Raw genomic sequence first — 57,671 nt, forward strand, 5'->3', positions numbered from 1 at the left:
AGCCTGTATCAAGTAGGGAGTGAAGAGGTCTTGGCTTTATACGTAATGAAGTTCGGCGGGAGCTCCGTCGGCGATGTAGAGCGCATGCAGCGCGTAGCAAAACGTATTATTGAAAAGCAGGATGAAGGGCATCAATGTGTAGTCGTCGTATCTGCGATGGGCGACACGACCGATGATCTGATCGATCAGGCGCTGATGCTGAATCCGAATCCATCCGCACGTGAGATGGATATGCTGATGACAACAGGGGAACAGATTTCCGTGGCGATGCTGTCAATTGCGATCCAGTATCAAGGTCGAGAATCGGTATCGTTTACAGGCTGGCAAGCAGGCTTTGAGACCGAAGCGGAGCATGGGCGCGCCCGTATTCGCAATATTCGTCCAGAGCGCGTGCTCAAGGCACTTGGGGCAGGACAGATTGTAGTTGTAGCCGGATTCCAGGGGATTACCGCAGATGGTGAGATTACTACATTTGGACGTGGTGGTTCTGATACGACTGCTGTTGCACTGGCAGCTGCAATCCAAGCTGATGTATGTGAAATTTATACCGATGTGGATGGAATCTATTCCACAGACCCGCGTATCGTTAAGTGCGCGCGCAAGCTGAAAGAAATCTCTTATGACGAAATGCTGGAGCTGGCTAACCTCGGTGCAGCGGTATTGCATCCGCGTGCGGTAGAATACGCCAAGCATAACAATGTAAAACTCGTTGTACGCTCCAGCTTTACCTATAATGAAGGAACGTTAGTGAAGGAGGAAGCAACCATGGAACAGGGAGCGGTAGTCAGCGGCATCGCTTACGATAAAAATGTGGCACGCATCACGATCAGAGGAGTAAACGATATACCGGGCGTACTCGCGAAAATGTTCAGCGAGCTGGCAACGGCGAAGATCGACGTCGATATTATCGTACAAAGCGGTGTAATGGACGGCAAAGCAGACTTCTCCTTCACAGTGAACCTGGAGGAACGCGAGCGTGCACTGCAAGTGATCGCAGCGATCCGTGGCGAGCTTCCTTACGAAGAAGTTACCTCCGAAACCGATCTGGTTAAAGTGTCCATCGTTGGCGCTGGCATGGTCAGCCATCCGGGTGTAGCTGCTCAAATGTTCGAAGCGATCTCCTCTCAGGGCGTGAGCATCAAAATGGTCAGCACCTCCGAAATCAAAGTATCCTGCGTCATCGAAGCTGGTCGCTTGAATGATGTGGTAACAGCACTGCATACCGCATATGGTCTGGATACCGAAGAGCAAGCCTTTGTAGGCGGTCCGCAGGATCGTCGTTGATTAGGATTTTCATTTAAAAGTAAGTATAGTGGAGATGTCAGATACGTTCTGGTCATCTCCATTTTTTATTTAAACAAAGTACCATTTCAGACGTTCAATACACGAAAATAAGGAGGCAATTCCAATGAATCATCATGTCGTCGCTATCGTTCCATGCAATGATCTGGATGCAAGTGAAGCGTTTTATAAACGACTTGGATTTAAGGTGTCGAGTGATTATGGTGAATATCGCATTCTGGAGGATGGTCGCGGCTGGCATTTGCATTTGAATTACTCCCCCGGCTGGCCCCCAACAATTGAAAGCAATCCGTTTGGCCTTTATTTGTATGTAGACGACGTAGATGCAGTCGCCGAGCAGGTAAAGGAATTGATCATCGAAGAGGGAACACCAAATATCAAACCATGGAAAACATATGAGTTTGCAGTGAGCGATCCGAGTGGTTTATTAGTACGCATTGGACGAATCGTTGATTGATAACGTCAGTAATGGAAAATAAGTATGGTGAAGTGATAGAGCAAGACAGGCAAGTTGCTTATGTATCTATCGAAGCTAAAAGAAATGTGTATGTGCGCTTTTGCAATTTGCATACGCACAGAACGAAGTCAAGGAAATAAGGGGCAAGGACGACTTCTAGTGTTAGCGATTTTCTAACACAAGGTTCAATAAAAAGGGGTTTTTGCGCAGCAAAATATCGTACTGCTTTGAGCACGGGAATCTACATTTTCTCCTACTTCGGTAGATTCCTGTGCGATACGGGAGTCCGACCGCTTATTTCTTGACGGAGTGGGGTAGGCTACGCCTCACAAAGTCCTGCATACGTGGCAATGCAAAATGTACATCACTTACACCATGTACGCTAGAAATACTAGAACGATCGAAGCTAACCAACGCTCATTTCCCCTCACTTGTTGACACGCATGTAGTCCATTTTATCCGTTTTCCATCAGCCCCAAACAAAGATATTCACGACTTTTTCAGTAATGTGCTATAATACATAGCGTTATGTGCAATTTTCCGAAATGAGCGTGTCCTAATTGCGCTCAGTTGCTAGGCGAAGAAGCCAAAGGAGTGAATGAATAGATGTTTAAATTAAATGAAATTAAAGAACTGATTCAACTGGTGGATGAAACTTCCGTTCAGGAAGTGGAGATTGAAAACGAAGGCTCTCGCCTTGTTATTCGTAAGCCAGGCAAATCCGAAACGGTATATGTGCAAGCTCAGGCTCCTGCTGTAGCTGCACCACAAGTAAGCCAGTCGACTGCTGCTCCACAGGCATCCGCACCAGCAGCAACACCTGCTGCAACTACACCTGAAGCCGATCCGACACTACATAAGATTGTGTCCCCAATGGTCGGAACATTCTACCGTTCTCCGTCTCCGGAAAAGGGTCCATTTGTCAATGCTGGCGATAAAGTCAATGGCAAATCGGTCGTTTGTATCATCGAAGCGATGAAGCTGATGAACGAGCTGGAAGCTGAAGTAAACGGTACAATCGTCGAGGTTCTTGCTGAAAACGGACAACTGGTTGAATACGGCCAGCCCCTGTTCCTGGTGAAACCAGAGTAAGACCGCGCCTACGTACACAGGCTGGAGGAGGACATACACAATGAAATTTCAAAAAATTCTAATTGCGAATCGTGGCGAAATTGCGGTTCGTATTATTCGCGCCTGCCGTGAAATGGGCATTTCTACGGTAGCGGTTTATTCGGAGGCAGATCGTGACTCGCTGCATGTTCGTCTGGCAGACGAAGCGTATTGCGTAGGGCCTACACTGTCCAAGGATAGCTATCTTAACCTGACGAACCTGATGAGCGTAGCAACGCTGACCGAATGCGATGCGGTGCATCCAGGTTATGGCTTCCTGGCTGAAAATGCGGACTTCGCTGAGATTTGCGAATCATGCAATATTACATTTATCGGGCCGTCTCCTGATGCGATCAATCGCATGGGCGACAAATCCGAAGCAAAGCGCACGATGTTGCAAGCGGGCGTACCGGTAATCCCAGGCTCCGACGGTATCGTGGATGATCTGGACGAAGCGGTGAAAATCGCGCGTGAGATCGGCTATCCAATCATCATCAAAGCAACGGCTGGCGGTGGCGGTAAAGGGATTCGTCTCGCCGAGGATGAAGAATCGCTCGTAAAACAGATGACCAACGCACAACAGGAAGCGGAAAAAGCTTTCGGTAACGGCGGTGTCTATCTGGAGAAATTCCTGACTGGCATGAAGCACGTTGAAGTGCAGATTATCGCTGACCGTCATGGTAATGCCGTGCATCTGGGCGAGCGTGATTGCTCTGTACAGCGTCGCCGTCAGAAGCTCGTTGAAGAAGCACCTTGTCCGGTACTGTCGCCTGAGCTGCGTGACGAGATGGGGGCAGCTGCTGTACGTGCAGCCAAAGCAGTAAACTATTCCGGTGCAGGTACGCTGGAATTCCTGCTTGGACAGGATGGCAAGTTCTACTTTATGGAAATGAATACACGTATTCAGGTAGAGCATCCAGTTACTGAGATGGTAACCGGTGTCGATCTGATTCAGGAAATGATTCGCGTAGCAGAAGGCAATCCGCTTTCGTTTACTCAAGAAGAAGTGGAAATTAACGGTTGGTCGATCGAGTGTCGTATCAATGCCGAGGACCCGCAGCGTAACTTTATGCCAAGTCCAGGTAAAATTAACTTCTATCTCGCACCAGGTGGACCAGGTGTGCGTGTCGATAGTGGCGCGTATCCAGGCTATACGATCTCTCCGTATTATGATTCCATGATCGCGAAGCTGATCGTCTGGGCACCAACGCGTGAGGAAGCTATTGCCAAAATGAAGCGTGCGCTGGATGAATTCGCAATTGATGGTATTCATACTACGATTCCGTTCCATCTGCGTTTGCTCAATCATGAGACATTTGTACGTGGGGACTTTGACATCAAATTCCTGGAAGAAAACGAAGTATAATGGCGATATGATCCGGTTTGTCAACGAACCGGGTCCATGTTATATTAAGTTTACTTGGCAGGAGGTGTATAAATTATGAGTACATTCCCGACTGAATTTGAACGGACAGATATCGGTGAAATTCAGATTGCCCCTGAGGTGATCGAGGTGATCGCAGGTCTTGCTACAATCGAAGTAGACGGCGTAGCAGGTATGAGTGGCGGCTTTGCCGGTGGTATTGCCGAGCTGCTTGGACGCAAAAACCTGTCCCGTGGCGTGAAGGTTGAGGTCGGTCAGCGCGAGGCAGCAGTCGATGTGTCCGTTATTGTAAAATACGGTCATCGCTTGCCCGAGGTGGCTGCACAGATTCAACGTAACGTCAAACGCTCGATTGAAACGATGACCGGTCTGACCGTAATCGAAGTGAACGTACAAATTCACGATGTGCATCTGGAAACGGTGGATAAGCAGGAAGAAAGCGAATTTACCCACCGTGTGAAATAATACAGCTTGATGTATGATTCGCAAGCATTACCACTTTTCATGAAACAAGTATCCATCTGGAAGGCTCGAATGGATACGAGCAGCGGGTCGCGCTCCGTGTCGTTGGATCGTACACGGAGCCGCCCATCATAAACCCCCGACGAGGTAGTCTGGGGTTTAGTATAATGTAAAGGGGCTGCAAGGTTTTGGCTAAAATCATCGATCGGCTGCTCTTATTTGTGTACAGTTTGAGCATTGGCATATTGTCGGTGCTGGTCATTTTGCTGCTGAGCGGACAGGTTCCTTTTACGATGGACTACCGTAATGAGCAAAATGTGTATATTATTATCGTTATTATTGCGGTCGTGCTGTTTTTGCTAAGTATCCGTTTTTTCTACGTATCGATTCGCACAGAGCGTGGGTCGATGCATTCCGTGCATCAACGTACAGAATTTGGAGATGTGCAAATTTCACTGGATACGATTGAAAATATGACGCTGAAAGTGGCTGAGCGCACCAAAGGTGTGCGTGATCTTAAAACGCGCGTTCGTGTCGTGGAGTCAGGACTTGAGATTGTCATTCGTGCTGTTGTTGACGGCGAGACGCCGATTCCAGGTCTATCCGAAAGCATGCAAAAAAGTATTCATACTGAGGTGGAGGAAATTACAGGTATCCCTGTATCATCCGTTTCAGTCTATATTGCGAATATCGTTCATTCGCCTGCATTCAAGAGCAGAGTGCAGTAGAAAGGGGCTTCGCTCATGATATGGCAACAGATCTGGGAGAACTTCGGCGGACGAATTCTCGGCGTGCTGGCAGGCATCGGCTGCGGCATTTTGTATTTGACAGTTGGTTTTTGGGATATGTTGTTCTTTGCATTGTTAGTGTTCATAGGTTATACCGTCGGTCGTAACCGGGATCTCCGGTTGGGCTCGTTCATTCCATGGCAGCGTGTCAGTGAATGGATAGCCGATCGCTGGCGTCCGTTTCGATGAACCCTGTCAACCATCATTCCCGGCATGAAGTGAGCAATACCCCGCTTTTCCGGAAATGATGGTGGGCAGGTTTTTTTGTTTGTAGTGTTAGTGTTTTGCTAACACGAGGTAAAATAAAAAGTGATTTTTGCGAAGCAAAATATCTTACTGCTTCAGTGTTAGTGCTTTTCTAGCAAGGATTGAAGTAAAAAGTGATTTTTGCCAAGTAAAATATCCATTCCACTCTGCTTACCAACTTGCAGAGGGCAACCGTTTTTCAATAAAATATACAGGCAACACGTTAGGAATGTAGGATACGAATCAGAGTAGCTTGCGATGAATGAGTATTCTGCGACCAGCACAGGTTGCCGAAAGGATATGAATGATATGAAAAGAAGATTAGCGCGGGAAATTACCGTACAAAGTCTTTATCAAATGGAAATGAATGAAGTAAAAGCGGAAGAAGCAGTCGAAATGCTGCTGGAAGAAGCAGCGGCGGATAACGAATCCGAAGTGGAAGTACGTAATGAAGCACAGCTCAAAACGTATGTACTGGATGTTGTTGCTGGTGTAAGTAGTAACCGTGAAGCGATTGATGGACTGCTCGTAGATTATTTGCAAAATTGGCAGGTGAGCCGCCTATCTCGCGTAGACCGTCAAATTCTGCGTCTGGCTGTATATGAGATGATTTTCACCGAGGATGTACCGGCAAAGGTAGCGGTCAACGAGGCGATTGAGCTGTCCAAGCATTTTGGTACAGAAGAATCCGGTAAGTTTGTTAACGGTGTACTTGGTAAAATGATTCAGGATCTGGATAAGCTGAAGGGTTCGAAATAATCTAATCCCTTAGCGTTAAAAGGCATCACGAATACACACAAACGATTCAAGCTCAGTGATACAAGGGCATCTGCCCTCATTCATATTCATTTTTTAATGGTAAAGGAGCGATTTGTCATGGCAGCAACAATTATTAGCGGTACACAGATTTCGCAGGAGATTCGTCAGGATATCAAGCAGGAAGTGGAAGCGATGAAGGCGCAGGGCTTTCAACCAGGTCTAGCGGTTGTGCTCGTGGGCGATGACCCGGCTTCCCATGTTTATGTACGCAATAAAGAGAAGGCTTGCCATGATCTGGGCTACTATTCGGAGGTTCACCGTCTGTCTGCGGACACGTCACAGGAGGAACTACTGGCCCTGGTCGATAAGCTGAACAAGCAGGATAATATTCATGGTATTCTCGTCCAGCTGCCATTGCCGAAGCAAATCGAGGAGAAGGCAGTCATCGACGCCATCTCTCCGCAAAAGGATGTGGACGGCTTCCATCCGATCAACGTCGGCAACTTGATGATCGGTGACGAAAGTCTGCTGCCATGTACACCAGCAGGTGTGATTGAAATGATCAAGCGTACCGGTATTGAAATGTCCGGCAAGCATGCAGTCGTGATCGGTCGCAGTAATATCGTAGGTAAACCGGTATCGATGCTGCTGCAACGCGAAAATGCCACAGTTACAATGTGTCACTCGCGCACAGCGAACATGAAGGAGCTGACCCAGCAGGCGGATATTCTTGTTGTAGCAATCGGTCGTGCTAACTTTGTCGATGCTAGCTTTATCAAGCCGGGTGCTGTAGTGATTGACGTGGGGATGAACCGTTTGGACAACGGCAAATTAGCTGGCGATGTTGATTTTGAAAGTGCGAAGGAAGTATCCGGTCCGATCACTCCGGTTCCGGGTGGCGTAGGCCCAATGACAATCACAATGCTGATGAAAAACACGCTCGTCGCCGCGCGCCGTGCACACGGACTCAAGTAAGAAAGGAGACCGTTATGTCGCAACAGCAGCGTATATACTCCATCAAGGAGATTAACAAATACATCCGGATGAAAATGGAGTCCGATTCGCTGCTCTCCGAAGTATGGCTGAGGGGCGAAATCTCCAATTTCACTCACCATTCAAGCGGGCATATGTATTTTACATTAAAGGATGAAGGCAGTCGCATGAAGTCGATTATGTTTGCTTCGTACAATCAGCGGCTTCCTTTTATTCCAAAGGAAGGCACACGGGTCGTTGCTCGTGGCTATATTTCCGTTTATGAACGAGATGGACAGTATCAGTTTTATGCCACGCAGATGCAGCCGGATGGAATCGGCAGTCTGTATCTCGCTTACGAGCAGCTCAAGCAGAGGCTGGAGCAAGAAGGGTTATTTGACTCTTCACGCAAGCGTGCGATTCCACAGTATCCAAAGGTTATCGGTGTAGTTACCTCGCCAACCGGCGCAGCTGTACGCGATGTAGTGATCACACTGCGTCGCCGCTACCCTGCCGTGAAAATTGTCGTATATCCTGTACTCGTACAGGGTAAGAGCGCGGCGCCTTCGGTTGTGAAGGCGATCCGCGATCTGAACCGAATGGGTGAAGCGGATGTGCTGATCGTTGGACGCGGTGGCGGTTCACTGGAAGAGCTGTGGGCATTTAACGAGGAAATGGTCGCTCGTGCGATTGCTGGCTCGCGTATTCCGGTCATCTCGGCAGTCGGTCATGAAACGGACTTTACGATTGCTGATTTTGCCGCAGATTTGCGTGCAGCGACGCCAACAGCGGCAGCAGAGCTGGCAGTGCCGAATGTGAATGAGCTACGTGCACAGCTTGTACAGGTGCGCAGACAGCTCAAGCAAGGATTGCTGCGTCTGTCGCAGCGTCAGCGCGAGCGCTTAACCCGTTTGCGTCGTTCGCCTGCTTTGCTGCATCCGAAGCGTCAGCTTGTGCAGCATATGACACGTCTGGATATGCTGGAGCGTCGATTGACGACAAGTTTACAGCGACGCAGTCATATTCAGCGTGAGCGTCTTGGACGCATGAGTCAGCGTTTGGCTCGCCATAATCCACAGGAGCAGCTGATCTATGCTAAACGACGCACAGACTCTGCACGTCGTCAGCTAGAGCTGCGCATGCAGCAGATTTTAAGACAAAAGCAGCAAAAGCTTGGTTTTGGTTTGAAGCAGCTGGATGCACTTAGCCCGCTCAAGGTGATGGCACGTGGATATAGTCTCGTTTATGACGAACCGGAACAGCAGCTGATCAAGTCGGTGAAGCAGGTTGAGCCGGGAGAAATGATCAAAGTGAATCTACAGGATGGACAACTGCAATGTAATATATGGAGTATTAAGGAGGCGGACAACGATGGCGAAGGCAGCAAAGGAACAAGAGCTTAATTTTGAACAGGCGATGGACCGGCTGGAGGAGATCGTCTCCGAATTGGAACATGGCGATGTGCCGCTGGAAAAAGCCATTGATCTTTTTCAGCAGGGCATGCAGCTATCCCAGGTATGCGGCTCGAAGCTGGAAGAGGTAGAACGCAAAATCGAAATGATCGTTGAAGAGGATGGAGAGCTACGCAAAAAGCCATTCCAATCTGCTGAAAGCGGTGAAGAGATTGAGTGAGCGCCCGGAGCTAAAGCCATATATCCATGATATTTCGGTTCAAATGGAGCAGCAGCTACAAAGCTTCCTGCCTGCTGGATGGGATGTACCTAAGACGCTGACTGATTCGATGCTGTATTCACTTATGGCAGGCGGCAAGCGTCTACGTCCGGTATTTGTCATTGCTGCGGCTGAAGCGCTGGGTGGTAGCCGCGAAGCGGCTCTGCCTGTAGCTTGCGCTATAGAGATGGTACATACGTACTCACTCGTTCATGATGATTTGCCAGCGATGGATGATGATGATTATCGTCGTGGTAAGCTGACCAATCATAAGGTATATGGAGAGGCAATGGCGATTCTAGCAGGAGATGCACTGCTCACACATGCCTTTTATGCAGCAACGGGCTGTACTGCCTTTGGTGTTGCACCGGAAGCCGCACTGGCGATTGTGCGTGATCTGGCAGAATATGCAGGTCCACGTGGGATGGTTGGTGGTCAGGTAGCGGATATGGAAGGCGAGCAGGGGATGACCGAGCTGGAGCAGCTGCGTTATATCCACCTGCACAAAACCGCGGATCTGTTCATGTTTTCCCTGACAGCAGGAGCGAGAACGGCAGGAGCGACGGAGCAGCAACTGGATGCGCTACGACGCTTTGGCTCGGATATCGGACTTGCTTTCCAAATTCAGGATGACATTCTCGATGTGATCGGCGATGAAGCGAAGCTGGGCAAAAAAACGCAAAGCGATAGCAAGCTGCAAAAGGTAACCTATCCGTACTTTATCGGTCTGGAGGCTTCCAAGCAGGAAGTCGAGCGTCTGACCGCAAGTGCGAAGGCAGCTTTACAGGAGGCGAATCTGAAGGATTCACGCCGTCTGGAAGAAATCGCAGATTATCTGGTGCAACGCGACCATTAATGGTTACGTATAGCCATCAGGATTTATTTTAGCAATTCATGATATCAGGCATGCGTCAGCACGCAGATTGAAGAAACGGATAACGCATAACTAAGGTAGCAGAAGCTTCGTAGTGATACGATAACCTGCTATTTATGGGCGTTTATCCGTTATCTGTGTTGGAATGACCTTTATGCTGTATGTGATGTGTACTTGATCTATACCTGTGATCGTATAGGCCGTACATGAGCTATTATCGTTGTAAAATGGCTCTTGAGTTAGTCCTATAATAGAGCGGATTTCGTAAACGAACCTGCTTGTGGTATAGTGGATAGTAATATAAAACGTAGAATCATGAATTGTATTATTTTGGCATGTAAACAACATTTGAGCGCCGGGGGGCGTTCAAAGGAAAGCGGGGAAATGGTGTGCTGCTTCCACAGATTCATCAACCAAGTGATCTCAAAGATTTGACAACAGAACAGTTAACCGTGCTGGCAGGAGAGATTCGCCAGTTTCTGATCGAGAAATTATCAGCAACCGGCGGTCACCTGGCTTCCAATCTGGGCGTAGTGGAGCTTACGCTTGCTCTGCATTATCTGTATGACAGTCCGAAGGACAAATTTATTTTTGATGTTGGTCATCAGGCGTATGTACACAAAATTTTGACCGGACGCATGGATCGCTTTGATACATTGCGTAAATACAAGGGCCTGTGCGGCTTTGTAAAGCGTAATGAAAGCGAGCATGATGTGTGGGAAGCCGGACACAGCAGTACATCACTATCGGCAGCGATGGGGATGGCGCTTGCACGTGACTTCAAAAAAGAAGATAACAAGGTCGTTGCAGTCATCGGTGACGGCGCACTTACTGGAGGTATGGCGTTTGAAGCGCTTAACCATATCGGACATGAGCAGCGCAAGCTGACCGTTGTACTGAACGATAATGAAATGTCGATTGCGCCTAACGTTGGCGCCATGCATAAATATCTGGGTAAAATTCGCTCGGATAAAGGCTATCTGCGTGCGAAGGATGAAGTAGAGCAACTGCTCAAAAAAATCCCGGCTATCGGCGGCAAAATTGCCAAGACAGCGGAAAAGCTCAAGGATTCACTTAAATACGCTATGGTATCTGGCATTCTGTTTGAGGAGCTGGGCTTCACGTATTTCGGACCGATCGACGGTCATGATTTACCGAAGCTATTGGAAACGTTCCATCAAGCAGACAATGTAGATGGCCCCGTACTAATCCATGTGGTCACGATCAAAGGTAAAGGCTACCTGCCTGCCGAAGCCGATTCATACAAATGGCATGGCATTACGCCATACAAAATTGAATCTGGTCAGGTGGTAAAAGCCGCTGGTAATCCAATGTATACCGAAGTGTTCGGCAAAACATTGATCGAGCTTGCAGAGCAGGACGAGCGTATCGTTGCGGTTACGCCTGCGATGCCAGGGGGTTCAGGCTTATTCCCATTTGCGGATCGCTTCCCTGAGCGTATGATTGATGTCGGTATTGCAGAGCAGCATGCGGCAACACTGTGCGCAGCAATGGCGATGGAAGGCATGAAGCCTGTCTATGCGGTTTATTCTACATTTATGCAGCGTGCATATGATCAGATCGTGCATGACATCTGTCGTCACAATGCGAATGTGATGTTTGCGATTGACCGTGCAGGCTTTGTAGGTGCCGATGGTGAAACGCATCAGGGTGTATACGATGTTGCCTTTATGCGTCATATCCCGAATATAGTGATCATGATGCCGAAGGATGAAAACGAATTGCGCCATATGATGAAGACGGCGCTGGAATACAATGATGGACCAATCGCTTATCGTTATCCACGAATTAACGGTCTGGGTGTACCGCTGGATCAACAGCTCACACCGATCCCGATCGGACAATGGGAAAAGGTACGCGAAGGCGATAACTATGCGATTCTTGCTTCTGGCCCGATGGTACAGATGGGAGTCGAGGTTGCCGAGGAACTCAAGCGTGATGGCATGAATGTAGCGGTAGTCAATGCGCGCTTTATGAAGCCGCTTGATGAGGAAATGCTACTCGATCTGGCAGCACGTGGTACACGTATGCTGGTCGTCGAGGAAGTTTCCCAGGCAGGCAGTATGGGTAGCGCTGTACTAGAATTCTATGCAGCACGTGGTCTTCACGATGTTACAGTGGGCTTGATGGGTATTCCAGATGAATTCATCGAACATGGTAGCATCAAGGATCAGCAGCGCGAAGCAGGGCTGACACCGGAAAATATTGCCGAATCGCTCAAGGCGCTTGCCCCAGGACAGGCGTGGACATTTCAGAAAAATTCGGTGTAATGATTAAATGAACCAGGCAGCGAAGCGGGAAGTTTCATTTTCCGCTTCGTTTGCTGTTTACACCCCTGCTTATAGCTCTTATCATCGTTTAATGACAGTATGATAAGGAAGCAAAGCAGTGTCTAAAAATACGGAATCCGTACAGGAGATAACCTATGGCAAGTGATAAAGAACGTCTTGACGTCCTGCTCGTCGAGCAAGGCTATTATGAAAGCAGGGAAAAAGCAAAAGCGGCTGTGATGGCAGGTCTTGTCTATGGCGGCACAGAGCGTCTGGAAAAGCCAGGTATGAAAATTCCACGCGATACAGCGCTAAATGTAAAGGGCTCTGTGCATCCGTATGTAAGTCGCGGTGGCTTAAAGCTGGAAAAGGCGCTTCAGCATTTTGGGATTGAAATGGAAGGACGTACCATGCTGGATATCGGCTCGTCTACGGGCGGATTCACGGATTGTGCGCTTCAGCATGGTGCCTCTTACGTGTATGCAATTGATGTTGGCTACAATCAGCTAGATTGGTCGTTACGCAATCATCCACAGGTGCATGTGATGGAGCGGACGAATTTCCGCTATATGACTCCAGATCAATTGGAAGATGCTACGCCTAACTTTGCCAGCATTGATGTGTCTTTTATTTCACTGCGTCTGATGCTACCACCGCTGAAGGAGCTATTATCTCGTCCTGCGGATGTCGCGGCACTAATCAAGCCACAATTCGAGGCTGGACGTGAAAAAGTAGGGAAAACAGGCGTCGTGCGCGATCCAAAGGTTCACCAGGAGGTACTGGAGCATGTGCTTGGCTTCGCAAAGGAGATCGGGTATGAACTGCGTGGACTCACCTTTTCACCAATTACAGGTGGAGAAGGCAATATCGAGTTCCTGGCGCACTGGCATTTACCTGCCGAGGGTGAAGTACTGGAGCCGATCCCTGAACTGGCTGATTTAAGCGAGCTGGCTGCACGAACCGCGGCTGAAGCGTCACATCGTTTTCGTGGTGGTACAGCTAAGTAGTGATGAAAGCTACAGCATATAATAAAACTTATGATGTGATATTGTATCGGGTCGATATGACGTACGGTTAGACGTGGTATAAAGCGACGTAGAATAGTACATCGTACAATACGCCGCCTAAAATGATGATGTTAATATCCATTACAATGATAATGAGAGCATGTGCAAGCGATACGAGAAAAGACCTGCACTGGCAGCGTTGCAGCCTGCCGCAGGTCTTTTGGCTTGTATAGAGCTGAATGTATAGCTGGCAATGATGTGGTACACCCGATCGCAATGAATTTTCGATCAAAACTCAATTTGGCTATTGATTTACGAACAGATATTCCTATATAATGAGAACGAACGTTCCTCCTGTCTGGCTCATCCAGTCAGCGTTTGGACTCTTCCGTTCTTGGTGTTACAATAGGGTAATGTGCGATGCCACGTTGATGATCGATAGCAAAGCAGGTTATTTTCCAATTTTCAAGGTCGAAAAGGAATATACCTGCATAATAACGAATAATTATAGAGTCTGTTCTATACGAACAGCTGATATTATCTATTCGCCACAGCGATCATTTGCATGATTATGATAGAGCATACTACCAAGCGGAGGTCTTTATGAAGGGACAGCGACATATTAAAATTCGAGAAATTATTACACATCAGGATATTGAAACCCAGGACGATCTGGTTGAAGCATTGCGTCAAGCAGGCTTCCAGGTAACGCAGGCAACGGTATCCCGGGATATCAAAGAACTTTTACTGATTAAAATTCCGACAGATGACGGAAGATATAAATATTCCTTGCCAACCGATCAACGCTACAATCCAGTGCAAAAGCTGAAGCGTGCACTGGTGGACAATTTTCTACAGATCGATTTTACAAACAATCTGGTTGTGATGAAGTGCCTTCCGGGTACAGCCAATTCCATTGCTTCACTCGTGGATAGTATGGAATGGCCGCAAATTATGGGTACGATATCGGGTGACGATACGATGCTGATCATTTGCCGTACGGAGAGCGATAGCCAGAAAGTAATCGAACAGATTATGGGCTTTATTTCCTGAGATAGAGGATAAGCTCCTTCTGTTGTGATCGTAACGTCGATACAGCCAAGACTTATTCTGGTGTTAGCTGACTGTAGAGCTTGTGTCCGGTTTCGTTTGAAGCGGGGTCAAACAGTCTTTTATACGAGAAGGAGTGAGCTCCATGCTAGTTATGCTGAGCATCAAAAACCTGGCTGTTATTGAAGAAATCGACGTTTACTTTCACAAAGGATTCCATGTACTGAGCGGTGAAACCGGTGCAGGTAAATCCATCATCATAGATGCGCTCGGTCTGATTGCAGGCGGAAGAAGCTCAGCGGAGATTGTCCGCTACGGTTGTGACAAATCGGAGATGGAAGCTCTGTTCGAGCTGCGTTCCACTCACCCGGTCTGGTCAACACTTGCACGATTGGGGATTCAGGGCACAGCAGAGGAGCATCTGGTTATTCGCCGCGAGGTAACGAGCAGCGGTAAAAGCACTGCGCGGATTAACGGCCAACTGGTGAATCTGTCTATGCTACGTGAAGTAGGCGAACAGCTCGTCAACATTCATGGTCAGCACGAGCACCAATCATTAATGAAGCCAGAGCGCCATCTAGGCTTGCTAGATACATTTGCCGATGTAAAAATCGGTCCGGTTAAGCTGAAATACAATGAGCAATATAGCAGCTACATCAAGATCGAGCGTGAGCTGCGTGAATTACAGGAAAATAGCCAGAAGACGTATCAGATGATGGATTTGTATCGTTTTCAGCTGGAAGAGATTGCGGCTGCTAACCTGCAACCAGGTGAGGATGAGGCGCTGGAAGAAGAGCGTCTGCGGCTGTCACATAGTGAGAAAATGATGGAAGCGGTAGCCGGTGGCTATCACAACCTGAATGGTGAAGGCACGATGGGTGCAATCAGCGTGGCCATGTCCCGTCTGAGCGATATCTCTCGCTATGATTCCAAAAATCTCGATCCTTTAGTCGAACAATTGCAATCGGCTTATTATCAGCTGGAGGATGTCGTCTATCAGCTGCGTAGTTATCAGGAAAACATCGAATTCAATCCAGGTCGACTGGAAGAAGTAGAATCCCGTCTCAACATGATCTCTGGCTTACGCCGTAAATATGGAGAAAATGTAGAGCAGATTATCGCGTATTATGAGAAGATCCAGCGCGAGACAGATCTGCTGGAAAACAAAGATGAGCATTTGCTCAAGCTGGAAGCGAAACGGGATAAGCTTCGTGATCAGCTACTGGAAACAGGAGAACGACTGAGCAAGCTGCGTCGTGAAGCAGCCGGTGAGTTGTCCAAGCAAGTTGAAGCTGAACTCAAGGACTTGCAAATGCAGCGTACATCGCTGCAAGTCAAGATTGATTATATTGCTGATCCGAATGGTATTGAGTGGAATGATCGCCGCATTCGGATTACCCGTCAAGGGATTGATACGGCAGAATTCCTGATCTCGCCTAACCCGGGTGAGCCGCTGCGTCCAATGGGCAAAATCGCCTCCGGTGGTGAGCTGTCACGTATTATGCTTGCACTGAAAAGCATCTTTGCTCGTCATGAGCAGGTACCTGTACTTGTATTTGACGAGGTGGATACTGGTGTCAGCGGACGAGCAGCTCAATCGATCGCAGAGAAGCTGTTCAAGCTGTCTTCGGAATGTCAGGTATTCTCTATTACTCACTTGCCGCAAGTCGCATGTATGGCAGATCATCAGTATTTGATCGAAAAGCAGATCGTTGGCGACCGTACAGCCACTCATGTTGTATCTCTGCATGAGGATGGTCGTGTGGACGAGCTGGCGCGTATGCTGGGTGGCGTTGAGATTACCGAGAAAACGAATCATCATGCGCTGGAAATGCTCAAGCTAGCAGAAGCACGTAAGGATGGCGGCTCCGCCTATGCGGTGCACTAGGCTTATAAGCTTGAGTTGGTTAGCGACAGAGCATAACGATAAGGTTATGATTCGGTGAATCAGCGACAATCAAGTTGAACTATGATGGATCGTATAGAGAAACACTCTTTGGGAAGCCTGCCTCTAATGGTAAAGCTTCCCATTTTAATTAGAATTACATAAAGTCATAATTGACACGGACACGGACACGGACACGGACACGGACACGGACACGGACACGGACACGGACACGGACACGGACACGGACACGGACACGGACACGGACACGGACACGGACACGGACACGGACACGATTATAGGTATGAGTATCGAATTGAGTATACAATCAGCGATAGGCAGCCGTACTTACGTATATACACTACTCAAGCATATACATTACCAAAGCATATACATTACCAAAGCATCTGCTGTCTTTTTATCGCACATAGGATAGAAAAATTGGGAAATTTATGAGATTTTTGTTTTCGACAGCAGGTTTTAGGTCTTTTATGTCGAATGATATTATAATGTGAAGAGTATGCCCCAAAATGGATACACGATCGATTGATAAAACGTCTAGCTTTAGACATGCGCTATGTAATGATATAGCTTCATTCACAGCCTCGGCTGCATGCACAACGCGATATCATAGCCAATCGATCGCAGAATCGTACAATCGTACAAATGCAGAACCATTGTCATAAAATGGATGCGACACAGCAGGAGAGCTTGACCAAAATGAAGGAGGAATATCCATTGTCAACTATTCAAGTATTGCTAGCAGACGATAATCGTGAGTTTACGAATATGCTGGCTGATTATATTTCCAATCAGCAGGACATGGAAGTGGTAGGGATTGCATTTAATGGTGAGGAAGTATTGAAAACGATGGAAAGCTTGCCAGAGCTTCCAGATGTACTTATTCTGGACATCATCATGCCTCATCTGGACGGCCTAGGTGTACTCGAGCGTCTGCGTGATATGAATCTGACACCATCACCGAAGATCATTATGCTAACGGCATTTGGTCAGGAAAATATTACACAGCGTGCGGTACAGTTGGGGGCTTCGTACTATATTTTGAAGCCATTTGATATGGAAGTGCTCGTTAATCGTGTTCGCCAGCTGGTAGGTACGAATGCAGCGATTAGCAGCAATGGCGGTGGTTCTGTCAACATGAGCAACGCGATGAGCAAACCAGCAGCTGCGATGCCGGCAAAAGGTCGCAATCTGGATGCAAGCATTACGGCGATCATTCATGAGATTGGTGTACCCGCTCATATTAAAGGATATCAATATTTGCGTGAAGCGATCACAATGGTGTATAACAATATCGAAATTTTGGGATCGATTACAAAAACGCTGTATCCAGCGATCGCAGAAAAGTTCAAAACGACACCTTCGCGTGTAGAGCGTGCAATTCGTCACGCCATTGAGGTTGCCTGGACACGTGGGAATATCGATTCCATTAGCCATCTGTTTGGATATACGATCAATATTAGTAAGTCCAAGCCAACCAATAGTGAATTTATCGCGATGGTAGCAGACAAGCTGCGTATCGAGCACAAGGTTTCGAACTAATACAGCGCTTATTCGTTGTGATGTCTATTTACGAATGGAGCAAATCGCTTAAAATAGCTTACTCTACTACATCATGCGCGTAGTATACCAAGTACAAGCAGTATAGAAGAATAGCGCATACAACATAACACAGACATAGCTCAGTATTGTGCATGGAATAAGTAGCAGCTAAATTAAGCAGATATAAACACTGTGTACTATGATCTAATTTCATCTCCTGTAAGTAATGGTGTCTAACTTGTCGCCAATCTAATCTATATTTACCTAAAGAAATGAAGAGCAGCTTACACTCGATATGAAGAGGAAGGCTGCTCTTTTTCCTCTAGTTGAATAGAGGTGCAATATAGTAATATAGACATAGATTCTAATTTATTTATTAAAAATCATATTTTACTAAGGAGAGGAAAGTATGGAAGGCTTTCAGGGATATTCACCACCAGAGCCGCCAAAGCCAGCACCGACTAAAATGAGCGTAATGGCATTGGTGGCACTTATTTTAGCTGGTCTCGGTATACTCGGATGTATGGTGCTCACGGTCTGGAACATCGCACTCAATGTACAGGTTTCTGACCTGCAACAGGCAAATGCGGCATTACAGCGTAAAACGAGCGATCTGGCAGATCAGCATACCAACGTTGAGCATGAGCAATCTATTATTAAGCAGGTAGCCGTGTTCAATTATCTGTCCCATAGCATAGAGGAAGCAGTAGTAACCGATGACTTTATTGTGGATAAGATCACATTCACGCCGACAGGTGATGGAGAGCTGAAGAGCGTACTGATCGATGTGGAAAATCAACCGGATATCGATCTGGATTACAATGGAGATGGCACCTACAATGTATCCAAAACTCAGCTACGTGCCAAGGCGGTGAAGCTTATTCAAGCCGCAGAGGATTATTATGGCTCGGATAATGAAGCACCCGAATGGACAGAATCGACATTAGTCACTTTGACCGTCAAAAATTATGATATTGGTGATTATGCGGATGGTAAGTTTTTATTTGTAGATGAGTATTGATCATGATGCTTGATCGCTTGCTGATAAATCGTAAATCGATGTTCAATGGTTGATAGATGATAAAGCGACATACAATCACTGGATGTCCCATCAGGACAAGGCATTGTAAGTATATGTTGAAGGAGGCGCGTTTTTGAAAAAATCGCTTGTCTATGCAGCGTTGCTAGTCGTTAGTAGTAGTATGATAGGGTGGATCGCATATCCAGTTGTAGCTCATGCGATGGTAGACCAGGCTGGTGTAGCCATAGAGAATAGCAGGGTTCCGATCCTCAAGCAGATAGCTGTATCTTCTGATCACAATCATGATTCCAATCAAATCGTATCCGCCGAATATGCAGCACGTACAGACTTACATAATTCACAGATGTCATTGCGGACAGACACCAAGCGACCATCTGTAAAACAAACGAGCACGCCCAACCTGGTTCTGGCATCAGCTTTAACTCCAACGATGAATTCGTTATCAGCTAATCACGATAAAAGCTCAGCAGTCGAGGTGACTGATCAGATCGCTCTGGGCGATATTGCCAGCTTTCATTTTCCAAGTAATCATCAAATGAGCTTTGTTGAGCCAAAAGCGACACAGGAGCTACTCCAGAAGCAATATACTGGAGACTTGATTACTGGACAGATTCTCGGAAGCTTGCTTGATCGTCAGGACAATGCATGGATCATTCTGATGTATACTGAGGACGGTCATATTCTCGATTATGATCATGATCAGATCGATGCACAGCGTATATTGGCTAACTATCAAAATAACCTGCAACAGCAAAATGCGAATAACAAGGAAGCACCTAACCTTCAAGTGTTAGGCTGGGGCGAGGAGCCGAGCTATAATGCCACCACACATACGTTGACCTGGTATCTAAAATTAAAAGAGTCGACGAAGGATAATCTAGTCAATTATAATGCCCGTATGTTGACCAGAACGGGATATCTTTCGGCGATTCTCGTAAGTAGCGATGCGACTTTCCAGCAGGATCGTACTGCATTCCAGCAGGATGTATTACCTAATATCGATATTCATCAGCAGTCGGCGTATAGCGCTTATGATGAGCAGACAGATAAGGATTCCAAGTTGACTTTAGAAGGCTTAATTTTGATAGGAGCAGGTACACAAGCTGCAAAGCAATATGGTACGTTTTCCATCGTAAATAAGCTGTGGTTTATCGTCGTGCCGATCGCGGGCTTGATTTACTGGAATCATCGTAATCGTTCTCGGCGCGAGCAAGAGCATGCTAAGGAACTGGAAGCAATTATGTATGCGGATCATCAAAGTAATGAGCTACCGATGCGTAGACGTCCTGTGGTGTCTCCTGACCAGACCGATTCGGATTCCAAATAATCAATCATCATCAATCGAACAACAGTCATATAGTATATACAAATGTAATTTATTCCGTAATGAAAGTAATCACCTTATTATTCTTAATATTACTATCATGGTCTGTCTTGCATCGTCAATAAACCATCCATTCAGTTCGCGTTATGCATCAATATCCCAAAAACAGTATAATGAAAATGGTATGTCAAAAGTCTATTGTCGGGATCAATAGCTAGAATGTACACGGATGCGATTCAGAAGAAATAGCTTGTGAATGATATCTACAATGATAATGCTGAATGCAATAGGCTTACGACCGCAAAGTATAGTAAAATGAATCGTAATCACATCATACTGGAATGAGGGAGGGATCACAGATGGAGAAAACAAATGCATGGGTATTCGTGCTGGTTACATACGTTGTAGCAGTGGCACTCTTCCTCGGAATGTGGAAAGTAAGCGATCTGCTATTTTTCCGTTAAATATCATCAGCAATCCTGCTCTAAGCTGTCTGCTCTAACTTGACGGTTGAAGCAGCATGGAATGAATCAATAAGGCTACCTGTGTAAGATCCGCATCTTCCTATTGCAGATGAGGCAGGAAGTACAATCGGGATCACGAGTGCGATGCTGCGAATCGTAACAGTGCTGCTGATAGGATCAAGCTAATCGGAATACAAAGCACAATACACAGAAAAAAGGCTGGAACATAGCGTTCCAGCTTTTTTCTATTTCGATCGCTATACAGCAGTATGCACAATGACTGCATAAACTTAGATACAACGAAATGCCACCATCCTATCATGTCCATTCTTTACGATATGCAAGTGGCGTGCATTCCACCCGTGCCTTGAACAGATTAATAAAATGAGACACATTGTAAATGCCGACCTCACTTGCAATCTGCTGAATACTTTTATCCGAATAACGAAGCATATGCTTGGCGGTATTGATTCGAATATTGATCAAATATTCAATAGGCGGCAATCCGATATGCTGCTTAAAATCACGGCTCAGCTGAAATTTGTTCACAGCATACTTTTTCGCCAGATCATCGAGCGTGATCGGCTCGGTATAATGCTCCTCCAAGTATTGCTGCAAATCCAGCACTGGAGCCGGAATGCGTCCATGCTTATCGCCTGCATACACCGATTGTAATAAAATATCGGTTAACAGCTGTACGATTAGCTGAGAACTGATCAGCTCGGTTTTGTTACTACGCGGCGTTTGAATATTCAGTAGGCGTTGCATCAGCCCGGGAATGGCAGAATACTCATTTACATGGCAAACAGGCAACTGGCGCTGACTGAACGGTGCATAATAACCCTCCATTGCTTCCCCGCGAATATGAAGCCACAGAAATTCCCATTCTTCCTCACGTACGGCTTCATACCGATGGTAATCCATGCAATGGATGAAGAACAGATCGCCGCGTCCGAGTGCGTAATCCGTATCGCCATAACGCAGCTTTCCACGACCAGATTGTGTATACAAAATGAGATACGAATTCAAATGCTCGTGCGCTGTAGCATAAGGAAAGGCAGTTTTGAAATGGCCGATCTCCTGTACAAAAAAATAAAAAGCCTGTGCAGTAGAAGATGGCGTTAAAATGAGGCGAATTGAATCTTCGGTTTGTATATGCGAAGCTTTCTCCCAGTAGCTCGTCATGTAGCTCTTCCTCCTGCATAGGTAGCGTTAAATTGCATTTCATTCCGGTTCACTACGCGATAGATATGGCATGAATCAGGGATGAAGTTTAAATTGCAGGTCATATCAGAATAATTGCGAATACTGGAAAACAGATTAAAGATCGATGTGGAATCCCGAATCAGGGATGATACGTATCTGACGGTATGCGGAATGATAATTAAATTGTAAGCGTTATCTTTCAATTAATCAATACAAGACAAAGTAAAAAGGCCACCCGCAGGTGACCTTTCTAACCCAAATGGCGCTATTTAAATCTGACCGCATCCCGCGCCACCGGAAAGTTCTGGTGATTAAGCCAGAACCTCGGCTTGGGTAAAGGACGCGTTCAACATGTGATTATTGATGTTGACGCACCTCCTTTCTGTATGGGGATAGTTTAGCATAGGTTTACATAAACATCTAGCCCTATTTACAAAAAAATCAAAAAATATTTGTTTGTTCGTATCCATTATTAGATGATAATTTGAAAATATGAACAAATATACAGTTTGTGTACTTTATTTTCGGATAATGAAGTAGTATGAGCAAATAATTAGTGAAATTTTGTCGATTTGATGTATAATCGCTATTAAATATAGCAAAATAATTATAAGTATATAATGGCAATAATGTGCAATAATAGGTGAGCGGACGAACAGGGTGGTGTTTGTTCGGTACCTAATGGTAGAATAATTACTCCATTGCTATAACGATGAGCCCAGCTTACCATGGCTAAACGCAGCCGCCGCTTGCATCGGATAGCACGATCATGTGAGAACGCGCAGTTTGTACAATACAGTAGGACATCCACCTGTACAACAAGAACACGACAAGAAGTAATGGAGAGCATGATGAAGCTAGCTATTGAATTAATTCCTATTCCTACAATGAATGTCAATGTACGAAGTCATATCAGCTCCTATCGCTGGAGACAGCTTAGCTTGAACGTTCAACGCCGTGATGGCTATGCCTGTGTCATTTGTGGGCGGCGAAAGGGTCATGAGGTACATAAACTGCATTGTCATGAGCGATGGGAGTTTGATGAAGAGCTTGGAATCCAGCGTCTGGTCGATATGATCTCGCTGTGCTTTCAATGTCATATGATCAAGCATATCGGATTTGCAGATATGCAGGGCTGGATCGAGCAATATGCATTGATTGAGCATTTTTGTAAGGTGAACGAGGTGGAGCGAGAGCAGTTTGCGATTCATCTGGATGAGTCTGTACAGCAATGGATCATACGCAACCGTATCGATTGGACGGTCGATATGAGCAGCTATAGCCAGTATGGATAAAATGAAGCAGGTAATGAAGCGATAGCAGGTAATGACGGCCTGCTCGTTAATAAGCTATGACAGCGCGCATTTGCAACCAGTGATACAATAGACTGGCAAGTACGAAACAATCTACTATGCCTGTATGTGTACCTTAACTGCAATTTAAATGTTTTCATATCAACCAGGAGTTAATGACGACATGGCAGCAACTAGCCGAGAAGATTCCCTTTTGAATCAAGGGCTAGCAGGAACGTCTTACTACGGAATATCTTGAATTCTGTCAAAGCTGATTACGAATTCTATAACATGGAATTTTAGTTAAATTCACGCTTTGATTAAAACGATATTTTGTAGTACATTAGCTTTTGAAGAAAGAGGAGGTTTCTAATGTACTCAAGCAAACAGAGTGACGCTTTACACATCATGACTTACACACTGAACAGTGGAATTAAGGGTACTGTACCCCTGTCTAACCAACAGATCGAAGAATGGCTTGAAAGCTACAGAACCAATACACGCTTTGTGACGAGTATAGGCAAGGAATTTTTTGGTCTGAACCCGGAACTCGTTGCCGATTTTAAAGTACAGAATCAATTCTCTGATTATCAGCGTGTGATTGTGCCTAATCAGCAGCCAGATGAAGCAGAAGAGCATCTGAGCAGCGCCTACAAGCAAAATGGAGTGCTGATCAAGGTGGACTGCAAATGTGGTACGGCTTACACAACCGATTCGCCGATGATGCGCACCAAATGGTATTGTACAAAGTGTAAGGAAATCGTATTTTTGGACCCGAAAAAGGGCAAGGTCGAAACATCTCGTGGTGAAGCATATTATATGACCAATAAATATTTCGTGGAGCGTGCTCCCATCGAATAGCAAGCCAGAAAAGCAGTCTACAAGTTCATCATTGAATCGGTAAGCAGGAAAATAGGAACCTGTGAGAGTGGAAGCACTCGTTGCCGTGAAGCTGGATTGTATGACTGCTTTTGCTGTTGTCGTGGGCATGGTTAGTTAGAATGGAGATAGTAATGTATTATATGTGCTTTGTGTAGGCACATATAATGGAAAACAGCTATAAGTAAGTGATGATAAAGGTACAGGCTAACAAATCATACAGCTACTAGCTTCGCTGCGTGACTAAGAGCGTGATCGCGAATGATCAACAGCATTTATTTGAAAGAAGTCATTTGAATCAAAGTGGATGTTACTGGTATAATACACGGCATATGTGCAAGAACGGAGTCGTTTGGAAAGGGGAATACACTATGCGCTCAGACTTGCCCTTCTATGCTTCGCAATCATCGCGGCGTATTCGTCCGATTCCACTGCTCATCTGGTCGCTACTGACGATCGGCTGGATGGTGTTCATTTTTATGATGTCCAATCAGCCCTATCAGGAGCAGGATGTGAAGCCACTGCTGGCTAGCTGGATTGCCGAGCCTTCGCTTGCAGCGATCACGCCGATGATCGAATTTAGCTATGGTGGCTATACGGTGAGTGGCAGTGAGCCGTATGCGTTCTGGGAATTTTTCATCCGCAAGGGTGGTCATGTATCTGAATTTGCGCTACTGACATTTTTGCTCGTGCGTGTAGGTTCTTCGCTAACGCGTTCTACGTATATGCCACTGATATGGGCAGCTATTATTGCGTATGGATATGCGGCTACGGATGAATGGCATCAGACATGGATTGCAGGTCGTACAGGTCATTTTAGCGATACATTGATTGATGCGATCGGGATTGTACTGGTTATGATCGTGTATGCATTTGTTCGTTATCGGAGACAGAGAAAGTAAGTCATGATGGATAAAAGGGTGAGCCGTAATGGCTTGCCCTTTTATTGTTGGTTGTGTCTGTGTTGTGTCTGTGCAGGTGACTTAATTATAAATAGCTCATACTGGGGTTCGGTTGGTCTAAAGAAGAAAAAGAAGACACTTACTATAGTGAGTGACTAGAAAAATAGAAGTGAATAAACAGAACAGAGAAAAAAGAAGAGAAAAAAGACAGACAGAAGATAGATCAGAGAAATGAGTAAATAAAATAATACATACATAGTAGATCAAAGTAGATCAAATGAAGGAATAAGAGCTTTTAAAAGAAATCCACCTGAATTGTGCATACATATAGCAGGATGATGGCTATACTTTTATTTTTGAAAGCGTTATTTTATTAAGCGATGGGAATTAGCTGGCGTTTAAAGTAGTACAGCAGATTAATGAATCCAGTTTAAACACAAGCTTTCCAAGATGCTTTCTAAGATAGAGGGACATGGTGTAGCGGAGGATGAGGTGGCTCTATCTCTATAGCATGAAGTGGATTAAGAAGTAGAGGTACTGGTACGTTGCAGTACGCATGGAGCAATAGGCATAATTATTGAGTACATCATAGTACGCATGGAGCAATAGGTATAACTATAGGGTACGTCATAGTACACATGGAATAATAAGTAGAGCCATCTATGCATCGTAGCATGAAATATAGCTTGAATAAGGAGTGTTGAAATGAATAGCGATTTGCTACATTCTATACAGCCTGCGTCGCTTTGGCGAATAGAGGATATCCATACACGTCTGCTGATTACGATGCAGCATCCAGCCTATACGGACTGGTGGCAGGATATCGAGCAGTATGCTCGGCGTGCGCTGGTTGAAGGATTACCTGCGCTGCGATTTGAGCTATTTCGACAGTTTGCGGATGAAGGGCAACGTATTCCGTATGAGCAGGTGTATTTTGATCGTCGGGGAAAAGTAGGAAGTCTTGCGATTATGCTACTGCGGCTCCAAGCGGAGTGTCAGCAGCACGAGCATGCAGATACGGATAGCACCAGGCAGGTCGTGGAGCAGGGGCTACAAACACGGCATATACAGCAACAACAGAAAAAACAACAGCAACGACAAGAACAGCAGAATCATCTATTAAAATTAGATATAAATGAGGTACGAGTCGCGCTAGAGGAGGCACTCTGGAATCTATGCGCTGAATACACATGGTGCTTGCCAGCACATCTGCCAGCGCTGGCAAATACACCAGCATGGCAGGAGATTGACCTGTTTACAGCCGAAACATCGGGGATGCTTGCAGAGCTTTGCATATTACTAGATGGCAGCATTGATCCGAGAATAATCCAGCGGATGCAGCTGGAAATTCGGCGACGTGTGCTGGATGTGCTGGTGGATAGCGAGCGGCATTTTGGCTGGGAGAAGGCAGAGCATAACTGGGCGGCAGTATGTGCGAGTGGTTGTGGTATAGCCGCGCTACTGGTCGAGCAGCATGGTGGACGCAGGCAGCGGATATTGAAGCGTGTGCTTCAGGCATTGGATTATTTTCTAAAGGGCTATGGCGAGGATGGAGGCTGCGGAGAAGGGATTGGTTACTGGGTATACGGGTTTGGTTATTTTACATATTTGATCGATATGCTGGAGGCGGCAGGCAATCCGGTTCAGCTGAGTGAGGCGCAGCAACGTAAAATACAGGCAATTGCTACGTTTCCGCAGGCGGCACATCTGTCTGGCGGTGTGTTTGTTAACTTTTCGGACAGTGAGGAGCGGCAAACATTGCCAGCTGGACTACTCAGTCGTCTGGCAGAACGGCAGGGCATAAGCATCTCGTTACCGTTTAAAATGCCGTTATTTAGCCAGGATAACTGTCATCGCTGGGCGCATATGATGCGTGATCTGTTATGGTCGAAGCCCGAGCGCTGGGGTGTGAATGATACCGATTCAGCTGAGCATGTTGAAAGCCGTGTGAATAGTAGCCATTATTGGCGTGATCTGGAATGGCTGGTTGTGCCGGGCAAGGTAGGCTTTGCTGCTAAAGGTGGGCATAATGACGAGCCGCATAATCATAATGATCTGGGTAGCTTCATTATTCATGGCGGTGGACAGAATCTGCTCTGCGATCCTGGCGCCGGGATGTACACACAGGCTTATTTTGCACCAGGTCGAGAAGCGATTTTGCATATTTCCTCCGCCGGGCATTCGTTGCCTCGTATTAATGGGATGGAGCAGCAATCAGGACGTGAACAGGCAGCGGTCGTGCTGGAGCTAGAGCAGAAGGCACAGGAAACGGTATTCATGCTGGAGCTAGCTGCTGCTTATCCACCAGCGTCGGGGCTAAACAGCTTTACCCGTCGTTTTCACTGGCAGCCGTTGCCTACAGCAGAAGCGGCAACTAGGATGGCTAAGCTGGAAGTACAGGATCGATTTATTTTCAAGCAAGACGAGGCAATAAGTGGGGATAACATTGAGATTAACGAGCGCTTTATGAGTCGGATAAAGCCACAAATTGATGATGATGGTATCATCTGGCAAGTAGAACAGGCGCTGGTGCGGCTGGATATCGTCAAAGGGCAGTATGATATCTGTACCGAGGAACTCGCCAGCTATGATCATGAGGGTCAGCCGATCACATTGTATCGAACGAATGTGGTGTTGATACAGAGTAGGCAAGCGTTAGCCGCCAGGCAGGAGCTGGGTGCTATGCACCACATTGCTGATGAGAATCAGGATCGGGGTATGCACTGTCTGTTCACGTTTACAGTGATTGCGTACGAGTCGTTGAACGACTAGAAGATAGATGATCGAAAATATCGAAAGGGAGCAATTTACATGGAGCAGCAGACAAGGATGAATCTTGGATATCAGCAGCCTTATCGCTGGCAAGATCACTTTCAAGCGTATGAGGATAAGCTGGAACAGTGTGAGCCGCTGGAATCGTTATGGAATCTGGCACGCCGATTACGATTGTTAACACGATTGGTGGAGCATTATCGAGCCTACCAGCAGCCCTACGGTGCGATTCATGATCCCTATTCTGAGCAGGAGCGTTATTATTCGACCCCTTCCTATGCCCTGGCCGCGGCTGTACTCGTATCCCAAGGACGCACCGACCTGCTCGAATCAGCAGCCTCAGCGCTAACCTGTAGCATTCAGGCGCTAGTGGAGCAGCGCGCACCGGATGGGCACCCAGACTTTTTCCCGATTATGATCATGGGTGCGTATCGCATTCTCAAGCCACTCTTACCCCAGCAGGCACTTCACTGGCAGCAGCAATTGCAACAGATTGAGCCAGAGGCTACCTATGTATTTACGATGAGTAAAATGAACAATCCAAACCGTATGATCAACTGGAATGCGATTATGTTATCCGGTGAATATATGCGTTATGCCGAAGGATTAAGTGGTAAGGATACGCGCTGGATGGATACGTATCTACAGCGATACCATGTGCCGCGCTTTACCTCACTGGGCTTGTATCAGGATGGGCCGCTGAATATGCCGAATTGTCCCTTTGCTTATGATATTGTGACCCGTTATCATTTGACCCTGATGCAGCTGGCAGGCTATGCAGGAGAGACGGCAGATGTAGTGCAGGAGCTACTATGGCGTGGTGCTCGCAGCTCGCTACTCATGCTGTCTCCACTTGGCGAATGGCCCACTCGTGGACGCAGTTCTCAGCATCAATGGAATGAAGCGACTGCGGCGCTAATTTTCACCGTGCAGGCTATTCGTGAAGCGAAGCAGGGGCAGAGCAAGCTATCAGGAGCCTTTCGTCAGGCAGCCGATCTGACATGGGAGGCAATAGAGCGCTGGCAGACGGAAGCAGGTGATCTGCACATTGTACGCAATTATTACACACCTGAGCAGCGACATGGATATGAGATCTATACGAATCATACATGTTACAATCTGTGGACAGCTGCCGCGCTCGCCTATGCCATTGATTATGGTGAGGAGCTGGAAAGTATAACTCCTTATCCAACGCCAGCCTTATGTACGAGCTATACACTGGAAACGGATGGCTGGTTTCAAACGATATTGAGCGGTGTTGCTGGACAGCAGCTTGTCTGGCATACGGCGCTCAATGATCCGTATAATATTCCCGGTCTGTCTCGCATCCATCGCGCTGGCATATCCGGCTTGATCGGGCCTTCATCAGCAGGGTATCGGGATCAGGGCTTTACCCGTTTTGCTGAGGGAGAGGTGTTTCCGTTGATTCATGCACCTGCATGGCAAACGGAGGACGGAGCATGGCATCAGCTGGCGGATGGGATTCGTACCACCGTGCCATTTGATTGCGATGCGGGTGTCGATCCATCTGATGGTGGCGGCGGTTATCGCATCGTGGAAGCCAGGCATGAGGAGCAGATGGCACGGCTCGTCCTGGAATGGAGTGGGCCTTTGCCGGGTGGTGTAAGGCAGATTCAAGCGATCTATGAGCAGCGACCGGGCATCGTTCAGGTGAGTTATCGAATGATGGATGCAGATCATTCTTCTATTCGTAGACTGGGAGCCTGGATTCCGTTATTTATGTATGATGGCAAGGAAGCAGCGGTATTGGAAGTGTCGAAAACATTAGAGTCGACCCTTGAAGTAGATACCGCTATAGAGAGTCTTCATTTACGCTATAGCAATGGGCGGTTGTCGCTACGCTGTCTGACCCCTGGAAGTACAATGAGTTTTCCACCCGAAGCGAGTCATGTAGCGAGTCGCAACGGACTATTAAAAGGCGTTCGACTGGAGTCCACACAGGATAGCTCCTGTATAGCCTATGAGTTGCGGCTGGAAAAGCATGATCCGTCACTGTAATGTACGATTCAAAAGGATAACTAGAAGCAAGAATCTAGAAGCAAAAATGATATATAAAGAAAGAAATGTATTCATGATGCTTAACGAATCAATACTACAATTCGTGTCTATTAGTCAGGTATACGGCTAACTGAATGTCTTTTATTTTAAAGTGAATGAAATACGATGTGGCGATAGCCCTTCATCCTTGCTGTAGGCTGTACATAGCAAGGGGAAGGGCTTATTTCTCATTCTATATGTATATGTTGCCGTATACTGAATGTTTATACGATTTGAAGCTCGAAATTTAGTTGACATTGTCCACAATAGACACTATATTTAATTTTAATCAAAAGTGGACTTTGTCCACTAAATAATAGAGATCATACTCTATCGCCGCTGCTATACATAGGATATCAAGATACAGCATGAGTCTGATGAAAAGCACAGCATGAATCTGGGAGTGAATACGAAGATGGATAAGGCGATGATCGCTGATATTCGGCATTTTAATCGCAGATATACGAATATGATTGGGGTGCTCAATGGGCATGTGCTGGATAGCGGATACTCGTTTACCGAAGCGCGTGTGATCATCGAGATCGGCATGAATGAGCCATGTATCGCCAATATGCTGGTCGATTCGCTGAATATTGATCGTAGCTATATGAGCCGAATCATTCGTCGTCTGGTGAAGCTGGGACTGCTGTACAAGCAATCCTCGGCTGACGATCAGCGTGTGAGTCTCTTACGACTAACCGATGAGGGGAAGGCAGTATATAAGGAGCTGGATGATCGATCCAATGAGCTGATTATTCGTCTCTTCCGGGCTCTGCCATCTGATGAACTGGAAGAGATGCATGCTGCGATGCAAAAGATTCAACAAAAATTAGATCAATTGGAGCGAAGAGACGATGATACGATTTGAAAGTGATTATACAGAGGGTGCGCATGAGCGCATTATGAACAAAATGGTAGCCACCAATAGGGTACAGACTAGTGGCTATGGCGTTGATGAATATTGTGAACGCGCACGTCAGTATATCCGTACAGCCTGTGGCAATGAAGCGGTTGATGTTCATTTTCTCGTGGGCGGTACACAGACGAATATGACGGTCATCTCTAGTATTTTACGTCCACATCAGGGAGTTATCGCAGCCGTTACCGGTCATATTGCTGTACATGAGACCGGAGCAATCGAAGCGACAGGGCATAAGATTCTCACACTTCCAAGTGATGATGGTAAAATTACTGCCGCTCAAGTACAGCAGCTGTATGAGCAGCACTGGAACGATGCGACCCATGAGCATATTACGCAGCCAGGCATGGTCTACATTTCCCAGCCGACTGAAAATGGTACGATCTACAGCCACGCGGAGCTGGAAGCCTTATATGAAATCTGTCAGCAGCATGATTTACCCCTGTATATCGATGGCGCACGTCTTGGTTATGCGCTCGCTTCACCTGAAAATGATCTGACGCTGGAGCGTATCGCCGAGCTATGCGATGTATTTTACATCGGTGGAACCAAGGTCGGAGCGCTGATGGGTGAAGCGGTCGTATTTGTGAATGATCGCTTGAAAAAGGATTTCCGTTATCTGATCAAGCAGCGTGGTGGAATGCTGGCAAAGGGACGCATTCTCGGCATTCAGTTTGAAACGCTATTTGAGGATGGCTTGTACATGGAGGTATCGCAGCATGCTGTTCAGCAGGCACTACGTATTCGTGATGCCTTTGCGGCGCAGGGCTTTACATTCCGCTATGACTCTTCAACGAATCAGCAATTCCCGATCGTCTCACATGAGGTGCTGGACAAGCTACGCACCAAGTATTCCTTTTCTCTATGGGAAAAGGTTGATGAGCAGCACAGTGCGATTCGCTTTTGCACTAGCTGGGCAACGCAGGTGCAGCAGGTCGATGAGCTGGTAAACGATATTGCTCAATTAGAGCCTGTATCCTCGCTTACAGGACGATAAATCGCAACCACGGACAGACAGGACATAATCTAGCTAGCTATTTACAATAACCATATGTATAAGGGGGACTGAGTATGAACATTAGACCGATCGAACCAAAGGATAACGCAGCGATTGAACGTATTATTAAAGAGTCACTGGAGTCATTCGGGCTAAACCTGCCGGGGACTGCTTACTTTGATCCGCAGCTTCGCCAGCTGGCTGAATATTATAATAGTGATCCGCGTATGGCTTACTGGGTCGCTGTTACAGATGATGATACAGTAGTTGGTGGGGCAGGGATTGGCACCTTTGGCAAAGAAACTGAAGTATGTGAGCTACAGAAGCTGTATATTATACCAGAAGCACAGGGCAAAGGGCTGTCTCGTCTGCTGGTACAAAAGGCGCTTGATTTTGCCGCTCAGCATTATCGGTACTGCTATCTGGAAACCTTTGATCGGTTGGAAGTGGCGAATGCGCTATATCTCAAGTTCGGCTTCCGTCAGCTGGAGCGACCACTGGATGGTACCGAGCATAATGCATGTGATGCCTGGTATATAAAGGATCTGACCCCAGCGAATGAAGCGTCTGCGGTGAACGAATAATAGCTGAAAACAGTTCGGTTGCACAGGGAATAGCGTGTAGCCGACCTGTTTTATGTGCAGGATTGACTTTGAAGCTGTTGGGAGCTAGATATAGATCCATATTCACAAGCTGATAGCCAGTAGCAATATATACTGGATACATTAAAGGTTATTTTTAGGGTTTCCATACCTGATTGTAGTTTCCATCATCGTAATATCGTAAATTCCATAGTTTCCATAACGAAAATTCCTTTGACGCTTCTTTTTGTAAACGTTATCATTTCGGTAGAAGAATGTTGTTGATCATAGTTAGAAATTGCATGATTTTCTCACGTTATACATATCGGAAGCAGGCACACGCCTGTCATCAGCAAAGGAGAGAGTATATGAGCAGCATGTCATCTAACGAATGGGTACATGAAGCATGGAAGTGGGCAACGGATAAGACGATAACACAGGCGAGCATTACTAGAGATCATTTTCCACATGTAGCGGAGCATGGAGTGTATGATCGCTGTGATCCGCAGTGGTGGACAGCAGGCTTTTGGCCGGGACTTCTCTGGCTCGTGCATAAGTATAACACAGCGTCTACGGCTGAAACGGACACGAAGCAGCTGGCATCTCAGCAGCTAGCTCAATGGGCGCAAAGCTGCGAACGACAGCTAGAGCCATGTCTGCATGATACAGAACAGGTTGATCATGACCTCGGCTTTATCTGGCTGCTCAGCGGTGTAGCGCATTATAAGCAGACTGGAAATGCCGAAGCGAGACGGCGTAGTCTATTAGCAGCCAATCTGCTTGCTGCACGGTTCAATGTCAAAGGCCATTATATTCGCGCATGGAATTTTGAGTCTGCACATATGGATACACGCGGGGTGGCGATCATCGATAGCATGATGAATTTGCCCTTGCTCTACTGGGCTTCACTGGAAACGGGCGATCCTCGTTACCATGAACTGGCTACGCTTCACGCGAATACGGTCGCTCGTGAATTCGTGCGAGCCGATCATTCGATCTGTCATGTGGTTGAGTTCGATCCCCTTACAGGTCATAAGCGCTGCGAGCATGGAGGGCAAGGCTATGCTCCCGGCTCTGCATGGGCACGTGGTACGGCGTGGGCATTGCATGGATTCGCTCTATCCTATGCCTACACTAGAGATGCCAGATATTTAGAAATCAGTCGTCAGACCGCTAGCTTCTTCCTCCAGCAAATGGGGGATGATATCGTGCCTTACTGGGACTTTCGCGCGCCAGAAGCGAATCGCGATGCCTATGATTCGTCCGCAACCGCCATCGCTGCCAGCGGTATGCTGGAGCTTGCCAAATACGTCGACGAGTCTGAGAGCCAATCTCTACAACAAGCAGCTTCTCGCCTGATATCAGGGCTATACGCTCGCTACTCTACACGTCATAGCAACGAAGAAGGAATGATCACCCACGGCACCGTACATTATCCTGAAAATCGTCAGCTGAATGTGCCGATTATTTATGGAGATTATTTCTTCGTTGAAGCACTCGCTAAGCTACGTGGTGAGCAGGGATTATTTACACCAGGGCTGTAAGGTAATGGAATGAATGTCTAGGAGCAACATTGCATAATGATAAGGATTTCTGCATGATTGTACGCCATCATTTATTGTTTGCAATAGGGCTATCTCTGCTTTATGAAGCTACATCTTATAGGATGCACGCCATACAGGGGAGGAATAAACGAACTGTGCAGGTTCTTATTCCTTCCTTCAATTATTGCCATTCGCTATACACTATATGTATTGCAAGCTATACCTCAGCAACATAGTAGAAGCTATACACCAGCGACATAGTAACGGAATCTATTAGATCGATCTCTCTATTTCCCCGTTCAGCATAACATTTAGCTCTGTTTATCCCACTAAAAATCTAATTCTATCGATCTGATCTCAAGCGCAACTACTCATCCAGTCTCATATCAACCGCCGTTGCTACTTGACGACATTCCATCCGTGTGAAAGGATAGACCTCAGAGGGATCATGTAACACCTGTACGGACAAGATACATGTAATCGACAACAAGCCGTGCTGACGATGCCCGGTTTTTTTGCCATGATTTTGCCATAATTAGGAATGGATACGTGAAAAGGAGGATCAGCATGAGCGATACGATACAGCCAGCTCTAGTTCACATTGAGCAGCTGCTGCAAAAGCAACAGCTTCGTACAGAGGATCATGATGCGCTCCAGCAGCTGCTGGATACTGTACAGCAGCTACAGGCAGATAATAAAAGACTACGCACCGCATTGGTCAAAGCCAACAGCAAAAAGCCGAAAATGTCCAGTCGACTAAAAGACGCTCTATACGAGTGATCAAGGTCCAGCAGGTCGAGCGAAGCTGGCTTGTACAGCGATAAGCCAAGCCCGACTTTACATAGCGTAGCCCTGCGTCAATCGATTGTGCTGTTATTTTGCTCCTTGAACTAAGATGCAATTCAGTATTAAGATGATGTGGTGCCTGTATGATAGGATGGATGCCAATAGGTGCACCTGATGATGGATGCCTTGGCGCTAACGCTGATCCTCGATTGACAATGACAGAATTGGAACGCACAAGGAACATCAAGCCTAACGATCATGTAGTAGATTAATCTATTCAAACTAGCGAAAAGAGAGTGACTCATTAATGACGATACAGTGTGATATTGCCGTTCTTGGTGGCGGTACTGGAGGATATGTGGCAGCAATTCGTGCAGCCCAGTTAGGAAAGGAAGTTGTCATTATCGAGCAGGATAAGCTTGGCGGAACCTGCTTACATCGTGGCTGTATTCCAAGCAAAAGTCTGCTGCGCAGTGCTGAAGTATTCGCGATGATGCAGGATAGCGAGCAATATGGAATCGCAGCAGATGGTGTACGTTTACAATTTGAACAGGTGCAGTCGCGTAAGCAAGGAATCGTAGATCAGCTACATCGCGGCGTGCAATATTTGATGAAAAAGAATAAAATCACGATCGTACGCGGTCAGGGTCGCGTGATCGGGCCATCGATCTTTTCCCCACAGAGCGGCGCGGTGGCAGTAGAGCTGGAAGATGGCGAGATGGAAACGGTAGTATCTAAAAATCTCATTATCGCTACCGGCTCACGCCCACGCGATCTGCCAGGTCTGGAAGCAGACGGCAAGCTGATCCTGAATAGTGATCACGCATTACAGCTGGAGCAATTGCCAGCCTCGATTCTGATCGTTGGTGGCGGTGTGATCGGGATGGAATGGGCCTCGATGCTGAATGATTTTGGTGTAGAGGTGACGGTTGTCGAAGCAGCACCGCATATTTTGCCGCAGGAGGATGAGGAAGTAGCGCGCGAGCTGCACCGTCTGCTGGAAAAGCGTGGTGTGACGATCTATACAAGTGCTTCACTTCAGCTTGATTCGTATGCACCGCAGGATGATCGGCTTAGCATCTCGTTCGTTCATAATGAACAGACGATTGAGCTATCCGTTGCTAAAATGCTCGTTTCGGTCGGACGTCGCGCGAATGTGGAGACGATTGGACTGGCGAATACCGATATTGCGATTGAAAACGGCTTTATTAAAGTTAATGACGTGATGCAAACAAGCGAATCGCATATTTATGCGATTGGCGATGTGATCGGCGGCTTGCAGCTTGCTCATGCTGCCAGTCATGAAGGTATCACAGCGGTCAATCATATTTGCGGTGAGCCTGTACATTACGAGCCATCTCAGGTGTCTCGTTGCGTGTACACCCGTCCAGAGGTAGCTAGCGTAGGCATTAGCGCGGCACAGGCGAAGGAGCAGGGACGTGAGATTAAGATCGGCAAGTTCCCATTCAAAGCGATCGGTAAGGCGCTGGTGCATGGCGACAGTGAAGGCTTCGTCAAAGTCATTGCGGATGCGAATTCCGATGATCTACTGGGCGTGCAAATTATCGGCCCACAGGCAACCGATCTGATCAGCGAAGCCGCACTGGCGCAATTCCTTGATGCTACGCCGTGGGAGATCGGGCAAACGGTTCATGCCCATCCTACACTGGCAGAGATTCTTGGCGAAGCGATGCTGGCTGTCGACGGCAAAGCGATCGGAATGTAATATAGCAGTGACCAGAGCGTGCAAACGAGAATTCGGCACAGCAATTGCTCGTTTTACAGTACTCTGTAGAACTATATGCCCTATATAAAAAAGTGAACAAAATGGAAAAGATGGACTGTCCTGCGAGAACAGGGACAAATCCATCTTTTCTTTTCGCTGTAAGTATGTTTATAATAGGATTGTACTCAAGTCTTAGTACCAGGTTTTAAGACAAGCGCTAATAACGCTTTGACGGGCTGTGCTGAGGATGCGTGCATCGCGATATCACACAGCAGGAGAGAGGTATATTTGCGAAATAGGGCATGAGAAGTGTACCCTTACAAGTAGAAGCCTGATGAACTAATAAGACAGCGATCCTTGAGTTAACGCATGTTGACGGCTTTGTACCGACTCGGCGGATGATACACTCAGGACGCGTAAGTGAGCACGAAGTGGACTTGATCGCTTCGTTATTTATGAAGGAGGTACCTGCAATGAAGGCAAAAGGTACTATTGACCAGCAAACCCGGCATGAGCAGCTTGGGCTGACCGATGACCAGGCAATTGAATTGTATCGATATATGATGATGGCGCGTAAGTTCGACGAGCGTTGCTTGCTGCTACAGCGTGCCGGTAAAATTAACTTTCACGTATCCGGTGTAGGACAGGAGGCGGCTCAGGTAGGCGCTGCGTTCGCACTGGATCGTCAAGAAGATTATTTCCTGCCTTATTACCGCGATTATGGCTTTGTATTATCCGTTGGGATGACGGCACGTGAGCTGATGCTGTCTGCCTTTGCGAAGGCTGAGGACCCGAACAGCGGCGGTCGTCAGATGCCAGGACACTTTGGTAGTAAACGTCTGCGCATTGTAACAGGCTCCAGCCCGGTAACGACACAGGTTCCGCACGCTGTAGGCGTGGCGCTGGCAGCGAAGATGAAGCGTCAGAAGCTCGTCTCGTTCGTTACCTTTGGTGAAGGCTCCAGTAACCAGGGCGATTTCCATGAAGGCTGTAATTTTGCCGGTGTACATAAACTGCCGGTCATCATTATGTGTGAAAATAACCAGTATGCGATCTCCGTGCCTGTTCACAAGCAGCTGAGCGGTAAGATCAGTGACCGTGCGCTGGGCTATGGCTTCCCAGGGCTGCGTGTAGACGGTAACGATGTGCTGGAAGTATACGCGGCAGTGAAGGAAGCGCGCGAGCGTGCGATCAATGGCGAAGGCCCAACACTGATCGAGGCGATGGTATATCGTCTTGCTCCGCACTCCACCTCCGATAACGATCTGGCCTATCGCACGAAGGAAGAAGTCGATGCAAATTGGGAAAAAGACGGTTTGCCACGCTATAAGCAGTATCTGCTTGATTGCGGCATCTGGAGCGAACAGCAGGATGAAGAGCTGCAAAAGGAATGCACGCAGATCATGAAGGAAGCGACCGAGTACGCTGACAACGCTCCTTATCCGCGTGCAGAGGACACACTGCTGCATGTATTCGCAGGTGACGGGGAGGATGCACAGTAATGGCAATGATGGAATATATTGATGCGATTCGTCTGGCGATGAAGGAAGAGATGGCGCTGGACGAGAACGTATTTGTACTGGGTGAGGATGTTGGTGTGAAGGGTGGCGTGTTCACAACGACAAAAGGCTTGCAGGAGCTGTACGGCGAAGATCGTGTAATGGATACACCATTGTCCGAATCAGCGATTGCCGGTGTAGCAATCGGTGCAGCGATGTATGGCATGAAGCCGATTGCGGAAATGCAATATTCGGACTTTATGCTGCCAGCGACGAACCAGATTATTAGTGAAGCGGCAAAAATTCGCTATCGCTCTAACAATGATTGGAGCTGTCCACTCGTCGTGCGCGCACCAATCGGTGGCGGTATTTTCGGTGGATTGTATCACTCGCAATGTATGGAGTCAGTATTTTTCGGTACAGCGGGCTTGAAGATTGTCGCACCGTATTCTGCATATGATGCCAAAGGCTTGCTCAAAGCCGCGGTACGCGATCCAGATCCAGTCCTCTTTTTTGAAAATAAAAAATGCTATAAACTGATCAAGGGCGATGTGCCTGAGGATGATTATGTTGTACCGATCGGTAAAGCCAATGTGCTACGCGAGGGCGACGATATTACAGTGATCAGCTATAGCTTGCCACTGCATTTCATCATGCAGGCAGCTGAGGAGCTGGAGCAGGAAGGTATTACGAGCCATGTGCTCGATCTGCGCACCATTCAGCCGATCGATCGTGAAGGCATCGTTGAAGCAGCACGACGTACAGGTAAAGTGCTGATCGTACATGAGGATAATCTTACTGGTGGTGTAGGCGGCGAAGTGGCTGCGATCATCGCAGAGGAATGTTTATTCGATCTGGATGCACCGATTCGCCGTCTGGCAGGACCGGATGCACCAGCGATGCCGATCAACCCACCACAGGAAAAAGCTTATATGCTGAATAAAGATAAAGTCAAAACGGCAATGCGCGAGCTGGCACTGTTCTAAACTGGAGCAATGTCTACATGCCTGACTTCGGTCATGCAGCTTGCCTCTGTAGAATGACCAAAATAAATTGCCGGTTCATCAACAGGATGGCCGGCAATTTTCAGGAGTGAATATAATGTCTCAACATGGAAACCCGACCGATATCGCAATGCCACAGCTGGCAGAATCGCTCGTATCTGCAACAATTGCCAAATGGCTCAAAAAGCCCGGTGACCCGGTCGATCAATACGAGCCAATCTGTGAAGTGATTACCGATAAAGTCAATGCCGAGATTCCATCCGTTATGGAAGGAACAATGGGCGAATTGCTCGCAGCGGAAGGACAGGAGGTGGCTGTAGGCGAGATTATCTGTCGCATTTACGGTGAAGGAACTGCTCAGTCATCAGCACCGAGTGAACCAGCCGCTCCAGTGAATACACCAGCGGCATCGGCTCCAGCATCACAACCGACTGCCACTCCAGCACGTCCAGCGGCGAGTGCAGGAAATCAAGGTATGGCAGGACGCTATTCTCCAGCCGTACAATCGCTGGCAGCTGAGCACGGACTTGATCTATCCCTAATCACCGGTACAGGTGCAGGTGGACGCGTTACTCGTCGTGATGTACTGAAAGCACTGGAAAATGGAACAGCAACGCCAGCGGCAGCTCCTGCGGTAACGCAAGCTTCAGCCGCTATAGCAACACCTGCTGCATCTGCTGCTTTCGGTGCGGCTCAGCCATCTGCTGCGGATTATGCTGTACGTAATTCTGGTATTCACCTGAGTGAAACGCCAGCGATTCCGAAGATTGAGCTGGAGCAGAGCGATAATGCAAGCGGACGCGGCGAGCATATGATCGATGTAACGCCACTTCGTAACGCGATCGCTCGTAATATGCGTCAGAGCGTATCGGAAATTCCGCACGCGTGGACAATGATTGAAGTTGACGTTACGAACCTCGTAATGCTGCGCAATAAGCTAAAAGATGAATTCAAACGTAGTGAAGGCATTACATTAACGTATCTGCCGTTCTTGATCAAAGCCGTTGTAAATGCAATCAAGGATTACCCGATTATGAACTCGGTCTGGGCAGTTGATAAAATTATCGTTAAACGCGATATTAATGTGTCTCTTGCCGTCGGAACTGAGGATTCGGTAATGACACCGGTCATTCAACGTGCTGATCAGAAAAATATCGCTGGACTGGCACACGAGATCGATGATCTAGCTCGTCGTACACGCGAAGGTAAGCTCAAGCTGGACGATATGCAGGGCGGTACATTTACAGTCAACAATACCGGCTCATTCGGTTCGGTACTGTCTTACCCGATCATTAACTATCCGCAAGCAGCGATTCTAACATTTGAATCGATTGTGAAGCGTCCCGTTGTGATCAATGATATGATCGGTGTCCGTTCCATGGTTAACCTGTGTATGTCGCTGGATCACCGTATTCTAGACGGCGTCATTTGTGGACGCTTCCTGCAACGCGTGAAGGATAATCTGGAAGGCTACGGTATGGATACGAAGCTGTATTAAGGTGAAGTTGTATTCGCCTTGCAGGTGAGTTACATTTAATAGAGTGTAGAATATTACGATGTAGACATCGTGCAAGTGCATCATCATAGCGGAATAGACATGCAAAAGGTTGACAGCCCCGCGGCTTTGTCGACCTTTTGCTTATCCATCCGACATTCAATGAATTTGTGCATAACCGGGAAAAGGAGTGCTTCATCATGAGTTCGATTATTCACGTATCCTATACCCCTCTGATGGAATACGCAGCGGCATGGGACAAGCAAAAGGAGCTGGTGCAGGCTGTCGATACAGGCGATGGAGGCGAGCAGCTATTGTTACTCCAGCATCCGCCAACGTATACGATTGGCTCACAGCGCCATCCAGAGCATCTGCTGTGGAGTGAAGAAGAGCTGAAGGAGCGTGGTATCGCTCTATTTCAGATCGATCGCGGAGGGGACATTACATATCATGGGCCAGGGCAATTGGTCGGTTATCCGATCTTGCTGCTGGATACATCCAGAGGCATGGACCCGCACCGCTACCTGCGCACACTGGAGCAGGTTATTATTGACTATCTGGCAGAGCAGGGTATTGAAGCTGGACGCAAAGAAGCCTACACCGGTGTATGGGTAGGCGATCTGAAAATTGCTGCGATTGGCATCAAGTTCAATAAGTGCCGCAGTCGACGCGGATTTATTACAAGCCATGGCTTTGCCTTCAATATCGCCTCTGGCATTGAGCAGCAAGGTTTTTCTGGTATTATTCCGTGCGGGATCGAAGAGTATGGGGTTACCTCATTAGAGGATATAACCGGCCGTGCGTATGACATTCGCCAGGTTGCGAACGAGATCGTTCCGCATTTTGCACGTCATTTTGGCTACGAACAGCCGGAATGGGGCGCAACCCTTACAGAAAAGGCTGAGCAAGAGTGAAAATGACCGAGCCGATCATGGCGATCAGCATCACATAAATGAAGACTTTAAACCATTTTTTCTGTTGCATAAGCTGAACTCCTTTGCATCTCAATCTTATTCATGCATGTACAGGGGCAATCCGCACGATGCACATCAATCCTTATCATAACGTGTCTATGCCTTGTTTGCAAAACGATAGCTGCGTCTATCATGTGAACAAACGGTAGCGATACCGACATATCGGTTATATACGTTGTAGCGAGGCATTTGTTTTCAAAAAAAGGAGCGTATTATCGTGGTTAATCAAAGCAGATTAGTTGAACAATTTTTGGAGCTTGTACAAATCGATAGCGAAACGAAAAATGAACGCCTCATTGCGGATCATTTGACCGAGAAATTACTTGCGCTGGGCTTTACCGTTGTGGAGGACGAATCCGCTGCGAAAACCGGACATGGCGCAGGTAATCTGATCGCAACGCTCGCACCAAATACGGATCAGCCGATCCCTAAAATCTTTTTCACTACCCATATGGATACCGTAAAACCAGGTATCGGCATTCAGCCCGTCATTGACGAGCAGGGCTGGATTACCAGTGCTGGCGATACGATTCTGGGTGCAGACGATAAAGCAGGCGTTGCTGCACTGTTCGAGCTGGTGCATGTATTGAAAGAACAGCAGATTCCGCACGGACAGATTCAGTTTGTCATTACCGCAGGTGAAGAATCCGGCTTGATGGGTGCGCGTGCGATGGAGCGTTCACTGCTGGATGCTGAATTTGGCTATGCGATTGATTCGAATGGAGCAGTGGGCACGATTGCGGTAGCTGCACCAACACAGGCGCGTATTATTATGGAGATCTTCGGCAAATCTGCTCATGCAGGTGTGAATCCAGAAGATGGCATCAGTGCCATTCAGGTTGCAGGTAAAGCGATCTCGCGTATGAAGCTGGGACGTATCGATCACGAAACGACAGCGAACATCGGCAGTTTTGAAGGTGGCGGCGCGACGAATGTTGTATGCGATTATGCGAAGCTGCAAGCAGAGGCACGCAGTCTTGTCCATGAGAAGGTAGAAGTACAGATTGCGGCGATGAAGGAATCGTTGGAAGCGACCTGTGCTGATTTTGGTGCGACCTGCAAATTCCAGAGCATTATCGTGTATCCGGGCTTCAAGTTTACTGAGGAGGATGCGGTCGTACAGCTGGCGCAGCGGGCTTCAGCGAATCTGGGACTGCCGAATGACATTTTCCATACAGGTGGCGGTAGTGACGCGAATATTTTCAACGGAATGGGTGTACCAACTGCGAATCTGGCAGTAGGCTATGAGAATATCCATACAACAAGTGAGCGTATTCATCGGGACGAATTGATTAACGCGGCGCGTCTTGTTATTGAAATTGTACGCGAAACTGGCAAGCTGAACAGTTGAACAAAGACGAATAGAATGAAGGGTATATACGATTATGTATGGCGTGTGTATCACAATCACATGATGAATAGTATGAACATAAATTCCCGTTAACAGCGGACACCTACTCAGGAGGGATAGTATGAGCGATTCAACCCGGTCTAATAATCAGTCGAAGCATCAGCCCAATCCAGCGCTGGATGAGGTAACGTTGTCAACGGAACCGATTTTTGATGGAAAAGTGATTCGAGTACAGGTGGATACTGTACGTCTACCGAATGGAGAGACAGGCAAACGAGAGATTGTACGCCATAATGGCGCGGTTGCGGTGCTTGCGATTCACAATGATCGCATGATCGTAGTTGACCAATATCGACAGCCACTAGGACGGACGCAGGTAGAGATTCCAGCTGGCAAGCTGGAGCCAGGTGAAGACCCGGCAGACGCGATTGCACGCGAGCTCAAGGAAGAGACAGGCTATACCGCGAAGGAATTGAAGCTGCTGTATTCCTTTTACACATCGCCGGGCTTTGCCGATGAACTAATTCATCTGTATCTGGCGGATGAGCTGGAGCAGGGAGAGGCACAGCTGGATGAGGATGAGTTTTTGGAAATGAGCGCTATTACGCTGGAAGAAGCATACGAGCAGATTCGCGCCGGACGGATCAGCGATGCGAAGACGATCATGGCTGTGCAGGCATGGCATTTGATCAAGCAGGGCGTAGAGCCGAAGTAATGAAGGATTCCATGCCATCGGCAGAGCTGCTGTCCGGTATAAACACATACAGTGAACATACTGTGCAGCTACAGCAGGTGTATGCCGATCTGCACATTCATATTGGCCGTAGTGAGGATGGGCAGCCAGTTAAGATTAGTGGTAGCCGCAATCTGACCTTTGCCAATATCGCCAAGGAAGCTTCTGAGCGCAAAGGGATTGGATTGATTGGCATTATCGATTGTCATTCTCCTGGCGTACGTGCGGATATTCGCACCTTAATCGCTACTGGAGAAATGAGTGAGCTGCCTGGTGGCGGTATTCGCTATCGAGATACGACCATTCTGCTCGGGTCGGAGATTGAGATTCGTGAGCCAGGCCAGCAGGAATGCCATGTGCTGGTATATTTCCGTGATCTGGAGCGGATGGATGATTTTGCAGAGTGGATGCGTACACGGATGAAAAATATCCAGCTTAGCTCGCAGCGTCTGCATACGACGTATCGCGAGCTACAGCAGCAGACGAAGCAGCGTGGCGGTCTCTTTATGCCTGCGCATATGTTCACGCCACACAAAGGCATTTATGGTAGTGTAACCGCACATATGAGTGATGTGTTTGATCTGGAGCTGGTGGATGGCGGAGAGCTAGGGTTGAGTGCGGATACGACAATGGCGGGCTATATTAGCGAGCTGGATCGTTATCCGCTATTCACGAATTCGGATGCCCATTCACTTGGCAAAATTGGACGCGAGTACAATGTGCTTCGGATGAAAGAGGCAAGCTTTGATGGCTTGCTTGGCGTGCTACATGGGAATGAAGGGGCGCATATTGAAGCCAATTATGGACTCGACCCGCGACTTGGAAAATATCATCGAACCTATTGCCGGAACTGTGAGCATATTATTCATGAATCCGGAGCTGTGCTAGAGCGCTGTCCGTACTGCGGTAGCACGCAGCTAACGATTGGTGTACTGGATCGGGTGCTGCATATCGCTGATCGGTCGCAGCCGGAGCCGCCTGCGGATCGCCCGCCGTATCGTTATCAGGTGCCGCTATCCTTTATCCCAGGACTTGGCCCTGCGAGAATGAATCGGTTGCTGGAAGTGTTCGGCACAGAGATGGCAATATTACATCGTTCGTCCGCATCCGAGCTAGAAGCAGTAGTTGGTAAGGAGATCGCCAACTATATCGTACTGGCACGCGAAGGTCGCCTGACGCTCAGTGCCGGTGGTGGTGGCGCGTATGGTAAGGTTGTCACCGGCTAGTCGATCAATTCAGATATTACTGGTATTTCAGGTTCTTTTCCAAGGATGAGGATGGTCGGAGGATCAACGTTATATGGCATAGGTTGATGTTTTGCCTTCAGGCAACAACAGTTTGTATCAGTTGCTAAAACGTTTGACTTTAACTTCATAATCCCCCTATAATAATTGGAGTGAGCATTTCAGCGATGCAGTGATTTCCACAGGGGGAGGGCAAAAATGGAAGCACGGATCGATAAAATTAAACATCAGCTACAATCCAAAGGTTACAAATTAACACCCCAGCGGGAAGCTACCGTGCGAGTGCTCCTTGAGAACGAAGAAGATCATCTGAGTGCCGAGGACGTATTCATGCTCGTGAAGCAAAAAGCTCCCGAAATCGGTCTGGCTACCGTATACCGTACCCTTGAGCTTTTGAGTGAACTGCATGTCGTGGAGAAGATTAACTTTGGCGACGGCGTAGCGCGTTACGATCTGCGTACCGATACGAGCAAGCACCACCATCATCATCTAATCTGCGTACAATGTGGCAGCATGGATGAGATTCGTGAGGATTGGCTTGGACCGCTTGAAGAACGGCTGGATAAGGAATTTGACTTTGCTGTTCTTGACCATCGTCTGGACTTTTACGGCATCTGTCACCGCTGCAAAGACAAGGAAAACGGCGAGAACGGTGCAACAGACAAGTAAGCTTCGTATAGCCACATGAATGATTATGCTGCTAGGCTCCTTGATTACAAAGCCATATGGCAGCAGCATCATGAGGCGATATAACTGAATAGATCATTTGGATACCAGAGACTCTCGCCCGATAATATGGCTGTTCGGGAGAGGGTCTTTTTGACGCAGTAGGTGTATGCTGGAAGCCTGATGGTGATGCGGTATACATTGCTTTTACATAATCCGATGAAATTGCATCGTGTCCGCAGATTGGGCATGGTGCGCTAACGATATAATATGTAACGGTCTGAAGGTGACAGCCAGCCGACAGCCCATTGCCAGAACGGATTTGCCCTATGCTGGCAAATTCGATCGTGTCTGTAGCCCAGACGCAGAGGAGGCTGATTGATAATGAAAGAATACTTAGAGCAGTTTATTCGTTACCTGACAGAAGAGAAAGGGCTTTCACGAAATACGCTGGAATCGTATCATCGTGATTTGAGCCAGTTTATCGAGTTTGCGCATCAGCGTGACATTATGATGCCAGACCAAATTCGCAAAACCCATATTGCGTTGTTTTTAGGCGAAATGCGCTTGATCGGTAGAGCGTCGTCTACGATTACACGTATGACGGTATCGTTACGTTCGTTTTGCCAATACCTTGTACGTGAGGGGATCATCCAGCAGGACCCATCGATCCATATGGAAGCACCGAAGGCGGAAAAACGTCTGCCACAGGTGATGAGCGTAGGCGAGGTGGAGCAGCTGCTGGATGCACCGGATAAGCATACGGCACAGGGTCGTCGTGACCGTGCGATGCTGGAGCTACTATATGCAACAGGCATTCGCGTATCCGAGCTGATCTCGGTCAATGTAGACGATGTACGTCTGGATTTGAAATTTTTGCGCTGTGCTAGCAATTCTGGCAAGGAGCGCATTATTCCGATCACAGGCGTAACCGTGAAGCGTATTGCTGAATATGTGCAGGATGGACGTGCTCAGCTGGTACGGGAGCGTACAGATGAAATCGCGTTATTCGTTAATCAGCTCGGTACAAGATTAACACGTCAGGGCTTCTGGAAAATTATTAAAAAATACGCACGTGAAGCAGGTATTGAAGCGGATATTACGCCACATACACTGCGTCATTCCTTTGCCGCGCATCTGCTGGAAAACGGCGCTGATCTGCGTTCGGTACAGGAAATGCTCGGTCATGCCGACATTTCAACCACACAGATCTATACACGCATTTCCAAAAAGAATATGAAGGACGTGTACGAAGCGCATCATCCACGTGCCAACGCGACCTGATCATCTTTCTAATCTGGCTCGTTGCTGAGTAAGTAGCAGCTAACATGCAGGAGGTAGCGATGAAAAAGTACAAGGATGGTGATCTGTTCACCATCCCGATGAAGGATGGCAGATGGGCAATCGGACAGGTGATATGCGCGCTACAGGACAGGTTCGATCGGGTATTTTCATTTGGTGTGCTGAGCATAGGAGAAGAACCGAAGCTGCCTGAAGAGGATCGCGAATATATTACCTTTAAGGATAACGGTAGACATGGTCATATCTTATTCGCATCGGCAACGAATATGCGTCGTACCTGGAAAGTAGTCGGTCATCTGCCACTGACAGAGCAAAAGCTGGCAATGCAGTGGTTTCATGTCGCTGGTGATCTGTATCATAATGATGAGTGGATTCGAAAGCTAGCGATCGAGGAGTACCCGAATTATCCTGTGATGAGTGTAGCTGGGAATGAGCGAGTGCAGATTGTGCTTGCTGGATACGAAGCAACGTCGTAATCCATATTCATCATGTCACCCATCCAGATCGATCTTGAATATTCCGTGCCGCTCTGCTTGGAGATGAACAGAGAGCTTCATAATCACATGTATTATCTATATGTACTACACATAACTATAGCTGCATTGATTGCTCATTTTCATATGCAGTCAACAGAGGCTATTCAGGAGGAATCGTAATGACAACAATTACTCAGGCAACTATTCAGGAAGCAGCATCCTACATCCGTAGCAAAAGTGACATTACACCCGAGGTAGGTCTGATTCTCGGCTCAGGACTGGGCGTACTGGCTGAATTGATCGAGGAAGGCGTAGCGATTGCTTACAGCGATATTCCGCATTTCCCTGTTTCGACAGTAGAAGGTCATGATGGTGAATTGCTGCTCGGTAACATTCAAGGTCGTCCAGTTGTTATGATGAAGGGTCGCTTCCATATGTATGAAGGCTATGGCCCAGAAGTAACCGCGTTCCCTGTACGTGTTATGAAGGAGCTTGGTGTATCAAGCTTGCTCGTAACGAATGCTGCGGGTGGTGTAAACACATCGTACCAGCCAGGCGATCTGATGGTGCTGAGCGATCACCTGAACCTGACTGGACGCAACCCATTGATCGGGCCAAACGATCCTGCACTTGGCGTACGTTTCCCGGATCTGTCCGAAGCGTACAGCCGCCGTCTGCGTCAAGTGTTTAACGACACAGCTGCAAGTCAGGGACTGAAGGTACAAGAAGGCGTATATGCAGGTCTGCTTGGCCCTACGTATGAGACACCAGCAGAGATTCGCATGCTGCGTACACTCGGTGCGGATGCCGTAGGAATGTCTACAGTATCGGAGACGATCGTAGCGCGTCATGCTGGCATTGAAGTACTGGGTATCTCCTGTATTACGAATATGGCAGCAGGTATTCTGGATCAGCCATTGTCTCATGATGAGGTTATGGAAACAGCAGATCGTGTACGTGATCAGTTCCTGAAGCTGGTATTGGCGATTATTCCGAAGATGTAAGAGTTTATGTGATAAAGAAGGAGCCTGAATTTATGTACCATTTCAGGCTCCTTTTTTATATTTCTAAAGATATATAGGTACACTTAGGAGACGGGCATCAACCACTCCAGAAAGGAATAAGGGGACGGACTCCGGTCTCGCACAGGAATCTACGGAGTAGGAAAGAATTGTAGATTCCCGTGCTCAAAAGTCGTCCTTTCCCCTTATTTCCTTTCCTACGTTCTGAGTGATTCCCACCAATACGTTTTTTGAAAATAAGTTAATGAGTTAATGAATAAAGGAGGTGATAAGTTGCACAAAAATTTAGTATACATAACCGAGAATATAACTTTTAAAAATATTAAAGTAGAATATATAAAAGAAAAAATTTATTGTACACAAATGAAAATTGGCTTTTTAAGCCTACTCAACTATTATTAAAAAATAGTGAATCAAAGGAACATATGAATATAAGTTAGCGATCATCATGTTAAAGAAAATTTTGAAAGAATGTTTCGTGAATTTTATTCAATCTAACAACAAATACGTACAGCTATTTATTCATGCGATATAAAGAAACCAGAGCCTCTGAATTAAGAAGGCACTGGTTTCTTTGTTATTCCTTAGTTTTTAAAACTATGAATCGGTGCTGGAATGCGTCCGCCGCGGTCGATGAAGCTTTGACAGCTAAAGCCGTTTACTGGCATGACGGGTGCATAGCCCAGTAGTCCACCGAATTCGGCGATTTCGCCTACCTGCTTGCCGATAACGGGGATTAGGCGAACGGCGGTCGTTTTGTTGTTGACCATACCGATCGCTGCTTCGTCGGCGATAATACCGGAAATAGTGGATTCTTTGGTATCGCCTGGGATGGCAACCATGTCCAGTCCAACAGAGCATACGCATGTCATCGCTTCTAGTTTTTCCAGCGTCAACGCGCCTTTTTGGACGGCTTCGATCATGCCGTGGTCTTCGCTGACTGGAATAAATGCGCCGCTCAAGCCACCCACATACGAAGATGCCATCACGCCGCCTTTTTTGACATTATCGTTTAGAATAGCAAGTGCAGCTGTGGTGCCTGGTGCGCCAGCTTCCTCCAGACCCATCACCTGGAAAATCTCTGCGATGGAATCGCCGATCTCTGGAGTAGGGGCAAGGGACAGATCAACGATACCGAATGGGATACCCAGACGCTTGGACGTTTCCTGTGCTACGAGTTGTCCAACACGTGTAACCTTGAAGGCGGTACGCTTGATCGTTTCGCATAACGTTTCAAAATCGCTATCCTTTGCTTCCTCCAGCGCACGCTTCACTACACCCGGGCCACTTACGCCGACGTTGATAACACATTCGGCTTCACCAACACCGTGGAAGGCACCTGCCATAAATGGGTTATCTTCAACAGAGTTACAGAATACGACCAGCTTGGAGCAGCCCGCCGAATCGCGATCCGCTGTCAGCTCTGCCGTTTGGTTGATGATGCTCCCCATCCATTTGACTGCATCCATGTTGATTCCGCTACGAGAGGAGCCAATATTGACGGAGGAGCAGACGCGTTCTGTCGTTGCCAGCGCCTCAGGAATGCTAGCGATCAGACGACGATCACTCGTTGTAAAGCCTTTATGCACCAGAGCGGAGAAGCCACCGATAAAGTTCACGCCTACTTCACGAGCAGCGCGATCCAGTGTCTCTGCGATCGATACATACGATTCGCTATTAACGCCACCGGCTGCGATGGCGATCGGTGTGACAGAGATACGTTTATTAATGATTGGAATACCGAATTGGCGCTCCAGATCCTCACCTGTTTTGACCAGATTTTCAGCCAGCCGGGTAATTTTGTCATACATATTGCGATTAAATGTATCGATGTTGCTGTGCGCGCAATCCAACAGGCTAATGCCCATCGTGATTGTGCGAACATCCAGATTCATTTCGCGGATCATTTTATTCGTTTCCTGTGCTTCTACAATTGAGATCATGCTTGTTCCTCCTCGTTCGTTAAACCGATCTGTTCATGTACGTGCTTCCGCATTTCGTTGTATTTATTGTGTAGCTGCGATGAGCTAGGCTTGTCTGTGAATGCTATCTATACCGCCATCCGCTTATGTATGCTCATATCATGATCATAAGAAGCAGTCAGATGCTTGTAGCTGGAAGAATATACGCTATTCCAGCGATCGCTTCAATCACTCATGAGCTAATCAGACAACGATTAAATTCGGTGCATCGTACTGAAAATATCCTCATGCTGTAGCTTGATCTCTACGCCAATCTCTGTACCGAGCTGCTGTAGATCCTCTACGAGTCCTTCAAATGCCTTACCTGCATTCGATGCATCCACAATCATCATCATATTGAAGTAATCCTGAACAATCGTTTGCGAAATATCCAGAATGTTGACGTTTTGCCCGGCTAGATATGTACAGACTCCAGCGATAATGCCAACCTTGTCTTTTCCAAGTACAGTAATGATTCCTTTCATAACCAACAACCTCTCCCTATCACATAATGAGCAGCACAAATAGATGATGCGAGTAACTATTCTCTGTTCTTCGTCACCGCGTTGTCGCATCTATTCGGCGGGCTATCGTTATTATGTCAGACGTTTCATTTTGGTTCAAGCGTATTTGACGATCAGAACGGATTGTTTTAGTATATGTTGCTAAGATAGACAAACATTTAGCATATTTTATGTCGTGTCCGCTGGGAGTGGAGCTTCAGCGAAATGATATAGTGCTGAATTAAAATTAAGTTAATAGATGTCTTTCTCACATGTACATATAAGCGATTGAAAGGGTGAATGAACAATATGGCAATTGAACAGGTGAAGGAGCATTTTCGCAAATGGGAACGGGAGCAGGATGTATTGGAATTTACAACCTCCAGTGCAACCGTGCAGGAGGCAGCAGATACGATTGGCGTGATTCCAGCTCGGATTGCGAAAACACTATCATTTCGTAGTGAAAAAGAAAATGAACAGGCGGTGCTCATTGTTGCCGCAGGTGATGCGCGGATTGATAACAAGAAGTTTCGTACCGTATTTTCATTTAAACCGCGTATGCTCAGTCCTGAAGAAGTGCTGGAGCATACGGGACATGCGATTGGTGGGGTATGTCCATTTGGACTGGCGACTCCACTAGCTATTTACCTGGATGAATCGCTGAAACGGTTTGATACGGTATTTCCAGCTTGCGGAAGTAGTAACTCTGCGATTGAGCTGACGCTGCCAGAGCTAGAGCGTTATGCGGAAGCGAAGGGCTGGGTGGATGTGTGTAAGGATTGGGGAGTGGACACCGCCTCAGGAGAGAGTAATGCCATTTAAAAAGCATTTTAAAATACAACATACCAAAGAACCGCTCATCCATCGGAATGAACGGTTCTTTTTGTAGTGTAATTACACTTACCAGATAAATGTACAGCATTATATTGGCTTTACTGCCCATACGTCGAATTCTCAACTGTTGATGGCGCACTACCCTCCGTTGCATTCGGATTAACAGGCGGGGCTGTCACTTCCGGTGGTTGCGGGGATTCAATCGATGGCACGGCAGGAGCTACTGGTTCGGGACTGGTGAACTGTAGCTGTCCGGTCTGACGATCCACACGTAGTGCGGCACCTGTTGCCTGGCTGATCATACGAGCTGGGACATAGATCATTCCATCGACCATCACAGGCTTACCAGATAGTGTCACCGCTGCACCATTCACCTGTGCATATAGACTATTCAGCGTAAAGCTGACCGTTCCTGATGCGCTGGAGGTTGCGGTTACGGTACGTGTGCTCTGATCCCAGAAGGCGGTGAAGCCGTATTGCTCAAGTAAAGGCTTGTAAGCAACATAATTGACGCCCTTTTGTACAAAGGCTTTCGTTGCCTGCGCAGGTGGCTGTCCATCCACCTGAACTGTAATATAGCGTGTCGGGTTAGGATTGCGCTTGCTCCACAGGGTGTAGCCCTCCTGCGCTAGCCAGAGACCAATCTTCTTATTGCGTCGCCATTCTTCTGGAAACGCAGATACAGGCAGATTCGTTTCCCCAGACTTGATGCCGATCTCCGGGGTGAAGGCTGGACGATTAAAGGTAGTGATAAACCAATCCGTATAGCCGCCACCGGATGAATCGCTGCGTTGTGGCATCAGACGATAGCCTGTGGTTTGACTGAATAGATTTGCTAGACGCTTGTCGCGTGGTAGATTAGCAGGCAATGTGTGAAAGCTCCAGTAAATGATGCGCCCAGCTGAATGGTACGATACGGCGATCTCTGGATCGATCTCATAGGTGAAGCGAACGATCGCTTTATTTTCAGGTGTTTGCACAGGCGCGGTTCCTTTATGATTACGCCAGAAGGGATAGGCGATATTAGCCTCCAATGTTGCCCAGTAGGAGTCATATTGTCGATTCGGATCGATGCCCTGTGGATTCGCTTTCCAACGTTTAAAATTGGTGCTGCCACCATTCATGCGAATGAGGGCGCTATGTACAGAAGCGGGGAAGGCGCTAAGTCCAAGCTGCTGCAAGGTCACGCCATCTGGATTGACCATCGGCACGAACCAGATCGTCGTTTTATCCAAAATGGCACGTGCATTATAGCCTTCGTATGGACGATTCGCCGTATAGGCAGCCGCGTACTGCTCGATCATCGTCATATTCAGCGTGGTGGTCAGCCATTCTCTAGCATGATGTGAGCCATTGACGAAGATGGTTGCGGTGCCTTTTCCAAGACCGACAGCCCAGATGTCGCGACCGTATTTGGTTTTGCCGATGGAGCGGTATTCAATAAGATCGGGATATGTTTGGGCGAGTGTTTGGATATCGCGCGTCATGCGATCATATGTATAGGTGGCGGTAGCATCAACGATCGAGCGACTGGCAGCAGAAATGGGGTATAGCGGAATAGCGCTCAGTAGCAGAAGCATACCAAGCAGAGCAAGCATAGTCTTTTTCAAATGAACCCTCCTGTACAAAATAGTGTTGACCGCGAATCTAAAGCAGATCTGGTAACAGTATAGCAATGGTTACGATCCGTTTGGTATCGGAATTTGTCGGTGATCTGATTTATTTAGCCATATCTTGAGCAAATGATTCAGGTTGAATATAGATTTATGCTCAGTGCATACGTAGCTTATGAATGTAATAGCATATGCTGGGTAACGGTATATCCGATTTGACATATCGATCTTTTTCGATATACACTGTGAAGCATGACGGAAATCGATATGTTTAAAGCATTATCCAATCGCACGCGTCTGCAAATTTTGCAATGGTTGAAGGAACCTGAGCAGCATTTTCCAAAGCAGCAAGCACATTTGCCCAAGGAGGTTAGCATTAAAGGGGGCGTCTGTGTAGGAGATATTCAGGATAAGGTGAATCTGTCTCAATCAACCGTTTCGCATTATTTATCGATGATGCAAAAGGCTGGATTGCTAGAAGCTGTACGCTATGGGCAATGGACGTATTATCGGCGCAATGAAGATAACATTAAAAGATTGGCCCGGTTTCTCGACCAGGAAATCTGACCGGGTCAGGTTCTTTTTCTTTTGTTCATATCGAATATTCTCGATATATAAATATAAAGGAGTGGAGTAGATGACAAAGCTATTCATTTATGCAGCTGCTATCATTGCAGGCATGTCACTGAGTATTGAAGCCGCGATCGGTGGTGCGCTCGGCGAGCGAATTGGTGAGTTGGAAAGCACGTACTACATTTTTATTATCGGAGCAATGGCGACTTTTCTCGTGACGCTGTTTTTCGGTAAAGGGAATCTGAAGCAGATTTTCACGGTGCCACGCTGGAATCTGACAGGCGGCTTGCTTGGTGTGGTGTATCTGGGTCTGCTGGTCATTAGTGTGACCTTGATTGGCGTGGGAGTGTCGGTGACTGCGGTGATTGTCGGTCAGATTGTGATGAGTATTATTATTGAGCATTTTGGTTTGCTGGGAGCACAGCGGATACGATTGAATGCGAATCGATTGATTGCAGTTGGCTTGCTGGCCGTGTCATTTATATTGATTTTGTAAAAGTACAGGAGGCGATAGTTATGAGCTTGATTATGATGATTTTACCGCTGCTGGCTGGTATTGGACTCAGTGTGCAGTCTGCGGTGAACGGTACACTTGGTCGCCAGATTGGAACGATTGAGAGTGCATTTTTTACTTTCTTCACTGGAGCGATTGTATTGACGATTGTGGTGAACTTTTTCGGGCAGGGCAATCTATTGAGTCTGCATGAGGTTCCACGCTGGCAGCTGCTGTGTGCGATCTTCGGTGTCATTTATCTATCCTTGATGGTGCTGGCTGTACCGAAAATCGGTGTAACATCGGCGGTAATCTCTGTCATTGTAGGACAACTGCTTGCAAGTATGGCGATTGATCATTTTGGCTGGTTTGAAAGTGCGATTGTACCATTTGGCTGGAAGCGTCTGATTGGTGTTGTACTGATGCTGGCGGCATTGTACTTTGTTTTTCTTGAAAATCGCTTGGCAGATGAGCAGGCGGGCTCCAAGGTGGCATGAGTGAAATATCATAACTGTGATGAAGCATCATCCCTCGTTTAAATGATATCGTCTGATGGAATGCAGACTGCTATCATACAGATGCACTGCCATATAGCAGATGTGAGAAGATGCTTATTCGTCGCTGATTAGGATACGACCTCGTTCAATGTTACAATATAAGGAAACACAAGCATTTTACATGCAGAGGTTATGACTGCATACGCTCAAGCTTGAGCAACAACGACTGGAGGGAACCCGATGCTTCAACCTATCGTAGTGGAAAGAATATTGCAGGCTGCGCTGGAGACAGGCGGCGATTTTGCAGAGATTTTCGTAGAGGATCGTACCGACCGCGATCTGGGAATGATCGGTGGTGTACTGGAGCGCGCCTTATCCGGGCGCGACTATGGCATTGGGATTCGCATTTTGAAAGGTGTATTTTCCGTCTATGCGTACACAAGTGATCTGAGTGAGGACAATCTGCTTCGTACAGCACGCAAAGCAGCAGGTGCACTGGATGGGTCTAAGCTGGATACGGTAATTAACTTTGATCGCTTGCAGGTAGAAAATCGCCATCCGGTGCTACAGCAACCATCGGCAGCACAGCATAGCCGTAAGCTGGACATTATGCGCACGGCGCACGAGGCGCTCAAGCAGGGGCATCCGCTTATTGAGCAGACCTCGGTCGGTTTATTAAGCTGGCAGCAGAAGGTGCTGATCGCCAACTCGGAAGGGCTATGGGCAGAGGATACACGCACCTATACACGTCTTCGTCTGAGTGCGGTAGCGGTAGATGGCTCCAATCGTCAATCCGGTATGCGTGCTCCTGGCGCACTGGCTGGCATGGAATTTGTCGAGGGACTGGATATTGCAGCCGAAGCGGCAGAGGCAGCTCGCATTGCAGCTACGATGGTGAAGGCAGGCTATGCGCCAAGTGGTAAGCTACCTGTCGTCATCGAAAATGGCTTTGGCGGCGTATTGTTCCACGAGGCTTGTGGTCACGGTCTGGAAGCGACTGCGGTCGGTGTGAACGCATCGGTGTTCGCAGGAAAGCTAGGCGAGCAGATTGCCTCGCCACTGGTTACCGCTATCGACGATGGTACGATTCCGAATGCATGGGGCTCGCTCAATATCGATGATGAAGGCATGAAGACCCAGCGCAATGTGCTGATCGAAAATGGAATATTAAAAGGCTATCTGATCGACCGTGTTGGCTCGCGCCGTATGAATATGGCACCTACAGGCTCGGGTAGACGTCAATCGTACCGTTTTGCACCTACCTCGCGTATGAATAATACCTTTATTAGCGAAGGGGATTCTACGCGTGAACAGATGATCGCAAATACCGAATATGGTATCTATGCGCGTTCACTTGGCGGGGGCTCGGTGAATACGGCGACGAGTGATTTTAACTTTGCTATAAATGAAGCCTATATGATTCGTAACGGGAAAATTGCCGAGCCGATCAAAGGTGCGACATTAATCGGTAAAGGGATTGATACGCTGCAAAAGATCGATATGGTTGGCGGTAATCTGGATCATGGACAGGGCATGTGCGGTTCGGTTAGCGGTAGTCTACCAGTGAACTGCGGTCAGCCAACACTGCGCGTATCTGAGATGACCGTTGGCGGTAGAAAGGGGGAGTAAGCGATGAAGATTACACAATTTCAGGAGCGATTGTTTGAACAGGGACGCGAGTATGGATACACCGATATGGAAATCTATTATTCGGCCAGTCGCTCGGTAGCCGTGACCGTACGCGCTGGAGAAGTGGACAGCTATCGTGTAGCGGAGACGAGTGGTCTTTCCTTTCGCGGATTAATTCGTGGACGTATGGGCTATGCATCGACCGAGCAGTTGGAGACAGACAGCATTAGCTTTTTGCTAGAGGAAGCAGCAGGCAATGCCGCCGTGCTCGATACCGACGATGATAGCGATCTATTCGGTGGCTCGGATCAATACCCACAGCTTCAGACGTATACAGCTGGATTGCTGGATACACCGCCGGATAAGCTGATCGCCGCAGCGAAGCAGCTTGAACAGCTTGTGCTGGATGCTGATGAGCGCATTACGATGGTACGTCAGAGCTCAGCCAGTGTACGAGAGCATGAAGTACTGATCGCCAATACGCGCGGACTACATTGCCACCAGCAGGATAGCGTCGGCAGTATGAGTGTATACGTGCTGGCAGGAACCGAGAGCGAGACGGTAAGCGGTGGCTGGTTTGACTATGATCTGAGCAATTTTGAAGCGATTGATCCACAGCAGATTGCTGAACGGGCTGCGTATGAAGTGGTGTCCAAGCTGGGCGCTTCCTCCATGCCGTCAGGCATGGTTCCAGTCATCCTACGCGAGGATGCGGCATCTTCATTGCTGGCTGCTCACGCTTCGATCTTCTCAGCAGAGCAGGTAGAAAAGGGCTTCTCCAGTCTGGTCGGCAAGCTAGGTGAGACCATCGCAGGCAGCAATATCACACTGGTGGACGATCCGCTGATGGAGCGTGTGCCTGGCACAACGACCTTTGATGCGGAGGGAGTAGCAGCGAGCCGCAATGTGCTGATCGAGCAGGGCAAGCTGAACACCTTCCTTCATAATCGTAAAACAGCTGCCAAAGCCGGTACGACCACGACTGGTAATGCAGCTAGAGGCGGTTATAAAGGCAAGCTGGGTGTATCACATCATAATCTGTATATCGAGCCAGGCACACGTAGCCTGAAGCAGCTAATCGCAGATATAGACTATGGCGTACTCATTACTGAGCTGCACGGCTTACATGCAGGTACGAACCCAACAAGTGGGAACTTTTCACTAAGCTGCATTGGTTATTTGATCGAAAATGGAGCCATTGCCCGTCCGGTGAATCAGATCACCGTGTCCGGTAATTTCTATGAGCTGTTAAATGATGTGGTGGAGCTGGGCAATGATGCGCGCTTTACCGGCAGCTGTACATCGCCGTCATTGCGTGTGCGGGAGCTGTCGATCTCGGGTTCGTAGTGGTGAATTCGGAGTTTAAAAGCTCTAAAAGCTAAAAGCTAAAAGCTAAAAGCCTCATACTATCCACTTGAAAGAACTCAAAAGCCCTGCAAGGCAGTATAACATACTCTCGTTGAAGAGCATGTTATACCAACTTTGCAGG

At 47.5% G+C, this 57,671-nt stretch carries 52 protein-coding genes; 47 read left to right on the top strand and 5 right to left on the bottom strand.

Annotation, left to right across the window (positions count from 1 at the left end; translation table 11 throughout):
• The first annotated feature begins 30 nt into the window (after positions 1-30).
• The 19 genes from IEX62_RS09400 to IEX62_RS09490 all read left to right on the top strand — a co-directional run bounded on the left by IEX62_RS09400 (position 31) and on the right by IEX62_RS09490 (position 20,190).
• Positions 31-1,284 (top strand): aspartate kinase, encoded by a 1,254-nt coding sequence (locus tag IEX62_RS09400; protein ID WP_188775204.1) that lies wholly within the window; start codon positions 31-33, stop codon positions 1,282-1,284.
• Positions 1,285-1,408: 124 nt separating this feature from the next.
• A complete protein-coding gene (locus IEX62_RS09405; RefSeq protein ID WP_188775205.1) occupies positions 1,409-1,759 on the top strand; it encodes a VOC family protein in 351 nt (116 codons plus the stop codon).
• Positions 1,760-2,365: 606 nt separating this feature from the next.
• Positions 2,366-2,851, top strand: a complete 486-nt coding sequence (accB, locus tag IEX62_RS09410) for an acetyl-CoA carboxylase biotin carboxyl carrier protein (RefSeq protein ID WP_188775206.1) — start codon at positions 2,366-2,368, stop codon at positions 2,849-2,851.
• Between the two features lie 40 nt (positions 2,852-2,891).
• Positions 2,892-4,235: an acetyl-CoA carboxylase biotin carboxylase subunit gene (gene accC, locus IEX62_RS09415; RefSeq protein ID WP_188775207.1), complete on the top strand. Its 1,344-nt coding sequence runs from the start codon at positions 2,892-2,894 to the stop codon at positions 4,233-4,235.
• Between the two features lie 75 nt (positions 4,236-4,310).
• Positions 4,311-4,718: an Asp23/Gls24 family envelope stress response protein gene (locus IEX62_RS09420; protein ID WP_188775208.1), complete on the top strand. Its 408-nt coding sequence runs from the start codon at positions 4,311-4,313 to the stop codon at positions 4,716-4,718.
• A gap of 185 nt (positions 4,719-4,903) precedes the next feature.
• A complete protein-coding gene (gene amaP, locus IEX62_RS09425; RefSeq protein ID WP_188775209.1) occupies positions 4,904-5,443 on the top strand; it encodes an alkaline shock response membrane anchor protein AmaP in 540 nt (179 codons plus the stop codon).
• Between the two features lie 15 nt (positions 5,444-5,458).
• On the top strand, positions 5,459-5,692 hold the full coding sequence (locus IEX62_RS09430; RefSeq protein ID WP_188775210.1) for a DUF2273 domain-containing protein: 234 nt from the start codon (positions 5,459-5,461) through the stop codon (positions 5,690-5,692).
• Positions 5,693-6,058: 366 nt separating this feature from the next.
• Positions 6,059-6,508 (top strand): transcription antitermination factor NusB, encoded by a 450-nt coding sequence (nusB, locus tag IEX62_RS09435; RefSeq protein ID WP_188775211.1) that lies wholly within the window; start codon positions 6,059-6,061, stop codon positions 6,506-6,508.
• Between the two features lie 117 nt (positions 6,509-6,625).
• Complete coding sequence (folD, locus tag IEX62_RS09440) at positions 6,626-7,483, top strand: bifunctional methylenetetrahydrofolate dehydrogenase/methenyltetrahydrofolate cyclohydrolase FolD (protein ID WP_188775212.1); 858 nt, start codon at positions 6,626-6,628, stop codon at positions 7,481-7,483.
• Between the two features lie 14 nt (positions 7,484-7,497).
• Positions 7,498-8,883: an exodeoxyribonuclease VII large subunit gene (xseA, locus tag IEX62_RS09445; protein ID WP_188775213.1), complete on the top strand. Its 1,386-nt coding sequence runs from the start codon at positions 7,498-7,500 to the stop codon at positions 8,881-8,883.
• Positions 8,852-9,112 carry an exodeoxyribonuclease VII small subunit gene (gene xseB, locus IEX62_RS09450; RefSeq protein WP_188775214.1) on the top strand — a complete coding sequence of 87 codons (261 nt, stop codon included), beginning with the start codon at positions 8,852-8,854 and terminating at the stop codon, positions 9,110-9,112. Before xseA ends, xseB begins: the two co-directional genes overlap by 32 nt.
• Positions 9,087-10,007 (top strand): polyprenyl synthetase family protein, encoded by a 921-nt coding sequence (locus IEX62_RS09455; RefSeq protein ID WP_373289120.1) that lies wholly within the window; start codon positions 9,087-9,089, stop codon positions 10,005-10,007. The genes xseB and IEX62_RS09455 overlap by 26 nt, the downstream gene beginning before the upstream one ends.
• Positions 10,008-10,414: 407 nt before the next feature.
• On the top strand, positions 10,415-12,316 hold the full coding sequence (dxs, locus tag IEX62_RS09460) for a 1-deoxy-D-xylulose-5-phosphate synthase (RefSeq protein ID WP_188775215.1): 1,902 nt from the start codon (positions 10,415-10,417) through the stop codon (positions 12,314-12,316).
• A gap of 155 nt (positions 12,317-12,471) precedes the next feature.
• Positions 12,472-13,323 carry a TlyA family RNA methyltransferase gene (locus tag IEX62_RS09465; RefSeq protein WP_188775216.1) on the top strand — a complete coding sequence of 284 codons (852 nt, stop codon included), beginning with the start codon at positions 12,472-12,474 and terminating at the stop codon, positions 13,321-13,323.
• Positions 13,324-13,926: 603 nt separating this feature from the next.
• Complete coding sequence (ahrC, locus tag IEX62_RS09470; protein WP_188775217.1) at positions 13,927-14,376, top strand: transcriptional regulator AhrC/ArgR; 450 nt, start codon at positions 13,927-13,929, stop codon at positions 14,374-14,376.
• Between the two features lie 142 nt (positions 14,377-14,518).
• Complete coding sequence (gene recN, locus IEX62_RS09475) at positions 14,519-16,261, top strand: DNA repair protein RecN (RefSeq protein WP_188775218.1); 1,743 nt, start codon at positions 14,519-14,521, stop codon at positions 16,259-16,261.
• Between the two features lie 735 nt (positions 16,262-16,996).
• Positions 16,997-17,821: a sporulation transcription factor Spo0A gene (gene spo0A / locus IEX62_RS09480; protein ID WP_188775219.1), complete on the top strand. Its 825-nt coding sequence runs from the start codon at positions 16,997-16,999 to the stop codon at positions 17,819-17,821.
• Positions 17,822-18,230: 409 nt separating this feature from the next.
• Positions 18,231-18,842, top strand: coding sequence for a hypothetical protein (locus IEX62_RS09485; protein WP_188775220.1), 612 nt, complete (start codon positions 18,231-18,233; stop codon positions 18,840-18,842).
• A 133-nt stretch (positions 18,843-18,975) separates the two neighbouring features.
• Positions 18,976-20,190: a DUF2167 domain-containing protein gene (locus tag IEX62_RS09490; RefSeq protein ID WP_188775221.1), complete on the top strand. Its 1,215-nt coding sequence runs from the start codon at positions 18,976-18,978 to the stop codon at positions 20,188-20,190.
• Between the two features lie 779 nt (positions 20,191-20,969).
• Here the strand turns inward: IEX62_RS09490 and IEX62_RS09495 are convergent.
• Positions 20,970-21,836 (bottom strand): AraC family transcriptional regulator, encoded by an 867-nt coding sequence (locus tag IEX62_RS09495; RefSeq protein ID WP_188775222.1) that lies wholly within the window; start codon positions 21,834-21,836, stop codon positions 20,970-20,972.
• 962 nt (positions 21,837-22,798) lie between these two features.
• On the opposite strand from IEX62_RS09495, the gene IEX62_RS09500 reads away from it, so the two are divergent.
• From IEX62_RS09500 to lipB, 15 genes are all read left to right on the top strand, one after another.
• A complete protein-coding gene (locus IEX62_RS09500; RefSeq protein WP_188775223.1) occupies positions 22,799-23,152 on the top strand; it encodes a hypothetical protein in 354 nt (117 codons plus the stop codon).
• 369 nt (positions 23,153-23,521) lie between these two features.
• Positions 23,522-24,010, top strand: a complete 489-nt coding sequence (locus IEX62_RS09505) for a hypothetical protein (protein WP_188775224.1) — start codon at positions 23,522-23,524, stop codon at positions 24,008-24,010.
• Between the two features lie 389 nt (positions 24,011-24,399).
• Positions 24,400-24,930, top strand: coding sequence for a VanZ family protein (locus IEX62_RS09510; protein WP_188775225.1), 531 nt, complete (start codon positions 24,400-24,402; stop codon positions 24,928-24,930).
• A gap of 705 nt (positions 24,931-25,635) precedes the next feature.
• Complete coding sequence (locus tag IEX62_RS09515) at positions 25,636-27,702, top strand: heparinase II/III family protein (RefSeq protein WP_188775226.1); 2,067 nt, start codon at positions 25,636-25,638, stop codon at positions 27,700-27,702.
• A 39-nt stretch (positions 27,703-27,741) separates the two neighbouring features.
• Positions 27,742-29,721: a glycosyl hydrolase gene (locus IEX62_RS09520; RefSeq protein ID WP_188775227.1), complete on the top strand. Its 1,980-nt coding sequence runs from the start codon at positions 27,742-27,744 to the stop codon at positions 29,719-29,721.
• A gap of 454 nt (positions 29,722-30,175) precedes the next feature.
• Positions 30,176-30,628, top strand: coding sequence for a MarR family winged helix-turn-helix transcriptional regulator (locus IEX62_RS09525; RefSeq protein ID WP_229685706.1), 453 nt, complete (start codon positions 30,176-30,178; stop codon positions 30,626-30,628).
• A complete protein-coding gene (locus IEX62_RS09530) occupies positions 30,615-31,676 on the top strand; it encodes a threonine aldolase family protein (protein WP_188775228.1) in 1,062 nt (353 codons plus the stop codon). The genes IEX62_RS09525 and IEX62_RS09530 overlap by 14 nt, the downstream gene beginning before the upstream one ends.
• A gap of 74 nt (positions 31,677-31,750) precedes the next feature.
• Positions 31,751-32,260, top strand: a complete 510-nt coding sequence (locus tag IEX62_RS09535; protein ID WP_188775229.1) for a GNAT family N-acetyltransferase — start codon at positions 31,751-31,753, stop codon at positions 32,258-32,260.
• A gap of 365 nt (positions 32,261-32,625) precedes the next feature.
• Complete coding sequence (locus IEX62_RS09540) at positions 32,626-33,801, top strand: glycoside hydrolase family 88 protein (protein WP_373289113.1); 1,176 nt, start codon at positions 32,626-32,628, stop codon at positions 33,799-33,801.
• A gap of 567 nt (positions 33,802-34,368) precedes the next feature.
• Positions 34,369-34,581 (top strand): hypothetical protein, encoded by a 213-nt coding sequence (locus tag IEX62_RS09545; protein WP_188775230.1) that lies wholly within the window; start codon positions 34,369-34,371, stop codon positions 34,579-34,581.
• A gap of 313 nt (positions 34,582-34,894) precedes the next feature.
• Positions 34,895-36,313, top strand: a complete 1,419-nt coding sequence (gene lpdA / locus IEX62_RS09550; RefSeq protein ID WP_188775231.1) for a dihydrolipoyl dehydrogenase — start codon at positions 34,895-34,897, stop codon at positions 36,311-36,313.
• 473 nt (positions 36,314-36,786) lie between these two features.
• A complete protein-coding gene (locus IEX62_RS09555) occupies positions 36,787-37,815 on the top strand; it encodes a thiamine pyrophosphate-dependent dehydrogenase E1 component subunit alpha (protein ID WP_188775232.1) in 1,029 nt (342 codons plus the stop codon).
• Complete coding sequence (locus IEX62_RS09560; protein ID WP_188775233.1) at positions 37,815-38,798, top strand: alpha-ketoacid dehydrogenase subunit beta; 984 nt, start codon at positions 37,815-37,817, stop codon at positions 38,796-38,798. Before IEX62_RS09555 ends, IEX62_RS09560 begins: the two co-directional genes overlap by 1 nt.
• 115 nt (positions 38,799-38,913) lie before the next feature.
• Entirely contained in the window at positions 38,914-40,314 is a 1,401-nt protein-coding gene (locus IEX62_RS09565) for a dihydrolipoamide acetyltransferase family protein (RefSeq protein ID WP_188775234.1), read from the top strand.
• 197 nt (positions 40,315-40,511) lie between these two features.
• Positions 40,512-41,225 carry a lipoyl(octanoyl) transferase LipB gene (gene lipB / locus IEX62_RS09570; protein ID WP_188775235.1) on the top strand — a complete coding sequence of 238 codons (714 nt, stop codon included), beginning with the start codon at positions 40,512-40,514 and terminating at the stop codon, positions 41,223-41,225.
• Here the strand turns inward: lipB and prli42 are convergent.
• Complete coding sequence (prli42, locus tag IEX62_RS09575; RefSeq protein ID WP_188775236.1) at positions 41,200-41,295, bottom strand: stressosome-associated protein Prli42; 96 nt, start codon at positions 41,293-41,295, stop codon at positions 41,200-41,202. The two genes, lipB and prli42, sit on opposite strands and share 26 nt — an antisense overlap.
• 207 nt (positions 41,296-41,502) lie before the next feature.
• On the opposite strand from prli42, the gene IEX62_RS09580 reads away from it, so the two are divergent.
• The 7 genes from IEX62_RS09580 (at position 41,503) to IEX62_RS09610 (ending at position 48,061) form a co-directional block, all read left to right on the top strand.
• Positions 41,503-42,636: a M20/M25/M40 family metallo-hydrolase gene (locus IEX62_RS09580; RefSeq protein ID WP_188775237.1), complete on the top strand. Its 1,134-nt coding sequence runs from the start codon at positions 41,503-41,505 to the stop codon at positions 42,634-42,636.
• 121 nt (positions 42,637-42,757) lie between these two features.
• Positions 42,758-43,351, top strand: coding sequence for an NUDIX domain-containing protein (locus IEX62_RS09585; protein ID WP_188775238.1), 594 nt, complete (start codon positions 42,758-42,760; stop codon positions 43,349-43,351).
• A gap of 11 nt (positions 43,352-43,362) precedes the next feature.
• A complete protein-coding gene (locus tag IEX62_RS09590) occupies positions 43,363-44,595 on the top strand; it encodes an endonuclease Q family protein (RefSeq protein WP_188775608.1) in 1,233 nt (410 codons plus the stop codon).
• Between the two features lie 216 nt (positions 44,596-44,811).
• Positions 44,812-45,282 carry a ferric iron uptake transcriptional regulator gene (gene fur / locus IEX62_RS09595; protein WP_188775239.1) on the top strand — a complete coding sequence of 157 codons (471 nt, stop codon included), beginning with the start codon at positions 44,812-44,814 and terminating at the stop codon, positions 45,280-45,282.
• Positions 45,283-45,663: 381 nt separating this feature from the next.
• Positions 45,664-46,563, top strand: coding sequence for a site-specific tyrosine recombinase XerD (xerD, locus tag IEX62_RS09600; RefSeq protein WP_188775240.1), 900 nt, complete (start codon positions 45,664-45,666; stop codon positions 46,561-46,563).
• A 59-nt stretch (positions 46,564-46,622) separates the two neighbouring features.
• On the top strand, positions 46,623-47,057 hold the full coding sequence (locus IEX62_RS09605) for an Imm26 family immunity protein (RefSeq protein WP_188775241.1): 435 nt from the start codon (positions 46,623-46,625) through the stop codon (positions 47,055-47,057).
• 179 nt (positions 47,058-47,236) lie between these two features.
• Positions 47,237-48,061, top strand: coding sequence for a purine-nucleoside phosphorylase (locus tag IEX62_RS09610; protein WP_188775242.1), 825 nt, complete (start codon positions 47,237-47,239; stop codon positions 48,059-48,061).
• Between the two features lie 602 nt (positions 48,062-48,663).
• Here IEX62_RS09610 and IEX62_RS09615 read toward each other — a convergent pair.
• Together IEX62_RS09615 and IEX62_RS09620 are read right to left on the bottom strand one after the other, a co-directional pair.
• Positions 48,664-50,022 carry a PFL family protein gene (locus IEX62_RS09615; RefSeq protein ID WP_188775243.1) on the bottom strand — a complete coding sequence of 453 codons (1,359 nt, stop codon included), beginning with the start codon at positions 50,020-50,022 and terminating at the stop codon, positions 48,664-48,666.
• Positions 50,023-50,255: 233 nt separating this feature from the next.
• Entirely contained in the window at positions 50,256-50,525 is a 270-nt protein-coding gene (locus IEX62_RS09620; RefSeq protein WP_188775244.1) for an ACT domain-containing protein, read from the bottom strand.
• A 327-nt stretch (positions 50,526-50,852) separates the two neighbouring features.
• On the opposite strand from IEX62_RS09620, the gene IEX62_RS09625 reads away from it, so the two are divergent.
• Positions 50,853-51,365, top strand: coding sequence for a YbaK/EbsC family protein (locus tag IEX62_RS09625; RefSeq protein ID WP_188775245.1), 513 nt, complete (start codon positions 50,853-50,855; stop codon positions 51,363-51,365).
• Between the two features lie 110 nt (positions 51,366-51,475).
• On the opposite strand, the gene IEX62_RS09630 is transcribed toward IEX62_RS09625, so the two are convergent.
• Positions 51,476-52,987, bottom strand: a complete 1,512-nt coding sequence (locus IEX62_RS09630) for a M14 family zinc carboxypeptidase (protein WP_188775246.1) — start codon at positions 52,985-52,987, stop codon at positions 51,476-51,478.
• Positions 52,988-53,242: 255 nt separating this feature from the next.
• On the opposite strand from IEX62_RS09630, the gene IEX62_RS09635 reads away from it, so the two are divergent.
• From IEX62_RS09635 to IEX62_RS09655, 5 genes are all read left to right on the top strand, one after another.
• Entirely contained in the window at positions 53,243-53,557 is a 315-nt protein-coding gene (locus IEX62_RS09635; protein ID WP_188775247.1) for an ArsR/SmtB family transcription factor, read from the top strand.
• A 70-nt stretch (positions 53,558-53,627) separates the two neighbouring features.
• On the top strand, positions 53,628-54,059 hold the full coding sequence (locus tag IEX62_RS09640; protein WP_188775248.1) for a DMT family transporter: 432 nt from the start codon (positions 53,628-53,630) through the stop codon (positions 54,057-54,059).
• A gap of 20 nt (positions 54,060-54,079) precedes the next feature.
• Positions 54,080-54,553 (top strand): DMT family transporter, encoded by a 474-nt coding sequence (locus tag IEX62_RS09645; RefSeq protein ID WP_188775249.1) that lies wholly within the window; start codon positions 54,080-54,082, stop codon positions 54,551-54,553.
• A gap of 240 nt (positions 54,554-54,793) precedes the next feature.
• The gene (locus IEX62_RS09650) at positions 54,794-56,182 is read left to right on the top strand and encodes a TldD/PmbA family protein (protein ID WP_188775250.1); all 1,389 of its coding nucleotides are present in this window, start codon (positions 54,794-54,796) and stop codon (positions 56,180-56,182) included.
• A 3-nt stretch (positions 56,183-56,185) separates the two neighbouring features.
• Complete coding sequence (locus IEX62_RS09655) at positions 56,186-57,529, top strand: TldD/PmbA family protein (protein WP_188775251.1); 1,344 nt, start codon at positions 56,186-56,188, stop codon at positions 57,527-57,529.
• The last annotated feature ends 142 nt before the right edge of the window (positions 57,530-57,671 follow it).

This window comes from Paenibacillus hunanensis (assembly GCF_014645615.1).
Classification (GTDB): Bacteria; Bacillota; Bacilli; order Paenibacillales; family Paenibacillaceae; genus Saccharibacillus; species Saccharibacillus hunanensis.

Bases quoted from the DNA above. Each gene is read 5' to 3' on its own strand.
- IEX62_RS09405 (WP_188775205.1), top strand. From the start codon at position 1,409: ATGAATCATCATGTCGTCGCTATCGTTCCATGCAATGATCTGGATGCA.
- accB (WP_188775206.1), top strand. From the start codon at position 2,366: ATGTTTAAATTAAATGAAATTAAAGAACTGATTCAACTGGTGGATGAA.
- accC (WP_188775207.1), top strand. From the start codon at position 2,892: ATGAAATTTCAAAAAATTCTAATTGCGAATCGTGGCGAAATTGCGGTT.
- IEX62_RS09420 (WP_188775208.1), top strand. From the start codon at position 4,311: ATGAGTACATTCCCGACTGAATTTGAACGGACAGATATCGGTGAAATT.
- IEX62_RS09430 (WP_188775210.1), top strand. From the start codon at position 5,459: ATGATATGGCAACAGATCTGGGAGAACTTCGGCGGACGAATTCTCGGC.
- nusB (WP_188775211.1), top strand. From the start codon at position 6,059: ATGAAAAGAAGATTAGCGCGGGAAATTACCGTACAAAGTCTTTATCAA.
- folD (WP_188775212.1), top strand. From the start codon at position 6,626: ATGGCAGCAACAATTATTAGCGGTACACAGATTTCGCAGGAGATTCGT.
- xseA (WP_188775213.1), top strand. From the start codon at position 7,498: ATGTCGCAACAGCAGCGTATATACTCCATCAAGGAGATTAACAAATAC.
- xseB (WP_188775214.1), top strand. From the start codon at position 8,852: ATGGCGAAGGCAGCAAAGGAACAAGAGCTTAATTTTGAACAGGCGATG.
- IEX62_RS09465 (WP_188775216.1), top strand. From the start codon at position 12,472: ATGGCAAGTGATAAAGAACGTCTTGACGTCCTGCTCGTCGAGCAAGGC.
- ahrC (WP_188775217.1), top strand. From the start codon at position 13,927: ATGAAGGGACAGCGACATATTAAAATTCGAGAAATTATTACACATCAG.
- recN (WP_188775218.1), top strand. From the start codon at position 14,519: ATGCTAGTTATGCTGAGCATCAAAAACCTGGCTGTTATTGAAGAAATC.
- IEX62_RS09485 (WP_188775220.1), top strand. From the start codon at position 18,231: ATGGAAGGCTTTCAGGGATATTCACCACCAGAGCCGCCAAAGCCAGCA.
- IEX62_RS09495 (WP_188775222.1), bottom strand. From the start codon at position 21,836: ATGACGAGCTACTGGGAGAAAGCTTCGCATATACAAACCGAAGATTCA.
- IEX62_RS09505 (WP_188775224.1), top strand. From the start codon at position 23,522: ATGTACTCAAGCAAACAGAGTGACGCTTTACACATCATGACTTACACA.
- IEX62_RS09510 (WP_188775225.1), top strand. From the start codon at position 24,400: ATGCGCTCAGACTTGCCCTTCTATGCTTCGCAATCATCGCGGCGTATT.
- IEX62_RS09515 (WP_188775226.1), top strand. From the start codon at position 25,636: ATGAATAGCGATTTGCTACATTCTATACAGCCTGCGTCGCTTTGGCGA.
- IEX62_RS09520 (WP_188775227.1), top strand. From the start codon at position 27,742: ATGGAGCAGCAGACAAGGATGAATCTTGGATATCAGCAGCCTTATCGC.
- IEX62_RS09525 (WP_229685706.1), top strand. From the start codon at position 30,176: ATGGATAAGGCGATGATCGCTGATATTCGGCATTTTAATCGCAGATAT.
- IEX62_RS09530 (WP_188775228.1), top strand. From the start codon at position 30,615: ATGATACGATTTGAAAGTGATTATACAGAGGGTGCGCATGAGCGCATT.
- IEX62_RS09535 (WP_188775229.1), top strand. From the start codon at position 31,751: ATGAACATTAGACCGATCGAACCAAAGGATAACGCAGCGATTGAACGT.
- IEX62_RS09540 (WP_373289113.1), top strand. From the start codon at position 32,626: ATGAGCAGCATGTCATCTAACGAATGGGTACATGAAGCATGGAAGTGG.
- IEX62_RS09545 (WP_188775230.1), top strand. From the start codon at position 34,369: ATGAGCGATACGATACAGCCAGCTCTAGTTCACATTGAGCAGCTGCTG.
- lpdA (WP_188775231.1), top strand. From the start codon at position 34,895: ATGACGATACAGTGTGATATTGCCGTTCTTGGTGGCGGTACTGGAGGA.
- IEX62_RS09555 (WP_188775232.1), top strand. From the start codon at position 36,787: ATGAAGGCAAAAGGTACTATTGACCAGCAAACCCGGCATGAGCAGCTT.
- IEX62_RS09560 (WP_188775233.1), top strand. From the start codon at position 37,815: ATGGCAATGATGGAATATATTGATGCGATTCGTCTGGCGATGAAGGAA.
- IEX62_RS09565 (WP_188775234.1), top strand. From the start codon at position 38,914: ATGTCTCAACATGGAAACCCGACCGATATCGCAATGCCACAGCTGGCA.
- lipB (WP_188775235.1), top strand. From the start codon at position 40,512: ATGAGTTCGATTATTCACGTATCCTATACCCCTCTGATGGAATACGCA.
- prli42 (WP_188775236.1), bottom strand. From the start codon at position 41,295: ATGCAACAGAAAAAATGGTTTAAAGTCTTCATTTATGTGATGCTGATC.
- IEX62_RS09585 (WP_188775238.1), top strand. From the start codon at position 42,758: ATGAGCGATTCAACCCGGTCTAATAATCAGTCGAAGCATCAGCCCAAT.
- IEX62_RS09590 (WP_188775608.1), top strand. From the start codon at position 43,363: ATGCCATCGGCAGAGCTGCTGTCCGGTATAAACACATACAGTGAACAT.
- fur (WP_188775239.1), top strand. From the start codon at position 44,812: ATGGAAGCACGGATCGATAAAATTAAACATCAGCTACAATCCAAAGGT.
- xerD (WP_188775240.1), top strand. From the start codon at position 45,664: ATGAAAGAATACTTAGAGCAGTTTATTCGTTACCTGACAGAAGAGAAA.
- IEX62_RS09605 (WP_188775241.1), top strand. From the start codon at position 46,623: ATGAAAAAGTACAAGGATGGTGATCTGTTCACCATCCCGATGAAGGAT.
- IEX62_RS09610 (WP_188775242.1), top strand. From the start codon at position 47,237: ATGACAACAATTACTCAGGCAACTATTCAGGAAGCAGCATCCTACATC.
- IEX62_RS09615 (WP_188775243.1), bottom strand. From the start codon at position 50,022: ATGATCTCAATTGTAGAAGCACAGGAAACGAATAAAATGATCCGCGAA.
- IEX62_RS09620 (WP_188775244.1), bottom strand. From the start codon at position 50,525: ATGAAAGGAATCATTACTGTACTTGGAAAAGACAAGGTTGGCATTATC.
- IEX62_RS09625 (WP_188775245.1), top strand. From the start codon at position 50,853: ATGGCAATTGAACAGGTGAAGGAGCATTTTCGCAAATGGGAACGGGAG.
- IEX62_RS09635 (WP_188775247.1), top strand. From the start codon at position 53,243: ATGACGGAAATCGATATGTTTAAAGCATTATCCAATCGCACGCGTCTG.
- IEX62_RS09640 (WP_188775248.1), top strand. From the start codon at position 53,628: ATGACAAAGCTATTCATTTATGCAGCTGCTATCATTGCAGGCATGTCA.
- IEX62_RS09645 (WP_188775249.1), top strand. From the start codon at position 54,080: ATGAGCTTGATTATGATGATTTTACCGCTGCTGGCTGGTATTGGACTC.
- IEX62_RS09650 (WP_188775250.1), top strand. From the start codon at position 54,794: ATGCTTCAACCTATCGTAGTGGAAAGAATATTGCAGGCTGCGCTGGAG.
- IEX62_RS09655 (WP_188775251.1), top strand. From the start codon at position 56,186: ATGAAGATTACACAATTTCAGGAGCGATTGTTTGAACAGGGACGCGAG.